The organism is Anabaenopsis sp. NIES-4685 (assembly GCF_059725405.1).
Genome location: NZ_AP043602.1, coordinates 2,133,650 through 2,191,320, shown reverse-complemented (window position 1 = coordinate 2,191,320; position 57,671 = coordinate 2,133,650). Strand labels below are relative to the sequence as shown.

The 57,671-nt window shown below is 42.1% G+C and carries 48 protein-coding genes, 1 tRNA gene and 6 pseudogenes (2 of these 55 running past the window's edge); 25 read left to right on the top strand and 30 right to left on the bottom strand.

Going from position 1 to position 57,671, the window contains the following annotated elements:
* Positions 1–2,299, top strand: the 3' portion of a protein-coding gene (locus tag AC6IZ0_RS09730; RefSeq protein ID WP_280801409.1) for a DNA polymerase III subunit alpha. 332 nt of this gene lie to the left of the window's left edge; 2,299 of the gene's 2,631 nt are visible here — the last part of the coding sequence; the start codon falls outside the window, past its left edge; the stop codon is at positions 2,297–2,299.
* Positions 2,300–2,393: 94 nt separating this feature from the next.
* Here the strand turns inward: AC6IZ0_RS09730 and AC6IZ0_RS09725 are convergent.
* Both AC6IZ0_RS09725 and AC6IZ0_RS09720 read right to left on the bottom strand, forming a co-directional pair.
* Positions 2,394–2,772, bottom strand: a pseudogene (locus AC6IZ0_RS09725) (hypothetical protein).
* A 141-nt stretch (positions 2,773–2,913) separates the two neighbouring features.
* A complete protein-coding gene (locus AC6IZ0_RS09720) occupies positions 2,914–3,351 on the bottom strand; it encodes an ATP-binding protein (protein ID WP_271732017.1) in 438 nt (145 codons plus the stop codon).
* Between the two features lie 24 nt (positions 3,352–3,375).
* Here AC6IZ0_RS09720 and AC6IZ0_RS09715 point away from each other — a divergent pair, with 24 nt between their 5' ends.
* Positions 3,376–3,675, top strand: a complete 300-nt coding sequence (locus AC6IZ0_RS09715; protein ID WP_497725922.1) for a hypothetical protein — start codon at positions 3,376–3,378, stop codon at positions 3,673–3,675.
* Here the strand turns inward: AC6IZ0_RS09715 and petD are convergent.
* Both petD and petB read right to left on the bottom strand, forming a co-directional pair.
* On the bottom strand, positions 3,643–4,125 hold the full coding sequence (petD, locus tag AC6IZ0_RS09710) for a cytochrome b6-f complex subunit IV (RefSeq protein WP_200989570.1): 483 nt from the start codon (positions 4,123–4,125) through the stop codon (positions 3,643–3,645). The two genes, AC6IZ0_RS09715 and petD, sit on opposite strands and share 33 nt — an antisense overlap.
* 218 nt (positions 4,126–4,343) lie before the next feature.
* Positions 4,344–4,997, bottom strand: a complete 654-nt coding sequence (gene petB, locus AC6IZ0_RS09705) for a cytochrome b6 (RefSeq protein ID WP_497725920.1) — start codon at positions 4,995–4,997, stop codon at positions 4,344–4,346.
* Positions 4,998–5,371: 374 nt separating this feature from the next.
* Between petB and ctpA the strand changes: the two genes are divergently transcribed.
* Positions 5,372–6,628, top strand: coding sequence for a carboxyl-terminal processing protease CtpA (gene ctpA, locus AC6IZ0_RS09700; RefSeq protein WP_271732025.1), 1,257 nt, complete (start codon positions 5,372–5,374; stop codon positions 6,626–6,628).
* 73 nt (positions 6,629–6,701) lie between these two features.
* On the opposite strand, the gene AC6IZ0_RS09695 is transcribed toward ctpA, so the two are convergent.
* A complete protein-coding gene (locus tag AC6IZ0_RS09695; protein ID WP_497725919.1) occupies positions 6,702–7,388 on the bottom strand; it encodes an MBL fold metallo-hydrolase in 687 nt (228 codons plus the stop codon).
* A 191-nt stretch (positions 7,389–7,579) separates the two neighbouring features.
* On the opposite strand from AC6IZ0_RS09695, the pseudogene AC6IZ0_RS09690 reads away from it, so the two are divergent.
* Positions 7,580–9,051: pseudogene (locus AC6IZ0_RS09690) on the top strand (site-2 protease family protein).
* Positions 9,052–9,223: 172 nt separating this feature from the next.
* On the opposite strand, the gene AC6IZ0_RS09685 reads toward AC6IZ0_RS09690, so the two are convergent.
* The 7 genes and pseudogenes from AC6IZ0_RS09685 to AC6IZ0_RS09655 form a co-directional block, all read right to left on the bottom strand.
* Entirely contained in the window at positions 9,224–9,784 is a 561-nt protein-coding gene (locus AC6IZ0_RS09685) for a phycobiliprotein lyase (protein ID WP_497725918.1), read from the bottom strand.
* 48 nt (positions 9,785–9,832) lie between these two features.
* On the bottom strand, positions 9,833–10,513 hold the full coding sequence (locus AC6IZ0_RS09680) for a HEAT repeat domain-containing protein (RefSeq protein WP_497725917.1): 681 nt from the start codon (positions 10,511–10,513) through the stop codon (positions 9,833–9,835).
* A gap of 34 nt (positions 10,514–10,547) precedes the next feature.
* Positions 10,548–11,750 (bottom strand): RNA-guided endonuclease InsQ/TnpB family protein, encoded by a 1,203-nt coding sequence (locus AC6IZ0_RS09675; RefSeq protein WP_497725915.1) that lies wholly within the window; start codon positions 11,748–11,750, stop codon positions 10,548–10,550.
* Positions 11,751–11,967: 217 nt separating this feature from the next.
* Complete coding sequence (locus tag AC6IZ0_RS09670) at positions 11,968–14,115, bottom strand: TolC family protein (protein ID WP_497725914.1); 2,148 nt, start codon at positions 14,113–14,115, stop codon at positions 11,968–11,970.
* Between the two features lie 98 nt (positions 14,116–14,213).
* A pseudogene (gene kaiC / locus AC6IZ0_RS09665) lies at positions 14,214–15,780 on the bottom strand (circadian clock protein KaiC).
* An 89-nt stretch (positions 15,781–15,869) separates the two neighbouring features.
* Complete coding sequence (kaiB, locus tag AC6IZ0_RS09660) at positions 15,870–16,181, bottom strand: circadian clock protein KaiB (protein WP_271734779.1); 312 nt, start codon at positions 16,179–16,181, stop codon at positions 15,870–15,872.
* The gene (locus tag AC6IZ0_RS09655) at positions 16,178–16,501 is read right to left on the bottom strand and encodes a circadian clock protein KaiA (RefSeq protein ID WP_271761085.1); all 324 of its coding nucleotides are present in this window, start codon (positions 16,499–16,501) and stop codon (positions 16,178–16,180) included. The genes kaiB and AC6IZ0_RS09655 overlap by 4 nt, the downstream gene beginning before the upstream one ends.
* A 1,358-nt stretch (positions 16,502–17,859) precedes the next feature.
* Between AC6IZ0_RS09655 and AC6IZ0_RS09650 the strand changes: the two genes are divergently transcribed.
* The 4 genes and pseudogenes from AC6IZ0_RS09650 to AC6IZ0_RS09635 form a co-directional block, all read left to right on the top strand.
* Positions 17,860–21,495 (top strand): ATP-binding response regulator, encoded by a 3,636-nt coding sequence (locus AC6IZ0_RS09650; protein WP_497725913.1) that lies wholly within the window; start codon positions 17,860–17,862, stop codon positions 21,493–21,495.
* 61 nt (positions 21,496–21,556) lie between these two features.
* Positions 21,557–21,988, top strand: coding sequence for a putative toxin-antitoxin system toxin component, PIN family (locus AC6IZ0_RS09645; RefSeq protein ID WP_497725912.1), 432 nt, complete (start codon positions 21,557–21,559; stop codon positions 21,986–21,988).
* Positions 21,985–22,221: a hypothetical protein gene (locus tag AC6IZ0_RS09640; RefSeq protein ID WP_271733984.1), complete on the top strand. Its 237-nt coding sequence runs from the start codon at positions 21,985–21,987 to the stop codon at positions 22,219–22,221. Before AC6IZ0_RS09645 ends, AC6IZ0_RS09640 begins: the two co-directional genes overlap by 4 nt.
* Positions 22,222–22,391: 170 nt before the next feature.
* A pseudogene (locus tag AC6IZ0_RS09635) lies at positions 22,392–22,586 on the top strand (IS4 family transposase); the annotation flags it as partial.
* Here the strand turns inward: AC6IZ0_RS09635 and AC6IZ0_RS09630 are convergent.
* From AC6IZ0_RS09630 to AC6IZ0_RS09620, 3 genes and pseudogenes are all read right to left on the bottom strand, one after another.
* Positions 22,578–22,793, bottom strand: coding sequence for a hypothetical protein (locus AC6IZ0_RS09630; RefSeq protein ID WP_271733997.1), 216 nt, complete (start codon positions 22,791–22,793; stop codon positions 22,578–22,580). The pseudogene AC6IZ0_RS09635 and the gene AC6IZ0_RS09630 overlap by 9 nt on opposite strands.
* 48 nt (positions 22,794–22,841) lie before the next feature.
* Positions 22,842–24,652, bottom strand: a pseudogene (locus AC6IZ0_RS09625) (ArnT family glycosyltransferase).
* An 86-nt stretch (positions 24,653–24,738) separates the two neighbouring features.
* Positions 24,739–25,332 carry a hypothetical protein gene (locus tag AC6IZ0_RS09620; RefSeq protein ID WP_497725911.1) on the bottom strand — a complete coding sequence of 198 codons (594 nt, stop codon included), beginning with the start codon at positions 25,330–25,332 and terminating at the stop codon, positions 24,739–24,741.
* A 106-nt stretch (positions 25,333–25,438) separates the two neighbouring features.
* On the opposite strand from AC6IZ0_RS09620, the gene AC6IZ0_RS09615 reads away from it, so the two are divergent.
* Both AC6IZ0_RS09615 and AC6IZ0_RS09610 read left to right on the top strand, forming a co-directional pair.
* Positions 25,439–25,771: a DUF565 domain-containing protein gene (locus AC6IZ0_RS09615; RefSeq protein ID WP_271733987.1), complete on the top strand. Its 333-nt coding sequence runs from the start codon at positions 25,439–25,441 to the stop codon at positions 25,769–25,771.
* Between the two features lie 2 nt (positions 25,772–25,773).
* Positions 25,774–26,700 (top strand): glycerate kinase, encoded by a 927-nt coding sequence (locus AC6IZ0_RS09610; RefSeq protein ID WP_497725910.1) that lies wholly within the window; start codon positions 25,774–25,776, stop codon positions 26,698–26,700.
* A 387-nt stretch (positions 26,701–27,087) separates the two neighbouring features.
* Here AC6IZ0_RS09610 and AC6IZ0_RS09605 read toward each other — a convergent pair whose 3' ends face one another.
* Positions 27,088–28,545 carry a protein adenylyltransferase SelO gene (locus AC6IZ0_RS09605; RefSeq protein ID WP_497725909.1) on the bottom strand — a complete coding sequence of 486 codons (1,458 nt, stop codon included), beginning with the start codon at positions 28,543–28,545 and terminating at the stop codon, positions 27,088–27,090.
* 8 nt (positions 28,546–28,553) lie between these two features.
* Between AC6IZ0_RS09605 and AC6IZ0_RS09600 the strand changes: the two genes are divergently transcribed.
* Together AC6IZ0_RS09600 and AC6IZ0_RS09595 are read left to right on the top strand one after the other, a co-directional pair.
* The gene (locus tag AC6IZ0_RS09600; protein WP_497725908.1) at positions 28,554–28,676 is read left to right on the top strand and encodes a hypothetical protein; all 123 of its coding nucleotides are present in this window, start codon (positions 28,554–28,556) and stop codon (positions 28,674–28,676) included.
* Between the two features lie 88 nt (positions 28,677–28,764).
* A pseudogene (locus AC6IZ0_RS09595) lies at positions 28,765–29,990 on the top strand (anhydro-N-acetylmuramic acid kinase).
* Between the two features lie 41 nt (positions 29,991–30,031).
* Here the strand turns inward: AC6IZ0_RS09595 and AC6IZ0_RS09590 are convergent.
* From AC6IZ0_RS09590 to AC6IZ0_RS09565, 6 genes are all read right to left on the bottom strand, one after another.
* On the bottom strand, positions 30,032–31,708 hold the full coding sequence (locus AC6IZ0_RS09590) for a DUF1156 domain-containing protein (RefSeq protein WP_497725907.1): 1,677 nt from the start codon (positions 31,706–31,708) through the stop codon (positions 30,032–30,034).
* On the bottom strand, positions 31,705–32,925 hold the full coding sequence (locus AC6IZ0_RS09585; protein WP_497725906.1) for a DUF1156 domain-containing protein: 1,221 nt from the start codon (positions 32,923–32,925) through the stop codon (positions 31,705–31,707). Before AC6IZ0_RS09585 ends, AC6IZ0_RS09590 begins: the two co-directional genes overlap by 4 nt.
* Before the next feature lie 967 nt (positions 32,926–33,892).
* Entirely contained in the window at positions 33,893–34,090 is a 198-nt protein-coding gene (locus AC6IZ0_RS09580; protein WP_271733994.1) for an NblA/ycf18 family protein, read from the bottom strand.
* Positions 34,091–34,715: 625 nt separating this feature from the next.
* Positions 34,716–35,441 carry a Stp1/IreP family PP2C-type Ser/Thr phosphatase gene (locus AC6IZ0_RS09575; protein WP_497725905.1) on the bottom strand — a complete coding sequence of 242 codons (726 nt, stop codon included), beginning with the start codon at positions 35,439–35,441 and terminating at the stop codon, positions 34,716–34,718.
* A gap of 15 nt (positions 35,442–35,456) precedes the next feature.
* A complete protein-coding gene (locus AC6IZ0_RS09570) occupies positions 35,457–37,142 on the bottom strand; it encodes an ABC1 kinase family protein (RefSeq protein ID WP_271733881.1) in 1,686 nt (561 codons plus the stop codon).
* A gap of 108 nt (positions 37,143–37,250) precedes the next feature.
* A complete protein-coding gene (locus tag AC6IZ0_RS09565; protein WP_497725904.1) occupies positions 37,251–37,571 on the bottom strand; it encodes a DUF6825 family protein in 321 nt (106 codons plus the stop codon).
* Between the two features lie 296 nt (positions 37,572–37,867).
* On the opposite strand from AC6IZ0_RS09565, the gene AC6IZ0_RS09560 reads away from it, so the two are divergent.
* Positions 37,868–38,425: an RNA-guided endonuclease InsQ/TnpB family protein gene (locus tag AC6IZ0_RS09560; protein WP_497725903.1), complete on the top strand. Its 558-nt coding sequence runs from the start codon at positions 37,868–37,870 to the stop codon at positions 38,423–38,425.
* A gap of 175 nt (positions 38,426–38,600) precedes the next feature.
* Here AC6IZ0_RS09560 and AC6IZ0_RS09555 read toward each other — a convergent pair whose 3' ends face one another.
* Together AC6IZ0_RS09555 and AC6IZ0_RS09550 are read right to left on the bottom strand one after the other, a co-directional pair.
* Positions 38,601–38,849 (bottom strand): DUF4926 domain-containing protein, encoded by a 249-nt coding sequence (locus tag AC6IZ0_RS09555; protein WP_271733209.1) that lies wholly within the window; start codon positions 38,847–38,849, stop codon positions 38,601–38,603.
* Positions 38,850–38,868: 19 nt separating this feature from the next.
* Positions 38,869–39,201, bottom strand: coding sequence for a DUF6883 domain-containing protein (locus tag AC6IZ0_RS09550; RefSeq protein WP_348519783.1), 333 nt, complete (start codon positions 39,199–39,201; stop codon positions 38,869–38,871).
* A 253-nt stretch (positions 39,202–39,454) separates the two neighbouring features.
* Here AC6IZ0_RS09550 and AC6IZ0_RS09545 point away from each other — a divergent pair, with 253 nt between their 5' ends.
* The 7 genes from AC6IZ0_RS09545 to AC6IZ0_RS09515 all read left to right on the top strand — a co-directional run bounded on the left by AC6IZ0_RS09545 (position 39,455) and on the right by AC6IZ0_RS09515 (position 46,701).
* The gene (locus tag AC6IZ0_RS09545) at positions 39,455–40,030 is read left to right on the top strand and encodes an IS607 family transposase (RefSeq protein ID WP_497725902.1); all 576 of its coding nucleotides are present in this window, start codon (positions 39,455–39,457) and stop codon (positions 40,028–40,030) included.
* On the top strand, positions 40,017–41,252 hold the full coding sequence (locus tag AC6IZ0_RS09540; protein ID WP_497725901.1) for an RNA-guided endonuclease InsQ/TnpB family protein: 1,236 nt from the start codon (positions 40,017–40,019) through the stop codon (positions 41,250–41,252). The genes AC6IZ0_RS09545 and AC6IZ0_RS09540 overlap by 14 nt, the downstream gene beginning before the upstream one ends.
* Positions 41,253–41,407: 155 nt before the next feature.
* Positions 41,408–41,734, top strand: coding sequence for an RNA-guided endonuclease InsQ/TnpB family protein (locus AC6IZ0_RS09535; RefSeq protein ID WP_497726033.1), 327 nt, complete (start codon positions 41,408–41,410; stop codon positions 41,732–41,734).
* 688 nt (positions 41,735–42,422) lie between these two features.
* Positions 42,423–43,382, top strand: a complete 960-nt coding sequence (locus AC6IZ0_RS09530; RefSeq protein WP_497725900.1) for a reverse transcriptase domain-containing protein — start codon at positions 42,423–42,425, stop codon at positions 43,380–43,382.
* 79 nt (positions 43,383–43,461) lie between these two features.
* Entirely contained in the window at positions 43,462–44,202 is a 741-nt protein-coding gene (locus AC6IZ0_RS09525; RefSeq protein ID WP_497725898.1) for a group II intron maturase-specific domain-containing protein, read from the top strand.
* 527 nt (positions 44,203–44,729) lie between these two features.
* A complete protein-coding gene (locus tag AC6IZ0_RS09520) occupies positions 44,730–45,809 on the top strand; it encodes a reverse transcriptase domain-containing protein (protein WP_497725897.1) in 1,080 nt (359 codons plus the stop codon).
* Between the two features lie 271 nt (positions 45,810–46,080).
* Complete coding sequence (locus AC6IZ0_RS09515) at positions 46,081–46,701, top strand: group II intron maturase-specific domain-containing protein (protein ID WP_497725896.1); 621 nt, start codon at positions 46,081–46,083, stop codon at positions 46,699–46,701.
* Positions 46,702–46,804: 103 nt separating this feature from the next.
* Here the strand turns inward: AC6IZ0_RS09515 and AC6IZ0_RS09510 are convergent, their stop codons facing one another.
* The 4 genes from AC6IZ0_RS09510 to AC6IZ0_RS09495 form a co-directional block, all read right to left on the bottom strand.
* Positions 46,805–48,040, bottom strand: coding sequence for an RNA-guided endonuclease InsQ/TnpB family protein (locus AC6IZ0_RS09510; RefSeq protein ID WP_497725895.1), 1,236 nt, complete (start codon positions 48,038–48,040; stop codon positions 46,805–46,807).
* 329 nt (positions 48,041–48,369) lie between these two features.
* Positions 48,370–48,900, bottom strand: a complete 531-nt coding sequence (locus AC6IZ0_RS09505) for an IS607 family transposase (protein WP_497726032.1) — start codon at positions 48,898–48,900, stop codon at positions 48,370–48,372.
* Positions 48,901–49,043: 143 nt separating this feature from the next.
* On the bottom strand, positions 49,044–49,295 hold the full coding sequence (locus AC6IZ0_RS09500) for a hypothetical protein (RefSeq protein ID WP_497723226.1): 252 nt from the start codon (positions 49,293–49,295) through the stop codon (positions 49,044–49,046).
* Between the two features lie 93 nt (positions 49,296–49,388).
* Entirely contained in the window at positions 49,389–52,085 is a 2,697-nt protein-coding gene (locus AC6IZ0_RS09495) for a CBS domain-containing protein (protein ID WP_497725894.1), read from the bottom strand.
* A gap of 176 nt (positions 52,086–52,261) precedes the next feature.
* Between AC6IZ0_RS09495 and psbZ the strand changes: the two genes are divergently transcribed.
* The 5 genes from psbZ to AC6IZ0_RS09470 all read left to right on the top strand — a co-directional run bounded on the left by psbZ (position 52,262) and on the right by AC6IZ0_RS09470 (position 55,304).
* Entirely contained in the window at positions 52,262–52,450 is a 189-nt protein-coding gene (gene psbZ, locus AC6IZ0_RS09490) for a photosystem II reaction center protein PsbZ (protein ID WP_271733212.1), read from the top strand.
* Positions 52,451–52,618: 168 nt separating this feature from the next.
* Entirely contained in the window at positions 52,619–53,200 is a 582-nt protein-coding gene (ribH, locus tag AC6IZ0_RS09485; RefSeq protein ID WP_271733213.1) for a 6,7-dimethyl-8-ribityllumazine synthase, read from the top strand.
* Between the two features lie 112 nt (positions 53,201–53,312).
* Positions 53,313–53,384, top strand: a tRNA-Gly gene (locus tag AC6IZ0_RS09480).
* Positions 53,385–53,626: 242 nt separating this feature from the next.
* Positions 53,627–54,034: a hypothetical protein gene (locus AC6IZ0_RS09475; protein ID WP_271733214.1), complete on the top strand. Its 408-nt coding sequence runs from the start codon at positions 53,627–53,629 to the stop codon at positions 54,032–54,034.
* Between the two features lie 4 nt (positions 54,035–54,038).
* Positions 54,039–55,304 carry a glutamate-5-semialdehyde dehydrogenase gene (locus AC6IZ0_RS09470; RefSeq protein WP_497725893.1) on the top strand — a complete coding sequence of 422 codons (1,266 nt, stop codon included), beginning with the start codon at positions 54,039–54,041 and terminating at the stop codon, positions 55,302–55,304.
* A gap of 217 nt (positions 55,305–55,521) precedes the next feature.
* Here AC6IZ0_RS09470 and AC6IZ0_RS09465 read toward each other — a convergent pair whose 3' ends face one another.
* Entirely contained in the window at positions 55,522–56,499 is a 978-nt protein-coding gene (locus tag AC6IZ0_RS09465) for a type II restriction endonuclease (protein WP_497725892.1), read from the bottom strand.
* 9 nt (positions 56,500–56,508) lie between these two features.
* Positions 56,509–57,671 carry the 3' portion of a site-specific DNA-methyltransferase gene (locus AC6IZ0_RS09460; RefSeq protein WP_497725891.1) on the bottom strand. It continues 286 nt past the right edge of the window, so the window shows 1,163 of its 1,449 coding nt (coding positions 287–1,449); its start codon lies beyond the right edge, outside the window — the gene reads right to left on this strand; it ends in the stop codon at positions 56,509–56,511.

Sequence of the window (57,671 nt, the reverse complement as noted above, 5' to 3'; positions counted from 1 at the left end):
AGGTAAGGGAATTTTTTCTCGTCCTTGTATTAATAAAGATCTACTCAAACAATATCGTGAAGGTTTAATCGTCACTAGTGCTTGTTTAGGTGGAGAAATACCCCAAGCAATTCTCAGTGGTAGACCAGAGATAGCCCGGAAAATTGCCAAGTGGTATCAAGAATTATTTGGGGATGATTACTATTTAGAAATTCAAGACCACGGCTCTCAAGAAGACCGCATTGTAAATGTAGAAATTGTTAAAATTGCGCGGGAATTAGGAATTAAATTTATTGCCACTAACGATTCTCATTTTATATCTTGTTTTGATGTGGAAGCACATGACGCTTTACTATGTATTCAAACTGGACAGCTAATTAGTGAAGATAAACGGATGCGTTATAGCGGTACAGAATACCTGAAATCCGCAGCAGAAATGAAACTGTTATTCCGTGACCATTTACCAGATGATGTCATTGCTGAAGCTATCAGCACCACTACAGAAATTGCCGATAAAGTGGCAGTTTATAATATTATGGGTGAACCTCAGATTCCCACACCATACATACCTTCAGGTCATACTCCCGACACTTACGCTGAAGAAGTAGCTTGGCAAGGATTATTAGAAAGGTTAAACCGCAAATCCCGCAATGAAGTTGAGCCAGTATATAGAGAAAGATTAGAATATGAATTAAAAATGCTCCAGTCCATGGGGTTTTCTACATACTTTTTAGTAGTTTGGGATTACATCAAATTTGCCAGAGATAATAACATTCCTGTAGGTCCTGGTCGTGGTTCTGCTGCTGGTTCTTTGGTGGCTTATGCTATGCGAATTACTAATATAGACCCGGTACACCATGGTTTATTATTTGAGCGATTCTTGAACCCAGAACGTAAATCAATGCCTGATATTGATACAGATTTTTGCATTGAAAAACGTGACAAAGTTATTGAATATGTAACTGAAAAATATGGTAAAGATAGAGTTGCTCAAATTATTACTTTCAACCGCCTCACCTCTAAATCAGTTTTAAAAGATGTCGCTAGAGTATTGAATATTCCCTATGGGGAATCAGACAAAATGGCGAAATTAATTCCCGTAGTCCGGGGTAAACCCACTAAACTCAAAGTGATGATTTCCGACCAAACCCCAGCACCAGAGTTTAAGGAAAAATACGATAATGATCCGCAAGTCCGCCATTGGGTTGATATGGCCATGCGAATTGAAGGAACTAATAAAACTTTTGGTGTCCACGCTGCTGGGGTGGTGATTTCTGCTGACCCCTTAGATGAAATTGTCCCACTGCAAAGGAATAATGATGGTGCGGTGATTACCCAATATTTTATGGAAGACTTGGAATCACTGGGGTTGTTAAAAATGGATTTTCTCGGGTTACGTAACTTAACCCTGATTCAAAAAACAATTGATTTAATTGAACAAAGCAGAGGTTATCGCATTGACCCAGATGAAATTACACGTCAGGAAAGAAAATCTCAAAAAATATTAGCTAAGGGTGAACATACAACTTTACCCAAAGATGTGAAAAAATCCTATGAACTTTTAGAAGCTGGGGATTTAGAAGGAATATTTCAACTAGAATCTTCAGGGATGCGTCAGATAGTCAGAGATTTAAAGCCTTCCAATATTGAAGATATTTCTTCTATTTTGGCACTCTATCGACCCGGACCCCTAGATGCGGGACTCATTCCTAAGTTTATTAACCGTAAACATGGGCGCGAGGTGATTGATTACCAAAATTCTCTTCTAGAACCCATACTGAATGAAACCTATGGAATTATGGTTTATCAAGAGCAAATTATGAAAATTGCTCAAGATATGGCTGGATATTCCCTAGGACAAGCTGACTTATTGCGTCGCGCTATGGGTAAAAAGAAGGTTGCAGAAATGCAAAAGCAGCGGGAAAAGTTTGTTGATGGTGCGGCGAAGAATGGAGTTAAAAAACAAGTAGCTGAGGAATTGTTTGAGCAAATGTTAAAGTTTGCCGAATATTGTTTGAGCTATGATACGCAGGTTTTAACGGTGGAATATGGGTTGATTCCCATTGGGGAAATTGTCCACAAGTGTCTGGAATGTCATGTTTATAGTGTTGATCAAAATGGCAATGTTTATACCCAACCTATTCTACAGTGGCATGATCGGGGAAAACAAGAACTATTTGAATATTCTTTAGCAGATGGTTCAATTATCCGGGCGACAAAAGACCATAAGTTTATGACCACTGATGGGCAAATGTTACCCATTGATGAAATTTTTAACCGGGAATTAGATTTGCTTCAAGTTCCAGGTTTACCAGTGTAAAGATAAAAGTTATGTTGTGGTTTTAACATAACTTTTGAGAGTTAAAATTTTGACTTAATTTACTGGTAAAGTTTTTATAGGGTGTCCATCTGGGTTACTTTTGTTCTTTGAGTGATTTAGTTGGGACTTCGATCGCTTGAATATCAATTGTACCTTCTGGTGTGAAGCGCTGAAAATGTCCTTGTTTTACTGACAATTGCTCTCCACAATTAGGACACTGCACCTGAGTGTTATTTAAACCTGAAAATTCATAATTACAGACGGGACATTGGTCAGTTACTAAATTGCGTTGTAGCCACCAGCGCAAGCCGAAGAAGGCGACAACGGGTGTAAATAACAGCAAACCAAAGATAATTAACAACGAATTTACCAGACCAGCCTAAGCCTAGTGATGCTAGCAACCAGAAAACTGCTAACATGGTCAGCCAAGGTCGCAGTTTTTCCAGACTCAATTCCAAAGATTTAAGGCTCATTTTTGCAATTATTTTCTTGCTCTCCCTCTAGGATAGCGATTTTAATGCCGGGTCAAAAGCCCACGGTCAACCACCAAAGGTCAAGAAATATTAATTGAGTTTTGCGCTATGGGCTTATACCCGATTCCAGGGTAAAAATATCTAGTTTTCTCTGGCGTATTTGAGTATTAATAAACAATTTTTACCATCAGCACTGCGTTCGTAGACAACATGGTCAGCCAATCTTCTGAGCAGAAACCATCCATATCCGCCTACTTGGAGTGTACCCGGCTGTGGCTCTGCGATCGCATCAGGATTGAAAGGTTTTCCTTGATCCCAAATTCTCACTTCCAGTCTGTCAATCCATAGACTCACTTCAATTTCGATGGTAGTTTCTGGTGGTAAAGCACTATGGGCGTGACGAACCGCATTGGTAAAACCCTCTGCTAATGCTAAGTTGAGGCGATAAAGTTGGCTTTGTGACCAGCCCAATTGAGACAAATATGTGAGACAAAATTGCTCAAACCATTGTTGTACGTAGTTTAGGAGCTTGAGTTCGCTCTTTACCGCCAGATGGTCGTGCTGCACTATGCTAAGCATTGACCTTGACTTAAATATAATTTCATGGAGGCACTCCCCCGCATAAATCACGGGGGATTGATTCTGGGTTCAAGCAGCGATCGCAGTCCTAGTTACTTTGATATCGCCTCGCCCATCAGCTGTTTGGCGCGTAATTTTACGTTGACACCTGTAAGTTTCAAAATCACATCCGCCAGAATTACCAGCATCTGTCAAATCAAATTTGAGCGGTTCAGCAGTTCTGAATATCAAATGCTAATTTTGGAGGATGATCTTCAAACTACAGGTGTCAAAGAAGTTTTGCTACTTAGTTTAGAACAATCCCAATGTCAAAGATTTGTCTAATGGTAAAGCAGCACCAATACCTAACCATACAGTTACTAATGTACCAAAGAGGAACACTGTAGTTGCAACTGGACGACGGAAAGGATTTTGGAATTTATTCACGTTCTCAATAAAGGGAACGAGGATTAAGCCCAGGGGTACAGCAGCCATTGCTAACACTCCTAAAAGTTTGTTAGGAAGCGATCGCAAAATCTGGAATACAGGATACAAATACCACTCTGGTAGAATTTCCAGGGGGGTGGCGAAAGGATTAGCTGGTTCACCTGTCATTGCTGGGTCTAGCACAGCTAGAGCCACAATACAAGCAAATGAACCCATAATCACAATGGGAAATACATACAGTAGGTCATTAGGCCAAGCGGGTTCACCATAGTAGTTGTGGCCCATGCCTTTGGCGAGTTTAGCTCTTAACTGAGGATCACTCAGATCGGGTTTTTTCTGCGTTGACATATTTAAATACGCTCTCCTGCTCAAATTCAGTTAAAGCATTTGTAAAAGCCATGAGCTATGAGGCTTACCCTAAGGGGGGGTATCTATAGCTTTGAGCTTCAAATACAAATCTTTGTTTTTATTGTCGCTTATGAGCGATGAATTGCTGATTTCTCATAAGTTTAAAACAAACATTTGCATCTGGGAACTCAAAGCCGTCGCCTTTTCCCATTGTGGCTTTAAGGGATTACAAAGACGGAAATACCTTGCTTGCGGATCATCAAGAAGTGGAACAGCATGAACACCGCAATTAACCAAGGCAGTATAAAGGTGTGAGCGCTATAGTAGCGAGTCAGGGTTGCTTGACCCACACTAGAACCACCGCGTAACATATCAGAAATAAAAACGCCAACTACCGGAATTGCTTCTGGTACGCCGCTGACGATTTTTACCGCCCAGTAACCAACTTGGTCCCAAGGTAGGGAGTAGCCTGTCACACCAAAAGAAACAGTGATGACTGCTAGAATCACACCGCTGACCCAAGTTAATTCCCGGGGCTTTTTGAAACCACCGGTGAGGTATACCCGGAAGACGTGCAAAATCATCATTAACACCATCATGCTGGCAGACCAGCGATGGATGGAGCGAATCAGCCAACCGAAATTGACCTCATTCATAATGTACTGTACCGAGGCATAAGCTTCAGTTACAGTGGGCTTGTAGTAGAACGTCATCGCAAATCCAGTGGCGAACTGAATTAGAAAGCAAACCAGGGTAATTCCGCCCAAGCAATAAAAGATATTGACATGGGGAGGGACATACTTGCTAGTCACGTCATCAGCGAGGGCCTGAAGTTCTAGGCGTTCCTCAAACCAGTCATAAACGTTGGCCATACAATCTCAAGTTCCTAAAAATCGGTTGCGGTTGATTAATCTCCCAATTAACTATTTTGGGATTTTCACAAAGAGGAGTTACTTTCGCTTTGAGCAGAGTGATCAGAATTTTTGGAAAACTTAACACTCTGTAAATATGGAATATATTGCGTTCTCTTGGCAAGCTAACACCACAAATGCTCGCCACCAAGTCGATCTTATCGTTTCCTGGGTGAAATGCAGCCCCTCAGTCATAGCAAGAGCTTGATGAGAGGAATGCACCACTTCTATAAAAAAAGTAACATAGTTGAGAGATAGATTTCATCAACGATGAGGTAAATAGGCATTTTTCCTCAGTATTGTTGGGCAAATTTGGGAGCAAGTGGATTTTGAAAATGCGGTTCATGCAAAAACAGGTTTTTCGGCTGGGATTTTCATTGCTAGTGGCTCTTTGGTTGGTGGTGGGGGCTTTTGTCCCACCAGCCGCGGCTTTGACGGATGAGCAGAAATTAGTTTCAGAAGTTTGGCGAATTGTCAATCGCAATTACCTGGATGAGACATTTAATCATCAAAATTGGTCTGCGGTGCGGCAAAAGATTCTGGAGAAGCCAATAAAAAACCCAGAAGCTGCTTATGCAGCGATTCGGAAAATGCTCCAGACTCTGGGGGATCCGTTTACAAGGTTTTTAGACCCCGAGCAGTACCGCAGTTTGCAGGTGAATACTTCTGGTGAACTGACTGGGGTAGGGTTGCAAATTGCTATCAATCCCGAAACCGGTAAGCTGGAAGTGGTGACTCCTATCATGAACTCGCCAGCAGATTTAGCAGGGATTAAACCCCGCGATCGCATTGTGAAAATCGAAGGGCTTTCTACAGATAATTTAACTCTTGACGAGGCAGCTGCCAAAATGCGCGGTCCGATTGGTAGTTCTGTGACACTTTTGATTTCACGGGATGATAGCGCAGAACAAGAGGTGAAAATAGTACGCGATCGCATTGAGCTGAATCCTGTAGTCGCAGACCTACGCTTTTCTCCCCAAGGTACCCCCATTGGCTATCTGCGTCTAACTCAATTCAACGCTAATGCCTCTATGGAATTAGCCCATGCTATTTCTAGTCTAGAGAAAAAAGGCGCGGCTGCCTATATTTTAGATTTGCGGAATAATCCTGGGGGGTTATTACAATCAGGAATTGAAATTGCCCGTCTGTGGTTGAACTCCGGTACTATAGTTTACACCGTCAATCGCCAGGGCATTCAGGGCAGTTTTGAATCCTTTGGCCCGGCTTTGACAGATGACCCCCTGGTGATTTTGGTAAATCAAGGTACCGCTAGTGCTAGTGAGATTCTCGCCGGCGCGCTGCAAGATAACCATCGTGCTACCTTGGTGGGGGAAACTACTTTTGGTAAGGGTCTAATTCAGTCTCTGTTTGAATTATCCGACGGTTCTGGCTTGGCAGTGACCATTGCTAAGTACGAAACACCATCACATCGGGATATTAATAAATTAGGAATTACCCCAGATCAGGTGATTTCCCAAGAATCCATTACCCGCACACAAATTGCTACCCCAGACGATTTGCAATATCAAGGGGCGCTGGAATTATTGAAAACAACTTCTGTATTTGCTGGGGTCGATACTGGGGTTAATTAACACAAACTCCCAGATAGCTCCCCGATTTCTTGCACAAGTCGGGGAGCTGATTGATTAATTAACACGTGAATTATCAGTTACTTGAGATAGGGGCGGCACTCATGGTAACACAGGTATTAACAAGGCGTTGGTAAGCATTATCTATTACATATTTTCCTCTGAGGAAACCTGTGTTAGCACCGGGACAAATGTACTGGAGTGTTTCGGCTGTGAACCTTTCTCGGAGTAATTGCCAACTTTTAATTTGTCTAGACCAATGAAAGGTTTTAGCTGTGCGAAAAGCTACTGGCTCCCCTGTGGGGTCAGGTACTAAATGACGACCGGAAAATAACACCCCCCCCAAATCACTGTAGTACAAACAAGATGAACCGGGAGAATGTCCAGATGTCCAAATCACTTCAGCTGTGGAATTAAGTCTAAATTCCTGGGTAAAGGTGGTCAAGGTTAATCCAGGTAGTAAATAGGCTTCTTGCTCTTGAATCAGAACTTCACAACCAAAGGTTTTCTGAATTTGTGCTGTTTTACCAATAGCACCTCGATGAGTCAGAAATAACCAACGCACGCCACCATGCGATCGCAAAAAATCTTGATTTATGGGGTCATTAGCCGGAGAATCTATGAGAATATTGCCCTCATTTCCTACAATAAGATAAGAGGTTCCCCCTAATGTGTCCCGATTGGGCGGGAAGGCAAAGATCCTATCTAGCACCGGACGTGGTGGTTTCGCTGTCTGATTTGGCTGTTGAGGTAAGGCGCACATGAGTAAAAACCGAAAGTGTGGAAAATTAGGTGACAGAATTGAACTTATTTTTCAATTAATTAAGTTCTGTTAACTGTTATGGAATCGGGTTCAAAGTCAACCGGGTGTGTTTCCTCAGCAGGTTCTCCCCAGGAGAAGGCTATGGTGACAACACGGGAGTAAGACATTTCTGCCAAATTACTGAAAATCACATGACATTTTGGTTCCTTCTCCTACTGGGAATAGCTACTTATCTGATAGTGCAGCGCAGCGTCGCTCAGATCACCCAGACTCCAGTCTGGTTGCTGTGGTTGGTGTTAATGAGTCCAGCTTTGATATTGAGCGGATGGACTCTGATTTATGGAACCGAACAACCGCCGCCATCATCACTGATTATTTGGCCATCAATTATCTGCGTTCTGTTATACTGGGTGTTGTTGGAATGGGGTCGGAGAAAGCCCAGAAATACACCCACTCAACCCCAAGATATTAGATCACAATCGGCAATCCATCCTACCGCAGAACCAGTACCAGTGCGACCCATTGAACCAACCGAAGAAATTCAATTGAGAAATTGTTTTCCCTGGTCTGTATACTACATCCACAACATTGAGTACAAACCCCAGGCGATTATCTGTCGGGCCAGATCAGAACTACACCTACTCAAGCTTATCAGCAGATTAAGGCCAATATAGAAGCGGAATTTGGCGATCGCTTTCTGCTGATTTTCCAAGAAGGTTTCAATGGTAAACCTTTCTTTATCCTTGTACCTAACACTCAAACCGCTAGAAATCCTAGTCAGCCACAGAAGATCACACGCCCAGGATTCGCTTTATTTTTGCTAGTAGCCACTTTAATTACTACTACTCTAGTGGGGGCTAGCATCGCCGGCTCTGACCCACAACAATTAGTATCTGACCCCAGGATATTCTGGCAAGCATTACCCTATTCCCTAGGTCTGATGACTATTTTGGGCATCCACGAACTGGGTCATTATTTGACGGCGCGGTACTACCAAATTCGGGCAACTCTGCCTTATTTTATACCCCTCCCCTTCTTTTTGGGCACCTTTGGCGCATTTATTCAAATGCGTAGTCCTGTTCCTCACCGCAAAGCTTTATTTGATGTCAGCATTGCGGGGCCATTGGCAGGTTTTGTCATCACTGTACCTATACTATTATGGGGTTTGGTGAATTCGGAATTGGTTCCTCTGACTGACCAAGCAGGACTGTTCAACCCGGAAGCTCTCAACCCCAAATCTTCTATTTTATTAGCATTGCTATCTAAGTTAGCATTAGGGAGCCAGTTAACCTCAACATCAGCAATTAACCTTCATCCCCTGGCCATAGCCGGTTTTCTGGGGCTAATCGTCACAGCCTTGAATTTGATGCCCGTGGGACAATTAGATGGGGGTCACATTGTCCATGCGATGTTTGGGCAAAGAACCGCCATGGTCATCGGTCAAATTTCTCGCTTATTACTGCTAATACTTTCTTTGGTGCAGTCAGGATTTTTGCTGTGGGCAATTATCTTATTCTTGATCCCCTTGATTGATGAACCGGCTTTGAATGATGTCACCGAACTGGATAATAAACGTGACATTTTAGGATTGATGGCCATGGGATTGTTAGTAATTATTGTCCTACCACTACCCCAGATGCTGTCAAACTTATTACAAATGTGACATCCTCCTCAAAATACCTCACCGCTAAACCCTGTCCTTCGAGGCTATCTATTACTTTTTGTCAAGAGTGTTGCATTTTTCAAATCTCGAAATCCTTATTTGATAAGCTTTTCAAGAATGTTTTGCAAGATGTAAGTAAGGTATAACCTCGAAGGAGAAACGAGTAAGAGAACTAACTAGAGGCGGAATTGGCTGTTTCTGATGCTTTTGCAGCCGATGCACCCATACGGATTTCCGATGTAAAGGAAGCCATACTAAAGCCGCCAAAACGCTTAAGGACACTCACCCGCATCCGTAAATTCGGACTAGCGAACCATAAACGTTCTTCACTAGACATGGTTTCATACTCTGTTAAGAGAGTTAAAGCCCCATCGCTACCCATTTTATAGGTTCCAGCGACGGGGGCTTTCTCGGCATAACCCATTTCTCGCAGTAATTTACCTTCATGGGGATTATTCTCATCCGGTACGGTAACTAACACAGTAGAGCCGATGTGTTTTTCTTCGTCCCATTCCATGGTACCATTCCAGGTGACTCTGGCACCACAGGAGGCTTTACTAGGGGCAATTTCGTATTGTTCACACAGTTTGATCACCTCGGGATGATCGGCGGCTAGACTCTCAATTAAGATGTCTGATTTGCCATCTTCAGATTGTTTAAAGGCTAAATGGTGACTAGTACGGTGAGAAAACCATTTACCAGCACTCAATTCAAAAAATTCTTCAATATTCATAAATTAAATTACCCTGCAACAATAAGGTCACACATCCCAGGGTTGGGATTAAGCTTTTAAGGTTTGTTTTTCCAGCTTTTCCAGGGAAATCCTCGACGCTTGTGCAACGTTGGGATGCCGATCTTTTTCTAAGTATTTTAAAGCAGAAATACTCTTATTAGTAGGAAGATTTCCTAAGGCTTCCGCCAGGCCTTGGCGCACTAACCAATCATCTGACTGAGCAAAGCGCAGAATACTATCTACAGAATCAATATCTTGTATTTCCCCTAGTGCGGAAATTGCGGCTTCTTGTAATACGGTTTCGCTGCTATTTAAGGCTTGAATTAAAACATCATCGGCCCGTGGATCTTTGATATTTCCCAAGGATACAGCAGCACTAAAGCGCACGAGCCAGTCAGTATCTTCATAAAAAGTCCTTGCTAGTACCTCAAAGGCTCTAGGATCACCCAAATATCCTAAAGCACCCGCTGCATCGGCACGTATACCATAATCTGGGTCATTTTCCAGAATTTTTACTAAAATTTCATAACATTCGGCTGTGGGTTTCACTCCTAGGGCAAATATTGCCATAGAGCGCAGTTGCAGCGATTCGTCATTCAATACTTTTTTAATTAGGGGTACTGCGTCTTCCGGGGATATATGACGCAAGCTAGCTAGGGCTACCATGCGATCGCGTAAATTGGCACTTTCTAGTTGAGTAGAGATTTCCTCTAAGGGTATAGCAACCATTTATTTTAAAGGGCTTTGTTTATTTATCTTTACTTTAACTGATTTCCGATCCAAAAAAGCTAACTAATGCTAACAAAAGTCGGCTTTTTCTTCTGTGTTTCACCCTAGCAGTGTCGGCACTATCTAGTCCACAGGCTAACACGATCAATCTGACCGCTTCTTTTTTTAAATTAATCGCCGCGTTTAAATCTCTGTCACTCTCAAAGCCACAACTATCACATTTAAACACTCTTTGAGATAATGACAGTGATGATTTCTTTTCTCCACAACTTGAGCAAGTCTTACTACTGGGATAAAATCTATCCACAATTACTAACTTACTGCCATACAGTTGTGTTTTATATTCCAACTGCCTTCTAAATTCATAAAAGCCCATATCGGCAATAGCTTTTGATAATTTCCCATTCGCTAACATCCCAGATACATTTAAATCTTCTATCCCTATCACCGCGTGGTTTTGGCTGATATAGGTGGTGATTTTATGTAATGTATATTTTCTGATATTAGCTATTTTTTGGTGTAATCTCGCTATTTGGATTTGGGCTTTTCTATAATTATTTGAACCTCTGAGTTTATGTCGGTTCAAATATTGCATTCTTGCTAATTTAGATTCATACTTTTTATAGCTTTTTACTCCATCATAGATTTCTCCTGTTGATAACGTTGCTAGATGATTTATGCCCAAGTCAACTCCTACAAAGTCTTGTTTTTTAGGTGTTTCATTGGTTATCACCTCCAGTTTCCACGAGATAAACCACTTATCAGCTTGTTTACTGATGGTGACAGATTTCGGTTTATATCCAGTCGGGAGAATTTCATAAGTTTTTAGCCAACCAATTACGGGTACTTTGATTTTTCTATAATCAATTTTTATTGCCCCATCTAAGGTAAAAGAATCATGTCTCCCTTTTTTCTTAAACTTAGGAAAGCCTTTACTTTTTTTGAATAAGGATTTAAAGGCATCTGACAGATATCTTAATGCGTATTGAGGGGCGCATTTAGAAACTTCATAATACCAAGGAAGGGTAGATTTAATGGCTGCTACTAACCATTTATGTAAATCTATAGCTGTGGGAAATTTGATTTTGTCTTGAGGATTAAGTTTGTTATGTAATAATACCTGTTGACAAAGTGCTAAACCTTGATTCCAAGCGTGTCTGGCTACTCCTGCGTGTTGCGCCAGTAGTAGTCGTTGTTGCTTGTTAACTTTGAGTTGAGTTTTGAATCCTAGTAGCATTTTGTCACAAAGCGAAAAGATGACAGGAAGTTTTGAGTAAATGTGAGTATTTCTTAGTATTAGTTAAGAAAACAGGAACTAGCTACTAAACCTTTTGATGTTGTCACCATGGCCACTTAGGAATTTGCTACTATTGCGGGTCAATGATAGCGGAGGAACAGCCCCCAGATTGATTCAGGGGGCAAAAAAGCAATATCCCACAGGTTTTTTATTGAATTTACTCAGCTAAAGCCCTGCTGGTAACTGCTCGTTGTAACTGAGCCAAGGCGCGATTGTAATCTAAAATAGCTGTAATTCGATTACCTTCAGCTCTTGTTAAGTCGTTTTCGGAGTTAATCACATCAGTTTGAGTACCTACACCGGTTTGGAATCGCAACCGAGCCAAACGCAGAGCCTCTCTAGCCTGTTCTAAAGCAGCATTAGCAGTTTGGACATTTTCTAAACTAGCGCGCTGGGTAGAAAAAGCTTGTTCAACCTGGAAGCGGATTTGGTTGCGCTGTTCACTAAATTGAGTTTCCGCGATCGCCACATTAGTTTTTGCTTGAGCAGCGCTAGCTTTGGCGGCTCCACCATCGTACAAATTCAAACTAGCCCTAACTCCCACAGAGTAACCATCAGTAAGGCTAACACCATCATCGAATTGATCTAGCAGGTTATAACTAGCAATGAAGCGCACTTGAGGACCTAGGGATGCAAGTGCTTCTCGCTGCTGTTGTTCACTGATGTTACGTTGTGCCAATTGCTGTTGAAGTTCTGGGCGATTTTGAAACGCTAACACAATGCTAGTTTCTAAGTCTCGGTTCCACAGACCAGCCAATTGCACAGGATCAGCCGCACTCAGATTTATCGATTGTGGCACACTCAGGCGAGTCGCGAGAATCCGACGAGCAATTTCTTGCTGGGAGCGAGCATTAGTCAGTTCTTGCTGGGAGTTAGCCAGGTTAACTTGGGATTGCAAAACATCAAATCGTGTACCCACCCCAGCCCTTTCTAAAGCTTGTGCATCTCGTAAACTGGCCTGGGAATTTTCCACAGCAGATTGGGCGATGCGTACTCGTTCATCTGCTTGTTGCAAATTGTAGTATTCCGTAGCCACATTCAAGCGAATTTCTTCCGATTGGCGTTCTACAGCCAACTCACTGAACTTTAACCGCTCTTCGGCCTGTTTAATGGTAGCTTGCCGTCTCCCAGAGGTAAACAGGTCATAGCTCAGTTGGGCTTCTCCTCTAAAAGAGGATATAGTTTCCGCTCCTGGCTGAGGTATACCTGTTTGTTGCTCTGCTTGATTGATCGCCCGCTGTTGGTCAGCAGACCGGCCGCGATTGACATCAGCACTAAGACCCAGATTGGGCAACAAAGCAGCTTGCTCCTGGCGTAGGGCGGCTTGAGCCCGTTCTAGCTCCAGTAGAGACACCTGTAAATCTCGATTGTTGCGCCTTGCTAGTTCTAAGGCCTGTGCCAAGGTAATGGGCTGATTAGTTTCCAGTCTTACTTCCTCTGGTTTAGTCGGAAATTGCAGAGGGTTGGGACTAGGAGTTAGGTAATCAGGAATTTCCACGCTATTCGTAGGGGTAAATTCCACATTTTCCACTGGAGTGATATTTTCCCCCGTGGTTACAGGTGCAACATATTCAGTTCCTGGTGAGGGAAAAGTTAATATACCCCCAGTATTGACCAATCCTGAGTTGGTTTTGCTAGCAGATGAATAACTCCCAGCAATCAAGTTCTTAGTTCTGGATGGAGGGAGACAGCCACTAATAGCTGAACAACCATGTACCCCCAGTAATTTTGTTGCTCTTGCGCCGGTGACCGCAGTCGGTAGAATTGTCGATAAATGAGTTTGCTGTTGTTTACCGGTCGCTGTTGGTTGCTGTAAAGCCGACAGGGTAAAACTGACTGGCTGGGTAGAAGTTCTGGGTGAGACCACAGTCGCCACAACAGTTTGATTTAATTTATTCCCTGAAGTACCGACTTGAGTTGGTTGTTGATGGTTTTGAAAATGGGCAAAATTCTGCCCATGTGTGACACCGACTTTACCTTCATCTTTTTGAGAGGGCTGATGTTCTACAGGTGTCCCAGTCTTTTTGCTCAAGCTGGCTGGATTATTCTTACTACTTGAAGACTGTAATTGCAGTCTAGTTAACTCAGATTCTGGTACTACATCTGGAAAAACATCCGCATTAGTATCACGCATTTGGGTATTAATATTGTCTCCCAGCCAGGTTTGACTGTCAGGAAAGGTCAAGACCCCTGCAGAAGAGACAATTGGTGTACCGCTCACTGTCGTCGCCAAAGCAGTTTGGGTTGTTAATACTGCTGCTGTGACGCCAGGTAAGAAACTATAAAATAAATATTGTCCTTTCACCGCATCCCCTCACACGAAAATCAATACTAGGGGCAGAAAACCCGTCTTATGAGCCGAATATAGCACGATCCTTAATTTCAGTATGGATTACCACGACTCTAAATTGGGGAGTCGGAACTCGGTTTGTTGTCAAAACGTTGCACTATGCGAGATAGTTCCGCCTTTTCATCGATACTAACCCGGGTAGGCGCACCACTAATAATTCGTTCGTAGTTACGGAAAGAATCTTTAATTTCCGGACCATCAGCAGTAATATTGTACTCACGGATACCTTTATCGTGCCAGGAACCCCGCATTTTAAACACATTAATCGCCCGTGACATTTCACCCCGAATCTCTACGTACTGCAACATCAAAATCGTATCAGTAATTGTGGAAATATGGGAGTCTGTGATGGAATGTGATCCCAGAAATTGGTCAGTTGTGTTGGTAAAAAAACCGGTGATTTCTTCTTGTTTCGCATAACCAGTCACACCAATGACAAACTGGCGAAAGGCATTATTGCTGACTCCTCTGGCTAATGCTGACAGGGAGTCAATGGCAATGCGAGATGGCTTAAACATAGCAATTTCTGATTTAATAATTTGCAAGTGGTCTTCTAAACCAGTTGATTCAGGATAAGTACAAATTATTTTCAGTAAACCTTGACGTTCTAAGTCTTCAAAGTCAATTCCCCAAGAGTAAGCATTACGAGACAGTTGGGCGCGCGATTCTTCATAAGCAAATAATATTGCCTGCTCACCATTGATGCAGCCATCTTGCAAAAATTTACTCACCAATAAAGTTTTACCAGTTCCGGTGGCTCCCGTTGCCAAAATAATAGAATCTTTAAAGAAACCACCCCCACACATTTTATCTAGGGTTTCGACTCCCGAGGATACTCTGATATTAGAGGAGCGCTGGGTTAAGCGCATGGCTCCCAAGGGAAAAATATTAATTCCTCCATTGGTAATTGTAAAGGGATATTCCCCTTTCATATGAGTTGTACCACGCAATTTGAGAATTTCAATTGTGCGGCGCCGCCCGTTCTCCTTCTAAAACGTTACGCACAATTACTACATTGTCGGAAACAAATTCTTCTACTCCAAATGAAGCAACAGAACCGTATTCTTCACTACGTTCAGTAGTAATTATAGTTGTGACGTGTAGTTGCTTGAGACGGGCCACAAGACGGAAAATCTCTCGCCGCACTACTCCCATGGCTTCATACTGCTGAAATACGGCTGTGATGGAGTCAATTGATACTCTTTGGGCTTTGTATTTGCGAATTGCATATTGCAAACGCTCAATCAGGGCTGAAAGGTCAAAGTTACCTACAATATCTTGACCTTCGGGATCCGGTGAAGCATCCAGAATAAATAACTTACCTTCGTCAATTAGCTGTTGTAAATTCCAACCGAAAATTTCCGCATTTTTAATAATGTCACCGGGGGATTCTTCAAAGGTTACAAATACACCCCCTTGATCAAATCGGGTAATACCGTTATAGAGAAATTGCAGTGATAATAAGGTTTTACCTGTGCCAGATGTACCACTAACTAAAGTAGTTCTACCAACGGGTAAACCTCCGTGGCTAATGTCATCAAAGCCCTCTATCATCGTGCGAATCTTTTCTACCCCAACCAAGGGGTTGTTGTTTGGCGTTGCTTGGTCTTTTTCGCTCATTGCTTACTAGGATATGGGTTTTATACCCGCTTTTTATATTAGTAAAATTGGTGATTTGTTAGAAAATTTGTATGATGAACCCTTGTTTATTATTCCCAATATTCTTCGCCCAGTTCTTCATAAAGTAAGTCTAATCCAATCAATACCCTTTCTCTGTCTGATAAGTCACCAATGATTTTGCGCACCGGTGGAGGTAAAATTTTAGATAATGTTGGGGTGGCTAAGATTTTATCTTCTTCGGCTAGCTGGGGGTTCTTTAGGACATCAATTACTTTTAAGGCATATACACCTTGAAATTCTTGCTCTAAAATGTTTTTAAGGATTTTTAAGGCTCGAACTGAGTTGGGTGTGTTTCCAGCTACATAAAGCTTGAGAACATAGGTTTTTTTGGATTGATTCATCTGACAAATTTACTCTCTTTAGAGATTGAACATCTATAATGTTCACACAGGTGAGCGAGGATATCTATTAGTGCTAGGCGATAATCAAGTAATATTTCGTCGCTCCTTCCTTCTAGCTTTAGTTGTGTGGAAAAGTCTTCAATTAATTCCATATGAAATTCAAGGATTTGTGGCACAGGAATATTAGCACAAAATACTGCATTGATAAATTTATCGATTTGTTCTTTCAGAGTTTTGTCTGGGGTGAAGTAATTGAGAAGAATATGGCGGTAATCTGATTTTAGTTGTTGTAACAATACCTGCCGATCAACTTGAGTCATCTGCTGAAAGAAGTGCTGTGGTTTGTGCTTCTGACATGGAAATACATCAAAATGTTTATTAGTAAAATTTTTATTAAGATATTCTCACCATCACCTCAGTAGGTAGTAGATTTTAACAGTGGTAGTAGTTCTACTCTGGGGGCGAAGTAGTTAGTCTGTGGTGTCATAGTTCCAAGGCCTAATCTGTCCTGCTCAACTCGACTTGAATGGGTAGTTGAGCCGGATGATCTAATTTTTGGCAGTGGAAAAATCAATATGAGTAGTAATATCATCTATATACTGATATATCCGTATACTGATATATAATCTTGGGAATATCTATGTTAGATGTGAATCACACCTCTAAACTTCTAAGTTGATGTCTAGTTGTGTATTCAAGTGGCGATTTCTCTTTGAGAGAAGGACTCATATCAACATCATATCAACCTCAGGTTGTTGCACCAGATACACTGTAGTCAGTGCTGGGGCTTCATAGTTTATTGATGAAGCCTAGTAGTTTTTCCATCAAGATACATGAATTAGTTGAGCATAGACTTATGTATATTTCCTCATGTATGGATACAGTAGTTTTACTATAATCTCCGTGTCGTGGTTGCCGGCAAATTTATGAACAAAGACCAGAATCTGGCGGTCGTGGGCGGACATATTGGGGAAATTGATTCCCTTTTACCCTTTGGCGGTGAGACAAGTAGTACTGATGCATTTCCATGTATGCTTGTAACTCCTGTTACTCCGGTAATGTTAGTGACCAAAACGGTTTAAGATGACTAACTATGCAAACTAGACTTCCTCAACCCCTGTAAGGATGTTTAAGAGTTTGCATAAGGGGAGCAGAGAAATGGCGGGAGCATTACAAGGTATGTCTTGAAAACTGTCCCTGAAAGCCAGTCAATAAAGACTAAATCCCTGGTGAGATGAGGCATTTATCTATCTCCCCGCCTTGGAGGTGGGGGTTCTGACTCCCTGTAATAGATACTTAAATTAACTCAAAGTATCTTCACATTCTAAATCATTATAATTCCTCAAGGTTTATTAGCGAATCTTTGGCCTGATAATTGTTTTAGTTGTCACTATTGCAGAGGAGTTTGAACACCAGTAGGAAACTGACAAGGATATTCACCGAAAACTAAGATTGGCCAGGACAACGAGTCAATCCCATAAGTCTTGTCTTTTAACAACCTCGTCGTGAGTACAGGCGAACGGCTTTCCCCCTTGTCTCAATGGCATTGAAGCTGTAAAAAGAATCCGTGAAATGATTCTTCTGAATATTATTGCTTTGCCGCTCTAATACTTTTTGCCGAAGTGCCGATGGTGAAGCGGCAAGCTTACACAAAGAAGAATGACCCCTAAGGTTCCTTATGTCAATGTTACAGTACCCGCTTTATGACTTTCTCGCAACCGTACCCAGCTGCTTAGAAACAAGTACTCTGGCTATGGTGCTGGAGATTTTTGAGCAAGAGCAGTGCGATCGCTTGGTAGTAGTAAATCAGCAACAATACCCCTTAGGATTGGTGCAGTCTGCCCGCTTAACACAAAAATTATTGGCAGTATGGGGTGGAAATCAAGTTTTGGACTTGCAGCAGCCATTGTCAAGGTGGGATCAAGCCATAATCGAGCCTCTCAAGACATTACCAGCAACTTATTGTGTAGAGCAATTAGATCTGCTTTGGCGTTACCAAAGGAGCCGAAACAACAATAACTTAGATTGGGCACTGATTGATAAAGAAGGCAAATTTCTAGGGCTGCTGAATAGCTCACGAGTGTTAAGAGCATTAACTCAAGAAAAATTGGCTTTTGATTCTAGTAGCAACCACTGCTCACCTTCGGGGAAGAGAACGCCTAAAAACAGTTCCCCAGATAATGCTAACACCTCCAACAAGATCAGCAAAACTCACTGGCGAACTGATAAGTCACCACGGGGGCGAACTACTGGGAGAATCGCTGAATGCCAAGCTGGGCTGCCGCGATTGCTACCAGCACTGCGGGATTGCTTACGTGGAGAAGCCATAGCCAGATCGCGGCTGAGAAATCAATATCAACCGGCACAAAAATCACTAGTGCAGCTATTAGAAATACTGCCTTGGCCGTTAATGCTGCAAACTGGAACAGGTGAAATAGTAGCGCAAAATCCGGCTTGGTGGGAGCAATTAGGAGTATTGAAAGATCCCGAAGGGATTCGCGAACAAGTCGAAGCAATACTAGCCTCCCAGGAGAGGAAAACGGCTTCAGAATACGCTAAAGCTAGCAGATTTTATTCTCAAGGGAATAATCATCCTAGGGAATCTCATTCAACAGAACAGACCTTGATGTCAGCGAATGAACCTCTGCCACAGGGGGGATATTCCCCACCACCCAGACATAGCCTACACGATAGCGTTCGCGGAGCATCTGCTAGAGAAGAAGATAAAAGTAAGCAGTCAACCCCCAAAAAGAGTAAATCCAATCACTGTTTTTTGGATAGTCAGATGGGTACTTGCACCTGTGTTGTGGAAGTGCACAATGGTAGCGAGCGAATTTGGCAGTTTGCCAAAATTACCTTAGATAGTCACAAATCAGAACTTCTCTCCCAAGAACTGAATCTGCCAGAATTGAACTGTAGGCAAACTGAGGCTACTCCCAAGACTCAAGGAAGTAATGACCTATGTTTAGTATTAGCTACTGATGTCACCGAACAGCAGCAGATATATAAAGAACTAGCAGCCAAAAATGCTGACCTGATTCAATTAAATCGATTAAAAGATGAGTTTTTAGCTTGTATTAGTCATGAACTGAAGACTCCCCTAACTGCGGTTTTGGGACTATCAAGGTTACTGGTAGATCAGCAGTTGGGTGAACTCAACGAGCGCCAAGCCCGTTATGCAGGACTGATTCATCAAAGTGGACGACATTTGATGAGTGTAGTTAATGACATTTTAGATTTGACCCGCATGGAAACCGGACAGATGGATTTAGCCCTTGTCCCGGTGAAAATTCGTGCAGTGTGCGATCGCGCCATCACAGAAGCAAAAGCGATTCACACTCAAACCACCAAAGCTACCGCCACCCCAACAGCCAATTCCATACCTGAATTAGCCATCTCGATTGAACCAGATTTAGATGAGATAGTAGCGGATGAATTGCGCTTGCGGCAGATGTTAGTACACCTACTTTCCAACGCCTTTAAGTTCACAGAAAACTCCGGGGAAATTGGTTTGCGCGTCAGTCGTTGGGAAGGCTGGATTGCCTTTACTATCTGGGATACAGGTATTGGCATTCCCGAACATCAGCAACATTTAATCTTCCAAAAATTCCAACAACTAGAAAATCCCCTGACGCGCCAATTTGAAGGTACTGGTCTGGGGCTGGTTTTAACCAGGGCTTTAGCTCGTCTTCACGGAGGTGACGTGAGCTTCTTATCTCGTGAAGGCAAAGGTAGCCAATTTACACTACTACTCCCACCTAGTCCGCCCACAACAGGCTTGAGTGAAGCAGAGACAGGAATCAAAGAACATAGCCAGATCAAAACTCCTGAAACACAAGGATTGAGCAGCTTGGGAGTGAGGGGTCACGCCGTTTCCCCAGGGTCGCGCAGAGAAATCTCAGCACGCCAGCGCGTGGCGACAACTACCCAACATCCACCCGCCAGCTCACAACGGTTAGTGCTAGTAGTGGAAGCAGTAGCTCGATATATCGAAGATTTGACCGATAAGCTGAAAGTTTTAGGTTATCGTGTCGTCATCGCTCGCTCAGGAACAGAAGCAGTAGAAAAAGCCCGCCGCTTGCAACCGAAAGCGATCTTCTTAAACCCCTTATTACCCTTACTGTCAGGTTGGGATGTTCTGACTCTATTGAAATCTGATGCTGCAATTAGGGATATTCCCGTAATAGTCACAGCCACTGGCGCGGAAAAAGAGCAAGTATTTGCCCATGGGGCGGATGGTTTCCTCAACTTACCAGTTCAGCATGAGGCCTTAGTACCACTGTTAGAAAACTTGTGTACTCAACCAGCAATGAGAAATTCACAGTTAAATAATCATCCAATCACCCCGATCACAAGTCCACTGAGAATTCTCAGGTTGGTAGAACAGAATTTAGAATCAATTAACCCCCACCCTTCACTGCGAGAACATCGGGTGATAGAAGTAGATGATTTAGATCAAGCTGAACTCTTGGCACAGGTTTGGCAGTTTGATGTCATTTTACTGGATGTCGAAGGTGCCTTGGCACAAACTTACCTACAAGAGTTAGCTCAACATCCCATACTGGCTAATATTCCACTGGTGACTTGTGATGTGGCGACTACCCTAGCTGCTTCCCAGATACCTGGTTTGTCGGTGTTTCCTTACTTGAGATCATTGTCCCAAGAAAAAGAAAACGGTGATTATACCACAGATCCCTTGTTATCTGTGTTACAAATTGCATCTGGTATCTGCTGCCCACCCAGTATCCTGGTGGTAGATTTAACCATGCTGGACTATGGCCTGAGGGTTCAGCCAGACGCTGATCAGGGTGATCAAACAGTCGCAAAACATTCACCCAATAACCAGGGTAACCATAGCTTGCATGGTTTAGCTATACGGGGATCTGAGTGGTTTCAAGCTTTAATCCAGTACTTACAAACGGCTGGTTTAAAAGCCTCAATGGGGCGTTACTGGGCAGAAGTCATACAACAAATTCGCCACCAAAGCGTTGACTTACTGCTGATTTGCTTAGGAGATTCTTCTGTTCATCAAGAGGTGCTAAAAGAGTTAAAAGCATTAGCCGACTTACCTTTCAAGCCGCCAATTTTGATCATTGACCAGCGATTCAGTCACACGCCTACTGATTCTCTAACTGAAAAAACTTGCAAGAGCTTGGTTACAGCCGAAAACTTCACGAGTGAATTAGCTCAGTTTGTGGTTCGCATAGTGTCTGGAAAAGAAGACATCGCCCCGGAGATTTTGCCTCGTTCCATATCAATGGAAGACTTATTGGCTGAAATTAATCAAGCCTTGGGTTTAAAAGCAGACCATTAATAATAATCACAAACAAACAGCGAAAAACCAGACACAAGACAGTATGCAACAAAACTAAAAAATGACAATACCTTATCAAATTATACTAGATACCAACGTACTTCTAGCTGGTTTACGCTCTAGTCGTGGCGCATCCTACAAGCTGTTAAGCATACTCAACGATACTCGCTGGCGATTAAATATTTCTACCACATTAATCTTCGAGTACGAAGAAATACTTAAAAGACAAAAAGACCAGTTAACCCTAAACAATCAAGATATTGATAATATTATAGAAGCCCTTTGTGCCATATCTAACCAATGTAATATTTTTTATCTATGGCGACCAATTGCACGCGACCCAGACGATGATTTTTTAATAGACTTAGCGATGGAATGCCAAGCCGAGTTTATTATCACTTACAATCAAAAAGATTTACAAGCAGCAGAGAAATTTGGCATTAGAGTATTAACTCCTAAAGAATTCTTACAACAAGTAGGAGAAATATCATGAGTAACTTAAACATACAAATCCCCGAATTCTTATATAAGCAAATTGAAACCTTAGCAGCCAAAGAAAATATGCCTTTAGAACAACTGGTAGCCATTGCACTATCAGCACAAGTTTCTGCATGGATGACCAAAGACTATGTAGAAGAAAAAGCCAAACGCGGTAGTTGGGATAAATTCCAGGAAGTTTTAGCTAAAGTCCCTGACATAGAACCAGAAGACTACGACAAACTATAATACCCAATTCCCAATACCCAATTCCCAATACCCAATTCCCAATACCCAATTCCCAATACCCAATTCCCAATCCCCAATTCCCACAAGTGTTGAATGTTAAGAAAGAGGTGATAAAAATAGCCCAAAATATGGTAAATTTTGGGCTAAGGATTAAAATAAATTAATTGATAATGATTATAAATTCATTTCCCAAGATTGTCAAAGACATCCTCAGACCGTTGCCAAAAAATGATTATCCAGTTTTGAACAGCCGTCTTTATGTTGAGTGTTGGTTGGCTTATGTCTTGGATAATAGCTTAACAAGTATGCGGGACTTATTTAAAAGATTAAATAATACGGGAATTGACGTAAGTATTTCAACATTTTTCTCTGACATCAGTTTCATCCCCTAACTTTGGTGCCTCAGCATAGCGTCTGAGAAATTCATCATTCCACCAATAAATAAGAGGCTTTTCTTTGATAAGATTAAAGCGATCGCTCCAAAATTCAAACCGTCCAACCTGTGCCAAAGAAGTAACGCTCTTTCGTGATGTTCCCCCTACTTCTGCTGGACGCAAGTCCAGTAAAAGCAAGGAACGTCAGTAATGCACCGAATCCCGCGCCTAAAGGCGTGGGGAGTGTCAAAAAGAAACTCGAATTAACTGATACCTTTGTCTAGTGCCTAAAATATCGTAAGTACCGGGTTGCAAGTCCATTTTTTCAAGGTCTTGATCTGAGGCGATCACAAGCATTGAAGGCTGTTTTGCTGGCTGAGAAGTTCGATTTTGAATATACTCTACAGCATCTTTTGGCTGATAAATATAATTTACCGGTTTTTGGGTGTAAAATACTACGCTTGGTTTTTTGAAGCCCACCATAACTAATTCCTCATCTGATAGAGGGATATGTTTCTGTGCCACCACAAGGGCAGATAGGTCCCTCAAAGGTTGCTGACGCTGTTGATCCATCAAGAATAAAGCTGGCATTAAGACAATGATCAAGGTGGCTGTAAAAATAAGTAAATTTGCATTAATAATACTGTGCCAACGGCGACCGATAATTAAAGCGCCAATCAGGAGCGCCCCCAAAAACCAAATTATTCCCCCTAGTGTTGGTAAACCTGCCTTTTGAATCATTAGGAGGAAGCCGGGCGCAACTGAATTATGATCCATTAAATGAGTAATCTGAAATAGTGCCACTGCCAATACTGTGGCTAAAATCACATTAGTCCAAGCACTGATTTTGACAACAGAAGAGGCGCTGGGGATATCTGACTTGTTTTCGGGGAGAAAATCACTCCATAATAATGCTATTAAAATAGCTACGGCGGGCATTAAAGGCAATACATAACTGGGAAGTTTAGTGACAGCAATATTAAAAAACCCAAAGATAGCAATAAACCAGATACAGGCAAATAAACCCAATTGTTGAGAGCGTTCTTGGCAATTCCTCCAGTGCGATCGCTGCCAAAATCTGGTTCTAGCCATTGCTGCGGGTAAATACACTGAGTAGGGCGCAAATCCGAGTAATACTACTAAGAAGTAGAAATACCAAGGAGCGGAGTGACCATTAACTACCTCTGTAAAACGTTCTACATTGTGATAGCCAAAAAAGGAATTGATGTAATCCCAACCATTACGCCAGCTGACCAAGAGATACCAGGGGGCTGATAAACCGAAAATAATTAGCATCCCCGTGAAGATACGCATTTCTTTTAAGACTTTGCGGGTGTTGCCAACATAGATAATAAATGCGCCGATAATGAGTATGGGTAAAACAATTCCTACGGGGGACCTTTACTCAAAATCGCCCCAGCAATTAAGACGTAACAAGCCAAATACCACGAGTTGGGGAATAGAGATAAAGGGAATTGTGCCTGTTGTTGTTGCTGACTAGCATACCCTAGAAAAAAACATAATAATGCTGATGCCATGCACCCAGTCAGCATCATATCTGAGACACCGGTTCTTCCCCAGACAATCATCTCAGGACTGAGTGCTAGCATGGCGGCTGCAAGCATTGCTGTGAAGTTGCGCCGAGTCGGCTGTGAAACCTGCTCTAATTGGTCTTTTTGGGATAAATACCAGTGTACAGTGTAAAAAGTTAAACTGATGACTCCTACGGCCGCCATGGCTGAAGGTAGCCGCACTGACCACTCATTTACCCCGATAATTATATAGGCGATCGCTTGACACCAGTAAATTAAAGCTGGTTTATCAAAACGAGTTTCGCCGTTAAAAATGGGGGTAATCCAATCACCTGTAACCAACATTTGACGGGAAGCTTCAGCAAACAGTGGCTCTGTTTCATCAATCAAGCCCACACTCCCCAAATTCCACCCATAAACCAGCCCAGCAATCAAAATTAGTATAGTCACAGCCAAAACTGGACTTTTGAGTATATTTTTGTACCAGTTGTTCACATTATTCGGAATAGTCAGTTTTATCCTCATTATTTATTCGTCAATACTCAACAGTTAAAATAAGTACTTATATTTTGTTCTGGGTCAGACCCTGGGGAATAGGAAATTAACTGCCCTCAAGGAGTCAGTACCAATAACCATTCTCGATTTTCGGTGTTCCATTGCGGCCAAGAGGTTTCCCCAACTACATATGGTCCCCAGTAACGCCGAGAACCGTCTTGTGCAAAGGCAACTATAACATCTCCGTTTTCCAACTTGAGATTCCCATTAGGTAAGGACAGAATCAACCCCTGTTCACTACCTTCTTGGGGATCAAAATCCCAATGAGCTGGAACAACGGAGGTGGTCACCTGTGGCTGTCGCGCCAGTAAAGCCAGGCGCACAGGCTGATTTGTTTGATTGCTCATGCGTAAACTGCCTTGATGGTTGGTATTAGCAGTTAAGCCTTGATCATCTGCCAAGATGTGAGTATTGTTGAGTCCGATTTTATTGGCTTGGGTAGTTTCTGAACCGATGGTAGTAGAAGTGACTGTTTGATTTAGGACGGGTGGGACTGAAATTACATCCGGCTCTAGGATGTCAGAAGCAGGTAGATTCATATGGTCAGTTGACTCAAAGGACACACTGATTTCCCAGCATCCCACCATGAATCCCAGCAGACCCAGGGTACAAATTGTAATAGCAGCGTTACGATATGCTGTCAATTTCATGTTGATAATGGTTAGTAATAATATTTTGTTTAGACTTTACCAAATACTAGCCTATTCTCTGAGGCGGTAAAATGTAACTATTTGGCACCCACTACCCTGGTTATTAATGCAAAACACGCGTTTAACTAATTTATTCGATACCATTGCTGGCCGTTTGGGGCAATGGTTCTTAAATCCTTGGCGACGTTTATCCTTACTATTGATTAACTTCTTTTTTGGTTTTTTCCTGGGAACAGCAATTTCTACCATAGCTGGACAAAGAGGTACGTTAGATATTGTCATGGCCAGTATTCTTGTGGTACTCACAGAGGTGACTAGCAGAATATTTTATAGTCGCAGGTTTTTGGCAAAACCTTCGCTCTTGGTAGAATCGCTTAACGTTCTCAAGGTCGGTTTTACATATAGTATGTTTGTCGAGTCCTTTAAACTGGGTTCCTAATTATGAATTTTTGGGAAGCTGAAGTAAATCCCACAAAAGCAAGTTTACTCAACTGTGTGCTACCAACTTTTCACCAATTCTGCCAAACCCACCTGAATCAGCCACCAGAAACAATGTTAGCCCTGTTGTGGGACTTATGGCTACCATTAAGTATGAAATTAGCTTCCCATCGCCAAGCCTTGGGAAGACCCCTAATTCAGGGAATTTTAGGGGGACAAGGTACCGGTAAAACCACAATGTGTCAGGTACTGTGTAAGCTTCTCCAGGAGTTGGGATATCGGACTGTGAGTTTATCGTTAGATGACTTGTATAAAACTTACGGCGATCGCCTGATTTTAACTCAGCAAGACCCCCGGTTGATTTGGCGCGGAGCACCGGGAACCCATGATCTAGATTTAGGTTTAAAAGTCCTAGATCAAATTCGTCAGGGCGCAAGTCCGGTGAGTATTCCCCGCTTTGATAAATCGGCATACAATGGTGCTGGCGATCGCACTACCCCAGAAATCGTGAAAGATATTGATATTGTTCTGTTTGAAGGTTGGTTTGTGGGGGTGCGGCCAATTGATACAGATGTATTTAATCATGCACCGCCACCAATTGTCACAGAGGAAGATAGGGTATTTGCTCGTGACATGAATCGGCTTCTGAGTGATTATCTACCACTGTGGGAACGATTGGACAGTTTAATTATACTATATCCCACTGATTACCGTTATTCCCTGACCTGGCGACAACAAGCAGAACAACAAATGATCGCTACTGGCAGAGGGGGAATGTCAGATGCACAGATTGAGGAATTTGTCAAATATTTTTGGCGATCGCTGCACCCGGAATTATTCATCAGGCCGTTGGTGGAATCGCCTACAGGGGTTGATTTAGTCATTACCATTAATTCTGATCACAGCCTAGGGGGAGTCTATCCCAAGTAGATGGAATAAAGGTACACTCTTCCTAGTTGAGTGGTGTTAATTGACTAAGAGGATGTTTGTCAAGTCATGATTAGTGTATCGAATATTATTTGACCCCACCCCCTTCCTTACAAGGGTAGGTTTTTAATATGATCTGTGAAGGCAAGACTACCGAAGACAAGGAAGGAAAGTGGACAAGGAAGATTTTATACGGAGAATGGTCTTTTAATGGGCTATTTTTCTTACTAAGAATACAGACTTTGTACTGTTTTTCTCCGGTGGTCACCTTGTCCACCTTGTCCACCTTGTCTTGTCCTTGTCAGGGGAGGGGACTGGATTTGATTGTTTTTTGTGTGTTCCCTGTTCCCTAAGATAAAAATTACCTGCGGAAAACTTACCAAACAACCTCTAACCTTTTGATTGGATTTTTTGCACCAAATCATTAAACGGGTGCCAATTATTCTCTTGGGCGATCGGTTCCCAAACTGATTCAATCACTGGTCTTAATAAAGCCGTCTGGGGATTATGATTAACTAGGGTTTGGGCAATTATAGGCATCTGCTCTACATCCAAAGAATTGAGAATTTGATGATATAGTAAGCACCAGTTCTCAAATATCTGTGATGCACCTGATGTCGGGATAATATCCGCACCATTCATGACCATATGGGGATCATCTCGCCATTTAGCGGTAAAAGTACGCGCCATTTCATAGAAAAATTGGTGATAACCAACTTGGCTATCTTGTAAGAATTGAATTGTTAAATTTAATAGTTCATTTGCTGCAGGTAAATCTAACTGATTAAACCCCAACTTTTTCAACATTAACGAGCGGTATTCATTTTGATAATACTTATTGAACTTTCCTAATGCTGAATCCATTTCTGTTTTGTCAATGATTGCTTGTAATGGTTCCTGAAGCAGTTCTAAATTCAATTGACAAATACTGGGTTGATGACTATAACAGTAACGTCTATAGTAGTCGAAATAAGCGGCTGTAAAGTAGGGGTCATAAGTAGGAATGAAAGCATAAGGGCCATAGTCAAAGCTTTCTCCGGTAATTGACATATTGTCAGTATTGAGGACTGCATGGCAAAAGCCAACCGCCATCCACTGGGCTACTAGTTGGGCTACCCGTTGGACTAGTTCGGCATAAAATAAAACATATTTGTTGGGTTCGGGCTGGAGATGAGGGTAATAATACTCAATTACATGGTCTAAAAGTTTTTGAGTTAAATCAGGTCGTTGGAAATAATGCAAACGTTCAAAAGTACCAAACCGGATATGGGAACTGTTTACCCTGACCATGACAGATGACCGTGTAGGTGAAGGTTCATCACCCCTCCAGAGAGATAAACCAGTTTCAATCATGGTCAAACAGCGAGATGTACGTACCCCTAATTGGTGTAATGCTTCTGCTGCTAAAACTTCTCGGACTCCGCCCTTAAGTGTCAGCATTCCATCACCGCCACGAGAGTAGGGTGTTTTACCGGAACCTTTAGTACCAAAGTCGTATAACTGGCCATCAGTTCCGCGGACTTGTCCATAGAGAAAGCCTCTACCATCACCCAAATCAGGGTTATATGTGCCAAATTGATAACCGTGGTAACGTAATGCTAATAATGGTCGGCGTTCCTGGAATTTACCAAAGGCGCTAATAAAATTTTCGTCTGTAACGGCGTGGGGGTCTAGCCCCAAAAGCGGTAAGAGTGAATCATTGCGCCAGCGTAAAATATGTTGGGGAAAATCTGCTGCTATTACCTCGTCGTAGTAGTCATCACCCAAAGATTCTAATGCTGGTTCGTAGTTGAGGGTGAGAAAAGGATTATGAGAATTTTCCTTATTGGGGGTTTCAGCTAGATTCATCGGGAGAAATGCTAATTGATTCTACCTTTTATCCTACCGCAGTGAATGTGAACTGTATTACCACCAACATCGCTACCCAGAAACATCAAAAAATAGCTGACTGTGAATTTAACCTTTACGCCTTTGCGTAAAACTCAATTCATATTTTCACTGAGCAAAGCCCAGAAAAAGTAGTATAAATTAAGTGTTAACTTCCTATCGCTCAAAGAATCTTTGCCAATGGATCCCACTAAAACAGTTACTGTGCCTACTCGCGTGATAGGCTTAATTAGCGGTACTTCCGTCGATGGTATAGATGCTGCTTTGGTGGAGATTTCTGGTAGTGATTTAGATTTGCAGGTTAGTTTAATCGCTGGTCAAACATATCCCTATCCGGCTGAATTAAGAGAAAAAATATTAGCAGTGGGCGCTGGTGTGGCCATTTCCATGGCAGAATTAGCAGAAATAGACGATGCGATCGCCTGTGCTTTTGCCAAGCTGCTCAAGATATCCAAATCGGTCACCAATCAGCTACTTTAATTGGTTCCCATGGTCAAACTGTTTACCATCGACCCGCACACACAGACGCATTTAACACTACATTAGGTTACAGTCTGCAATTAGGCCGAGGTGCTTTAATTGCCCATCTCACAGGAATCACCACTGTGAGTAACTTTCGGATCGCGGATATTAATATTGGTGGTCATGGTGCGCCCCTTGTACCGAGAGTTGATGCTTTTTTACTCGGTGATTCAGTGGGGGGACGTTGCATTCAAAATATTGGTGGAATTGGTAATGTCACTTACCTTCCTCCTCGTGGTGATCATTGGCTTTCCCAAATTCGCGCCTGGGATACTGGCCCGGGAAATAGTTTGTTGGATTTGGCAGTAGAATATTTAACTGATGGTGGTCAGTCCTATGATGAAAATGGCAATTGGGCTGCTAGTGGTGTTCCTTGCTACTCATTGGTAGAACAATGGTTAGAGCAAGATTACTTTCATCTACCCCCACCCAAGTCTACGGGGCGCGAGTTGTTTGGTGTAGCTTACTTACACCAATGTTTGCAAGATGCTGAACCCTACCAACTCAATCCAGCTGATTTACTGGCGACACTCACAGAACTTACTGTTGGGTCTATTGCTCACAGTTATCGGAGTTTTTTACCCCAAATGCCCCGGCAGGTATTATTATGTGGTGGGGGTAGTCGCAATCTGTATTTAAAACACAGGTTACAGTTATTACTGCCATCCCTGTCGGTTTTGACTACGGATGAGGTGGGCTTAAATGCTGATTTTAAAGAGGCGATCGCTTTTGCTGTTTTAGCCTACTGGCGACAGTTGGGACTTCCTGGTAACTTACCATCAGCGACCGGTGTTCCCGGCGAAATACTTTTGGGAGAAATTCATTTAAGAGCATGTGGGAAAGAAAACTTATCAAACAACCTCTTAGACAATGGGTGTGGTTAAGATCCCCGACTTCTTTCGGTATGGGGGATAGTCTAATATAGTTAGTCTAGAAGTCGGGGATCTGAAAACAATTCTCCCTGTAGGGTGTCTGGTCGGCTTTGAGCTGCTAGGCGACAAATTTCCCCCCAGGAAATTACCAGACTGTTATAAGCAGTGGCCTCCTGTCTCCAGCCTTTTTTGTCGCAAATGTTATATAACCGATAGGTTAAATCTCGTAAGATTTCCCACTCACCCTTATATTCAGATAATACCGCCGCAGCGCCCGTTTCTCCTTTTTTATCCAAAGTGTAGATCAGGTGTTGGGTAATCAGCCAATTACACCCCATGGGGTTGCAATTCTCTGGTAACTCTCCCCGGCGCAATAGTCGCACCTTTCCACCTTCAGCAAACAGAATACCCCCATTCACCAACCCTTGAACACTGATATTTTTAGCTTTAGATAAAGTTTCCGCCTCCCCATAGATTCCCTCATTAAATTGATGTTGTTCAAACCAGATCAAAGCCCAACTGGTCTCTAGGTCAAATTCTCCCTCCTGTTCCGTCAGGTATTCATCCAACATTTGATTAATGAATTGTAGGGCCGTACGTACCGCCATAGCAGAACCGTCAGCGTCTAGGATTTTAGTGTAACGGGAGAAAATACCCATACCCGGACCAATGCTAGCTTGGGCTAAATCCACCGGTGCGATATTATCTTGTTGCAGTTTTTCCAGTGCTGCGGGGAGTTCCCGCTTGAGTTGTTGCAGAAATTGGCGACGGGTGACGGAGGGGGCGGTTTCTGGACGGGGACGACAGACAAGGACAATGGAAGAGGCCAGGGCGTTGGTTCCAATACCTACGCTGCGGTTACTTAATTCTGTTCGCATTGGCCAAGTACTCACAATAGTAAAACCAGCTTGGATTAAACCCTCTAGCATGGTTTCCCAACCGGTGGAGGCGGTGACATTTTGGTTATTTTGACTGGTTTCTGTTTCTGACTGTTTAAAGGCGTAATAAATAGTAACTGGATATTCAGAATTTGCGGTTTCTCGCATTCTCCTAAAAGCTGCACCTAAACCAGTTTCAAAAAATTCTTTAGCTTGTTGTTTATCACCGCCAAACCTGTAGGGGGTGGCGACTAGTTCTTCTATTTTGGGTACTAGTATGGTGCTGCAAATTTGTGGGTAAAGTTTGCCAATGGAACGGCGCAGCCAGATATAAAAGAAGTCTGCTAAGTCTGCATAGCCAATGTTATCGTAGTATGGGGGGTCTGTGGAGATGACCGGAGAGTTTAAATGTAATTTTTGGGCTGCATTATGTTGTTTAACTAAGCCAGGGGTGTCAGTATTTCTTAATTCTATGACTGCTGATATCCAGTCAACAGCACCGCCAAAGTTACCTGTAGAATCACTTAAGGGGTTAGCTTCTACAAAGTCCCAGGTCATGGGAATTGCTTGACGGGCGAATGTATTTCGGATCGTATCACGCCCTGAATGCCAACTACATATACTAGAACAATAATCCGTTGATTTATCAACTGCAAACCCTAAATAAGTGGCGACAGCATCGGCGTAAGCCGTCGCACCCATACCCCCTTGGGAAAGTGGTAAGTTATCATCTGGGATACCCGCAGCTAGAGCATCAAGTTTGACTTGTTCCCTGGCGACCCTGACTAAATCGCTGAAGGTGGTTAAGGCGACAAGCTGACGGGGGGTAAATAAATCAGCGTGTTGGGTCATTCCATATAATTGCACACGAAAACCAAGGACTGTTCTGGTAAGTTACTGTCTGGTTTCCATTGTGGGTGTGCAGACAAAGCCACTTTGATCTGCTCCTCATTGGGGGGAATATACAGGCGTTGCTTTTGACCCTCCGTTACAATAGCCATTAACTGAGGGTTCATTCTTCCTGCTTTCCCTTCCTGGCGGATGTGGTCAAAGGGTACTGGACTGTCACAACAAATACACATCGCCCCTCTGCGGTTAACGGTTCCCTCCCGTGGTGTTCCTTCCCCGGTTTTGACTGTAAAACTCACCCTGGGGGGTTGGTGACTGCTATCAATTACAGGTTCTACCCAAGCTTGTTTACCCTTTTTGGTGGATAATTTAAAGGAATTTACTAAAGGCATTTGCGCCCCACAACCGGGGTTAGGACATTTGACAGTCCGCGCCCACAACCAAGCAATTACGGTTGCTTCCCCACCGCCATGCTCCAGGGGTAAACTCACCTTGGGGTATAAATGGCCAATAGTTTTAAAAGCTTGGTTTCGCATCCATTCGCCATAATAGCCCACGTCGGCTGCTAACCCCTGCGCGCCGTACCATTGGGGGGCTTTTAACTTTGTTTGCGCTTCTGGGTTGACGGGGGGTTGATTCTGAAATTTGGGGGGAATTTCAATTAAGCCTTTAGTAATTAGTACGGCGACAGGGTTAATATCACTACCATGGGCGACTAAACCTAGGCGTTGTCCTTCTAGGGGTATGGAACCACCACCACAAAAGGGGTCATAAACAGGAGGTGCATAGTTTTGTAAATATGTACGTACTTCTGCGGTGTCTGTGGGTGGTGTTTCGTTGCGACTCCAGGCTAAACAACGGGCGATTTCTTTTTGGGCGGTTTCGATAATTTCCCGGTTATTGATACTATCCCAAGAGACTAAACCCTTAACTACCTGCTCCGGTTTCCCTTTTTTGTCAACGGTAACAATTTTACCAATGATATCAAATAACCGTTGTCTTTCTTGTGCTTGATCTGCTTCTGTGGGGAATTTATCGGGGTGACTAGATGGGTCATCTACTAAGGAAGCAAATAATACCGCCCTACAAGTGGCTGTGGGTTTTCTTGACCACCATAAATGTAGTGTAGAAGGATGTCCGTGTCTAATGGATTTTTCCCTGGTTGATTCTTGGTTGATGGCTTCCAAGGGTAGGGCGACTTCTATTAATTTTTTTTTCATTATGATGGCACAGACAAGAATTTACCCAGGGAGTTATGAATATTGTTAGTTATTTTAACTTGAGTGGGGATGTTGTTTACATTTAAAGGTCTTTAGGTAAAAGAATCAAGAGAGGTTTATTTAGGTCTAAGTCTGGGAAAATATATTCAGCAGACTTGAATGGTTCCCTAAATATATTAAGAAAGGTAGCTGGGGACTCTATCTTTGATGGAAACTCAGGGGAGTGTCAACAATGTAAAACTTTGTTAAGAAGAATCTATATTTAGTTGTCAGGTTGATTCATAAAATATAGAATTGGGATGAGTGACATTAGGAGGAACTGGTTTAATAACCAAATCAAAAGCTAATGAAAGCCAGGGCATGAATCCTCTTAGAAGCAGCGCACCGCGAAGTGTGAAACTTTTAAAACTCAAGAATGCCTTAATTAACTTGGCTGTTGTCCAGCATAGGTTGCAAAGCCCACCAAAAACAGCAACGTAGTTGAGTGTTTTGTGGTTTATGTGTGGGGATGAGAACCAATTAGAGGGCTTGAGCCAGTAGTGAGATGGTATTGTGGGAAAACAAAAAAACAGGAAGGGTAATCAACCTGTGTAAGAACGGCGATCTGCACCTTGACAATTGAAGAGGGGTTATATTCCATAGTTGTAGTTGTTTGGCACCGAATAGGTAAAATCTACCCTTCGGTAACCTGCTATGAGGCTACATGGAAGCTAGAGGAATCATAATTTAAATCAAACCAATTCTTGGAGCTAGTCCTAAGCTGACTATTTTATAGACAAAACTATGCTTATTATGTTGACAAGCATTGACATAAGTGAGTTAAGAAAATCGCCCACTTGATATATAATCCTAGGATATCAAGTAAGGTACTTTGTTTAAGTTGACGCCCCATCATCCCCAGCTCCTTTCCTTCCTGGAACTGAGCAAGAGAAGGAGGTCGTCCACTGGGACACAAACATTAACTACTCTATGCCATAGTGGAACCTGAATCTAAGCCCCACTGATGCTTGAGCAACTCTTGGTAAGTTGCTTCCCTGACCATCATCTGCTCATAAAGCTTAACCAAAAAGTCTTTTGCTTGGTCAGGACTCATGTTGTGTACCTGGGTAGCAAAAGAGCGGATGCTGAATTGCTGTTCCAAAGATAGTTGAATGGGTTGGTTCATATTAAACTCCGAGAAAGAGAACGGGTAAAATTGATCTCAATTACAGAATTAGCAAATGTATAATTAAAATTCAGTAGTGATTACACATTTGTACCTGTATATTAAGAAAGATAACAATTGTTTGCAGAATTGCCCACATCCTTATGGGTAGGGTTGGTATTTTGATATCTTGCATTTATTTAGGCTAGGGGATGTATAACCTAGGTATACCCAAGGCAACTGGGGCAGATAATGGCTTTTGAGGTAGCATCGGCCATACATTGGTTGACAGTCTACTCATTGTCGCATATCCTGTGGGGATTTGCTGACAGAGGAGTAGGAAACCTTAAGTTATTAACTGTGAATTATATTCGCCATATATGATTATGTGCAACAAGTAAATTAACCTGGTTTAATAACAACCCCCAAGAGGTAGATTTGGAGGTTAAAAATATTTTTATCAATTTGTCAAGCATAAAAATGCTCAGACTGAACAAATTTCTGGAAAAGTAGTGAAAAACCTGGAAAAATAGTAATACAGTTGCTCTTGTTGAGCGTACTCTAAAATCTGTGTTGAGAAGCCGGAACAGCAATTGAGGATTTTCAGTCATTTGGGGTGAGGAAAATCCAAAATTGCCAATCTTAACTATTCTACAGACACCATGACTACCGTGATGTTATCATGTCCACCCTGGTGTTTGGCGGCTGTAATTAGCCCATGAGAAGCTGTTTTTAGTTCGGGAGAGTGGCGGAGGTGATCCGCAATTTGCTGATTATTCAGTTCTTCGGTGAGTCCATCGCTACATATTAACAGGCGATCGCCCAATTGAACATCTAGGGGTTGGATATCAACTTGATGTAAGTCTATTCTGCCCAAACAACGAGATAATACATGGCGGTAGGGGTGACTTCGAGCTTCCTCTTCAGTAATGTCACCGAACTTAATAGCCCGAGACACCCATGTATGGTCTTCAGTCACCTGTTGTAATTGGGACTCTCGAAACCGGTATAACCTGGAATCACCAACGTGAGCGCACCAAGGGGAATTTGAGGGGCGAAAAATCACCACCACAGCAGTAGTACCCATATCAGAGCGTTCAGGATGCTGTTGCTGATCCTCTAAAATGGCTTTATTTGCTTGCCATAGGGCATTTTCTAACAATTTGGGAGTGGGTTGATCGCTATTCCATTGGGAGATTAAAAACCCTGTTATTTCGTCGGTGGCGATGCGACTGGCTTCCTCACCCCCTGCGTGTCCCCCCATACCATCAGCAACAATAAAAAATCGCCCATCAGGGTCGACATAGAAAGCATCTTGGTTACTAGAACGAACAAGTCCCGGATCGCTAGAACCGGTGAAGTTAAGTTTCATAATTTTTGAGCACAATTAATATGTCCGGTCATAACGGTCGAGGCGTGAAAGCAAGCGAATCATTATAACTGAGACTGCGGCTGCAATCAAACCAGCTAGCACCGCCGGCCATACATAACGATTAACTAATAAAATTGTAGCCGAAAGAGTGAATCCACTGATAATTAGGGCGTAGGTTGTGCCTAGTTGAATATTACTCTGTCTTCGGAGTAAACGTTCGGTTTCTATAGAACGCACACGCACGCGCATATCTCCGCGTTCTAATTTTTCCAATGTATCTTCTAATCTCCGGGGTAACCCCAATGCAGTGCTACTAACTTGCACTGCTTGCCGACTTAACTCATTGATAAAGCTGTTATTATCAGAACCATTCATATTTGTTATTAGTTGCATGGCATATGGTTGGGCAACTTCCATAAAGTTAAAATCTGGATCTAAGCCTTTACCTACCCCCTCCAGAGTAGAAAAGGCTCGCATGACAAAAGTGAAGGTGGCGGGAAATCTAAATGGCTGATTATAGGCTATTTCATACAGGTCGTCACTGATGGCCGACACTGATTGATTTTCAAAGGGTTGGTCCATGAAATTGTCCAACATATATTGGACAGAACGCCGTACTGGCCCCATGTCATCTGTAGGTGCGATCGCTCCTAGATTTATCAGAGATTGAACCACGCGATCGCCATCTTTTTGAGCGATTCCAAACAGCGTTTCCATCAGTCCTTCACGCACATTAGACTTAATTTGTCCCATCATGCCGAAGTCGTAGAAAATTAAATCGCCATTAGGACTCACCGCAATATTTCCGGGGTGAGGATCAGCATGGAAAAAGCCATTATTAAGCAATTGTAACAAGTAAGCTTGAGCGCCCTGACGTGCTAGCACCTTGCGATCTAAACCCGCAGCTTCTAAAGCCTCATATTGGCTAATTTTAATTCCGGGGACATATTCTAAAGTCAACACTCTAGGTGAAGCATAACGCCAATACACTCTAGGTACTTTTACCCATTCATAGCCGCGAAAGTTGCGACGAAAAGTATCAGCATTGCGACCCTCATTGAGATAATCAATTTCTTCCCAAAGAATACGACAACACTCATCGTAAATCCCTAGCCAGTCTCGCCCCCGTCCCCATTTGGGGTGGTTTTGAAAGTAGCGGGTAATACCCTTGAGAATTTGTAAATCGATTTCAAACAGCTTCTTGAGTCCAGGGCGCTGTACTTTCACCACCACCACCTCCCCGGTGTGCAATACAGCTTTGTGTACTTGGCCCAAACTAGCAGCCGCCAGGGGAATAGGTTCAAAATCCAGGAATAATTCCGGAATTTTCTTACCTAATTCTTGCTCAATACTGGTTTCTACTTGCTCATAACTAAATGCTGGTACTTTGTCCTGTAACTTAGCCAACTCTTCTACATATTCGCCGGGGAATATATCAGCACGGGTAGAAAATAACTGCCCGACTTTAATAAAAGTTGGCCCTAAGTCCAACAGGGTATTACGAATCCAGACTGCTTGGGCTTTGCGTCTAGCAGCTTGCTTTTCCTCAGTTATACCGCCGGGGTAACTCCAGGATTTGTTGTACCGCCAGAGTTTGAACATTAAGGTCAAGACAAAAGACCAGATGTCTACAAAGCGCCGTCTACTAGAGTAATTTTCCCGATTCCAACGGTATGCCTGATCTGAATAACCTGTTTCCATATTTTTTGTGTACCGTTGGTTGTTAACCAAATCACCTGAATGAAAAGACACACTGAATCCTGAAATATTGACCAGCCACTGTCATGTAATCATGACTAATCAGGAAGTTTATACAGAACTACTGCGATAACGCTGTAATTCATTACGCAAGAGGGCAATTTCTGCCCTGAGTTCGTCAATGGTGGCTTGGACATCCACAGCATCAGCACCAGAAGACCCAGAACCTGGGGTGCTGTGACCAGCGGCTTCAGCTGCCCGATTTGCCCGTTCTAAGACCTCTTCTGTGAACTGGCGCATTTGCTCTCTGGCTTCGGCCTCTAATTTGCCCAAATCGCTCAAAGCGTCGGTTATAGCCACTTCTAGGCGCTCATTAATTACTTCTGCTACAGCTCTGCCTACAAAAAAGGCTTGTACAAGAGGGTTATTCATAAATTTTTGTTACGTTGCTCCGCAAGAAAATTATAACTTGCCTCTTTGCTTTAGTGCTTCTGTTAAATAGTGAGAAATTTGAAAATCAAGACGTGTAACTAATTGTAACATATCTGCTTAAAACGAGGAAATATTACTAACTCACCATTTATTGAGTAGTAGCCTAGTTGACAATTAAATAGACAAACCTATACACTTATCTACAAACCTATAAGTGTATTTATGTTTAAACCTCATGAGTTTGCAAAGAAAATTGGGGTGTCAGTCAAGACATTACACAGTGTTGAGGTCGAGCAATGCTTTTATCCATTAAAACAAAGTTGAAACTGAGTAAAACCCAAGAAATAATAATGAATAAACACGCAGGTATTGCCAGGTTTACTTATAACAGGGGTTTAGCGACTTGGAATAATCTTTATAAAGATGGATTAAAGCCCAACAAATATATTCTGAAGAAATTTTTTAATAATCATGTTAAACCTGAGTTTGAGTGGATTAAAGAAAAGGGTATTTGTCAGAAAATAACTCAATATGCTTTCGACCATCTAGGCGATTCTTTCTCTAGATTCTTTAGCGGTAAAGGTGGATATCCTAAGTTTAAAAACAAAGGACATCGCGATGCGTTTACCATTGATGCTGGAGGTAAGCCAATTCCAGTAGGCGGCAAATCAATAAAGCTACCGACGATTGGATGGGTAAAAACTTATGAAGGCTTGCCACATACAACCTGTAAATCAATCACAATATCAAAAACTGCTAATAGCTGGTTTATTGCTTTCGCTTACGAGCAAGAACACAAAGCAATAGATAAGCAGCACGAGATTGTAGGGGTGGATTTAGACATACAGTTATAAGAATCTGGTTTTTACCCAGTCTTACCTCTCATCCCTGAGCATAAATGCTCCCGATCAAGAGAACAAATCGCACTTACCGATATTCAGTCTAACGTTCCTGCTGGGCGGCTGTGAGTAGCCTTTGCAACACAACCAAGTCTTTCATCAGTCCGCTCCAGCAGAGTTGTTATGCGGCTTACGCTGTGACCATTGTAGATTTGATGTCAGGTGATGCTGGCTCGAAATGCAACACCATAATTTGCTCCGAACGCAACCCGACAGATTCATAAGTGCGTCCAGCCCGATCGCTAAATTCGACCTCAAATGCTGTACCATCAGCTAACAGTTCAACCACTGTCCCAACTTGCCCGCGCCATAAATTATATTCAGGAAGGTCAACGGTCAAAGCTATAACATCTAGCAATTTGGCTGTATTTTTTGGCATCTCTGATCACCTCCAAGCACTACAGTGGGTAGCAGGTTGTTAACCTCGGAATTTCCGAACCATGCTCAATGATCCAGCCACTCCGAAGGGTCGCACTTCTATTTTGCCATTCAATCGTAAAATCTAGTGTATAGCGTTGCCCAAACTCATCTTGTCTGCCGAGTCGCACTTCTTGAGTTTGAATCACTTCAAGCAAAATTTGGCGTAATTCTTCAGCGTTATCAGCAGTCATCCCAAGGCACGATAAAAACAGTCGCGCTTTGTGCTTGCCATCGTTATGTTCTGGATTGAGGCAGTAGTCGCGAAGTTTACGAATATCGACAATTGCGTTCTCTGCATTCGGAAGGAGCATGAAAAAGCTGACATGGATAAGCATTCCTCAGTTTATCTCAAAGTTTGTAGTGTAGGCTGACTTTTCGGGGGCTGGGCTTTCGGTTCTAGCTGAATTTGAAACCATCCGCCTAAAAAGGCTCCTGCTACCAAGGCAATGAGCCACGATGCGAAAGATACGGTTCGCCTTATGGTCTACAATAATTTAATGAATTTATAGTCATTTATGTACATTTGTAGTATAATATAATTATGAATGTACGATCATTAAATGAATGAAACTATCTGATTATGCAAAAAAGGTAGGGATAAGTTATAGAACTGCGTGGCGTTGGTACAAATCCGGCGTAATCACAGGTTATCAACAACCTACAGGAACCATAATTATTAATCTACCTGAAACCAACCAAAACCCTAACAAAGTTGTAGCTATCTACTGCCGTGTTTCTGATAATGGTTCAAAAGACAACTTAGAAAGACAAGCTGAAAGGTTAACCCAATATGCTACAGCTAGGGGGTACACAATATATAAAGTTGTTAAAGAAATCGGCAGTGGGTTAAATGACAACCGCAAACAGTTGTCAAAGCTTCTAAAAGACGATAAGTATAATATTCTTCTGGCCGAACACCCTGATAGAGTAGCAAGGTTTGGTTTGAACTATTTAAAGATTCTTCTTAATAAACTAGGTAAAGAGTTGGAAATTGTTAATCAAGCTACTGAAGGTAGAGATGAACTAATGCAAGATCTAGTATCGATAATATACTCGTTTAGTGCGAGGATGTATGGGTTAAGAAGAGCAAAGACAAAAACAGAACGTATCACTCAGGAGTTACAAAATGAAGCTGATTGAGCGTCATGTTATTAAACCAAGTCACCCAGCATACAAAGAAATAGATGAACTTTGCTTTAAATCGAAGAACCTATACAATGCTGTTAACTTCATAGTTAGACAGGAATACATTCATAACAACAAGCATATTAATTATGCGGGAGCCTATCACCTAATCAAAGAATCTGTTGATTATAAAGCTTTGCCAGCAAAGGTAAGTTGTCAAATCATTAAATTAGTTGATAGATGCTGGCTTTCATATTTTGCAGCTATTAGTTCTTTTACGACCAACCCTGATAAGTTCAAAGGTCGGCCTAGACTACCTGGATATAAACATAAAACAAAAGGTCGTTGTGTGGTCATTTACCCGGCACAGGGTATTAGCAAAAAAGGGTTAAAAAAAGGGTTATTACAACCTTCAGGTACAAATATATCTATTTCAACTGCTATTCAAAATAAAGTTAAAGAACTTAGATTAGTACCTAGAAGTGGATTCCATGTTGTAGAGGCTGTTTATGAAAAGAATGAAGTAGTCACAGTTAGGAATCAATATATTGCAGCTATCGATTTGGGGCTTAATAACCTGGCCACCATAGCTTCAAACAAAAAAGGCTTTCAGCCGTTGATTATTAATGGTCGCCCATTAAAGTCAACCAATCAATTCTTTAATAAACAAAAAGCCCAACTCCAATCGAAGCTTCAAACTCAAGACCCCAATAGATACACCTCCAACAAAATATCCAATCTTCTCACCAAAAGAGATAGTAAAGTTGATACCTATCTACACCAAGCTAGTAGAACCATTATTAATTACCTTCGACAAAATCAGATTGATACTTTGGTGATTGGTAACAACAAACAGTGGAAGCAAGATATTAATATTGGTAAGCGTAACAATCAAAATTTTGTTCAGATACCGCACTATAAATTTATCGAGCAGTTGGTTTATAAAGCTAACTTAGCTGGCGTTAAAGTTATTATCAACGAAGAAAGTTATACCTCTAAGGCTAGTTTTCTTGACCTTGATAATATCCCGGAGTACCAAAAAGGGGCAGAACGTGTATTTAGTGGTAGAAGAGTAGCTCGTGGGTTGTATAAAGCTTCCAATGGAAGGTTAATAAACGCTGATTTAAATGGGGCGTACAACATATTAAGAAAAGCAGTCCTGAACGCTTTTGCAGACGGGATAGAGGGGTTAGGAGTAACTCCAATCAGGTTTACCCCTGGTAAAGTGACTTTGTAGATTTGTCTATAATTTCACAAACTCTTACCCTTTTCATTTTGAGCATTCAGTCAGCGTAACGCACGAATTTTGAACATTAGATAAGGTGCGTTACATTTCATTAACGCACCCTACAAGATCGGCGATCGCATCTTAGAAAAAATACTCTTCACCAAATCACTACTTTCTTATGCAAAAACCACGCAAAAATAGTAGTAGAAGATTTAAATGTTTCTGGGATGATTTCAAATCACTTAGCTCAAGTAATCGCTGATTGTGGTTTTTATGAATTTAAGCGCCAGTTAGAGTACAAAGCTAAAAAGTTTGGTGGTGAAATTATAATTGCTGATAGATTTTACCCTTCAAGCAAAACCTGTTCAAATTGTGGGCATATCCAAGATATGCCACTAAAAGAAAGAATTTACAACTGTGGAAGTTGTGGTCATTCAATGGACAGGGATTTAAACGCAGCAATTAACTTATCGAGGTTGGCTAAACCTTGAAAGCTTACTGAGGGAGTGTGATTCGTTCTTCCTAAATGAGTAGAAATGCTCAGGGACGGAAGGTAAGACTGGGTAAAAACCAGACTCTTATAACCGTTCGTGTTCATGGTGCGACTCGTTCTCTCGATCGGGAGCATTTATGCTCAGGGATGAGAGGTAAGACTGGTAAAAACCAGATTCTTATAACCGTTCGTGTTCATGTGGGTGAAAATCCCACCCCCTAGGTGCAAGGGTGACAGCATCTCCCTTACGGTAGCGACTAGCCATCAATCCGTAAAGCACCGGAGAAAAGGCGTTCCTACTGAGAGCCTAACTTGGTACACGTCAAGCAAAGTACCCATGAGTAAGATTTCCTAAGATGTGTCTGAAGCGTCGTTACACAGAACCAGCCAAATAAGGCTGACAGGCTGGAACCAAAAGGTAAAGGATAAGGAGACGGCTGTCGTGGACAGACCGTTAAGCACTTCCGAGAAACCCGGCGTAAAGCATCACTCTAAAGGTACACAGAATGGACACACGGAACGAAGTAACCCCTTGTTAGCTCTTTTAGAAGGTCGAATCTAAAAGTAGGTGCTAACCGGATGCTGCAAGTGGGTCAGATTGAGTCAGAAGCGAACGCTTAGGGTAATGCCTAAGATATGCTGACAGATTCACGGTGATATGGAAGATAAAGTCTCAAGTAGGAATTATGTCTAAAACGAGTGTAAAGACTACGGTAGAATGGAACACGATTAACTGGAAACAGTTAGAACGTCGCGTTTACAAAATCCAAAAACGAATTTATCAAGCCTCAGCCCGTGGTGATGTCAAGGTGGTTCGTGGACTCCAAAAGGTGCTGATGAAGTCTTGGTCAGCCAAAGCTTTGGCTACACGTAGGGTAACTCAAGACAACCAAGGAAAGAAAACCGCCGGAGTTGATGGGGTGAAAGCTTTATCACCCAGCAAAAGACTGGAATTGGTAGAAGAGTTAAAACTAGGGTCTAAACCCAGACCAACCAGAAGAGTTTGGATAGACAAACCTGGAAGGGATGAGAAAAGACCACTAGGAATACCTACAATCTATGATAGGGCTTTACAGTCGCTTGTCAAACTAGCCTTAGAGCCAGAATGGGAAGCCAAGTTTGAGCCTAACTCATATGGATTCAGACCAGGGCGCTCATGTCATGATGCCATGGCAGCAATATTTAATGCTATCAGATACAAACCCAAATTTGTATTAGATGCTGATATCGCTAATTGTTTTGACAAGATTAACCATCAAGCATTGTTAAAGAAACTGAACACCTACCCTAAACTACGTCGTCAAATCAAAGCGTGGTTAAAAGCAGGTGTGGTTGATAGCAAAGTCCTATTTTCTACAGAAGAAGGTACACCGCAAGGAGGTGTCATATCCCCTCTGTTAGCAAATATAGCCTTACACGGTATGGAAGAAATTCTTAAAGAATTTGTTTCAGAATTATCAGGTAAAGGCTCTAGAGAGAAGAAGGCTAAAGCAATATCAATCATTAGATATGCGGATGATTTTGTAATCCTGCATGAAAATCTAACAGTTATTGAACAATGCAGGGAAATCCTAGTCAAATGGCTAAATGAAATGGGACTGGAATTAAAACCTAGTAAGACCAGATTGGCTCATACTTTAGTATGAACACCAATCAGAAAAACCTGGATTTGATTTTCTGGGATTCAACGTAAGGCAATCCCCGGTTGGTAAATACAACTCAGGATTGAACACAAAGAAGGAAATATTAGGATTTAAAACCATCATCACCCCATCCAAGAAATCTGTTAAGAATCATTATGAAAAGATTTCTAGCACCATTAAAAGACATTTACCAGTACCACAATTGGGACTGATAAGGAGTCTTAACCCTATTATTAGGGGATGGTGTAATTACTACTCATCGGTAGTAAGTAAAGAAATCTTCAATAGTATCTCTAATCAGGTTCACCGAGGACTCTACAGATGGGCAAAGCACCGACACCCCAATAAATCCGGGAAATGGATAGCCAATAAATACTGGCATACAATCGGAGGCAATAACTGGGAATTTGCAGTAAAGATGGATGATAAGTTCATTAAACTGTATAGACACCCAGAGACTCCCATTGTGCGTCATGTTAAGGTTAAAGGTAACGCTTCGCCATTTGATGGTGATTGGGTATACTGGAGTTCAAGAATGACAAACCATCCCGAAGCCAATAAAAGAGTAGCGACCCTACTTAAGAGGCAAAAGGGTAAATGTCCAGAATGTGGGCATTACTTTAGGGACGGTGATGTAATGGAAGTAGACCACATCTTACCCCTCTCCAAAGGTGGAAAAGATGAATATAAGAATCTACAACTATTACACAGACATTGCCACGATAGAAAGACAGCCAATGATGGAAGTCTTGTAGGTATTCATGACAAGAACCATATCATTGAGGAGCCGTATGAAGCGAAAGTTTCACGTACGGTTTTGTAGACGAGTCGGTTGGGTGACTGACCGGCTTAGTTTAATTGGGTGAGAATCCCACCCCCTAGGTGCAAGGGTGACAGCATCCTCCTTACGGTAGCGACTAGCCATCAATCCGTAAAGCACCGAGGAAAAGGCGTTCTTACTGGGAGCCTAACCTGGTACACGCCGAGCAAAGTACCCATGAGTAAAACGAAAGTTGAAGATGTGTTTAAAGCGTCGTTACAAGCAACCAGCCAAATCAGGCTGACAGGTTGGAACCAAAAGGTAAGGGATAAGGAAACGGCTATTTTCCTCTAGACCGTTCAGCACTTCCGATAAACCCGGCGTAAAGCATCACTCTAAAGGTACACAGAATGGACACACGGAACGAAGTAACCCCTTGTTAGCTCTTTTAGAAGGTCGAATCTAAAAGTAGGTGCTAACCGGATGCTACAAGCGGGGAAGATTGAGTCAGAAGCGAACGCTTAGGGTAATGCCTAAGATATGCTGACAGATTCACGGTGATATGGATGATAAAGTCTCAAGTAGGAATTATGTCTAAAACGAGTGTAAAGACTACGGTAGAATGGAACACGATTAACTGGAAACAGTTAGAACGTCGTGTATACAAAATCCAAAAACGAATTTATCAAGCCTCAGCCCGTGGTGATGTCAAGGTAGTTCGCGGACTCCAAAAGGTGCTGATGAAGTCTTGGACAGCCAAATCTTTGGCAACACGTAGGGTAACTCAGGATAACCAAGGAAAGAAAACCGCCGGGATTGATGGAGTGAAAGCTTTATCTCCTAGCGAAAGATTGGAATTGGTAGAAGAGTTAAAACTAGGGTCTAAACCCAAACCAACCAGAAGAGTTTGGATTGACAAACCGGGAAGGGATGAGAAAAGACCACTCGGAATACCTACAATGTATGATAGGGCATTACAAGCGCTTGTCAAACTAGCTTTAGAGCCAGAATGGGAAGCAAAGTTTGAACCTAATTCATACGGATTTAGACCAGGACGCTCATGTCATGATGCCATACAAGCAATATTCAAGTCTATTAAACAAAAATCCAAATTTGTATTAGATGCTGATATCGCTAAATGTTTTGACAAGATTAATCATCAAGCATTGTTAAAGAAACTGAACACCTACTCTAAACTACGCCGTCAAATTAAGGCATGGTTGAAAGCAGGTGTGGTTGATAGCAAAGTCCTGTTTTCTACAGAAGAAGGTACACCACAAGGTGGTGTCATATCCCCTATCCTGGCAAATATAGCCTTACACGGTATGGAGGAAATTCTCAAAGAATATGTCTCAAATATACCAGGTAAAGGCTCTAGAGAGAAAAAGGCTAAAGCAATATCAATCATTAGATATGCGGATGATTTTGTCATCCTGCATGAAAAACTAACAGTTATTAAGCAATGCAGGGAAATCTTAGTCAAATGGCTGAATGAAATGGGATTGGAATTAAAACCTAGCAAGACCAGAGTGGCTCATACCTTGTATGAACATCAATCAGAAAAACCAGGATTTGATTTTCTTGGGTTCAATGTTAGACAACACCCAGTTGGTAAATACAACTCAGGATTAAATACTAACGGCTCTACCGTACTTGTTATGCTAATTTAACAACTGGTTCGAGGGAACAGGGAACAGGGAACAGGGAACAGAGATTAAGAAGGAATATTCAGGCATTTTCTTCAATAACCAACATTATTTCCTTTATACGGTAAGCCTTTTCGGATTTTATCAAAACAATTTAGCATATTAGGTACTGAAGAACCATACTAACAAAGAAACACTAGGCTTTAAAACCATCATCACCCCATCAAAGAAATCTGTTAAGAATCATTACGAAAAGGTTTCGGACACCATTAAAAGAAACTTACCAACACCACAATTGGGATTGATAAGTAAACTCAACCCTATAATCAAGGGATGGTGTAATTACTACTCATCAGTAGTAAGTAAAGAAATTTTCAGTAAAATTGAAACTCAGATTTACCAGCGACTACACAGATGGGCAAAGCGCCGACACGCCAATAAAACTGATAAATGGATAGCCAAAAAATACTGGCATACAATCGGAGAGAATAATTGGGAGTTTGCAGCAAAGATGGATGATAAATTCATCAAACTGCATAGACACTCAGAGACTCCTATTGTACGCCACGTCAAGGTTATAGGCAACGCCTCACCATTTGATGGTGATTGGGTGTACTGGAGTTCAAGAATGACAAACCATCCCGAAGCCGACAAAAGAGTAGCAACTCTACTCAAAAGGCAAAAGGGTAAATGTCCAGAATGTGGGCATTACTTTAGGGAAGGTGATGTAATGGAAGTAGACCACATCTTACCCCTCTCCAAAGGTGGAAAAGATGAACATAAGAACCTACAATTATTACACAGACATTGCCATGACAAGAAGACATCCACTGATGGAAGTCTTGTAGGTATTCATGACAAGAACCATATCACTGAGGAGCCGTATGAAGCGAAAGTTTCACGTACGGTTTTGTAGACGAGCCGGTTGGGTGACCGACCGGCTTAGTTTAATTAAGCGCTCCCATGCTCCCATCGAAGTAAGAAATGAATGTTTAGAGTTTGTGAAATTATAGACAAATCTACAAAGTCACTTTACCAGGGGTAAACCTGATTGGAGTTACTCCTAACCCCTCTATCCCGTCTGCAAAAGCGTTCAGGACTGCTTTTCTTAATATGTTGTACGCCCCATTTAAATCAGCGTTTATTAACCTTCCATTGGAAGCTTTATACAACCCACGAGCTACTCTTCTACCACTAAATACAAGTTCTGCCCCTTTTTGGTACTCCGGGATATTATCAAGGTCAAGAAAACTAGCCTTAGAGGTATAACTTTCTTCGTTGATAATAACTTTAACGCCAGCTAAGTTAGCTTTATAAACCAACTGCTGGATAAATTTATAGTGCGGTATCTGAACAAAATTTTTATTGTTACGCTTACCAATATTAATATCCTGCTTCCACTGCTTGTTGTTACCAATCACCAAAGTATCAATCTGATTTTGTAGAAGGTAATTAATAATGGTTCTACTAGCTTGGTGTAGATAGGTATCAACTTTACTATCTCTTTTGGTGAGAAGATTGGATATTTTGTTGGAGGTGTATCTATTGGGGTCTTGAGTTTGAAGCTTCGATTGGAGTTGGGCTTTTTGTTTATTAAAGAATTGATTGGTTGACTTTAATGGGCGACCATTAATAATCAACGGCTGAAAGCCTTTTTTGTTTGAAGCTATGGTGGCCAGGTTATTAAGCCCCAAATCGATAGCTGCAATATATTGATTCCTAACTGTGACTACTTCATTCTTTTCATAAACAGCCTCTACTACATAGAATCCACTTTTAGGTACTAATCTAAGTTCTTTAACTTTATTTTGAATAGCAGTTGAAATAGATATATTTGTACCTGAAGGTTGTAATAACCCTTTTTTTAACCCTTTTTTGCTAATACCCTGTGCCGGGTAAATGACCACACAACGACCTTTTGTTTTATGTTTATATCCAGGTAGTCTAGGCCGACCTTTGAACTTATCAGGGTTGGTCGTAAAAGAACTAATAGCTGCAAAATATGAAAGCCAGCATCTATCAACTAATTTAATGATTTGACAACTTACCTTTGCTGGCAAAGCTTTATAATCAACAGATTCTTTGATTAGGTGATAGGCTCCCGCATAATTAATATGCTTGTTGTTATGAATGTATTCCTGTCTAACTATGAAGTTAACAGCATTGTATAGGTTCTTCGATTTAAAGCAAAGTTCATCTATTTCTTTGTATGCTGGGTGACTTGGTTTAATAACATGACGCTCAATCAGATTCATTTTGTAACTCCTGAGTGATACGTTCTGTCCTTCTCTTTGCTCTTCTTAACCCATACATCCTTGCACTAAACGAGTATATTATCGATACTATATCTTGCATTAGTTCATCTCTACCTTCAGTAGCTTGATTAACAATTTCCAACTCTTTACCTAGTTTATTAAGAAGAATCTTTAGAGGATGTTTTAAAAGGTATGATTAGTGTATCAACTATTGTTTGACCCCACCCTAACCCTCCCCTTGTAAGGCTATCCATTACCCGGATCTTTCTTAACATTCGTGAGAGCGATCGCTCACAAACCCCCAAACCTTAATCCTCCGTTGATGATTCTCAATAAAATAAGGGTTTTATCAAGAAGAATAAGGTACATTTTGTCAAGAGTAGGGAAATTTTCAATCGTTGAAACCGTTGCCACATAAATGTTTCAAGATTGTTAAGAAAAATGTGGGTAATGAATAGCCTTGTAAGGGGAGGGGATTGGATTTGATTGTTTCGGTTCCCCATTCCCCATTCCTCATTCCCCATTCCCCATTCCCCATTCCCCATTCCCCATTCCCTGTTCCCTGTTCCCTGTTCCCTGTTCCCTAAGATAAAAATTACCTGTTTAATACTTTCCAAACATCCTCTTAAATAGTTCAAACCAAACCTTGCTACTCTATCAGGGTGTTCGGCCAGAAGAATATTATACTTATCGTCTTTTAGAAGCTTTGACAACTGTTTGCGGTTGTCATTTAACCCACTGCCGATTTCTTTAACAACTTTATATATTGTGTACCCCCTAGCTGTAGCATATTGGGTTAACCTTTCAGCTTGTCTTTCTAAGTTGTCTTTTGAACCATTATCAGAAACACGGCAGTAGATAGCTACAACTTTGTTAGAGGATGTTTGATAAGTTTTATAAGGTGATTTTAGACACTTCTTGATCCCCCCTAACCCCCCTTCTCAAGGGGGGAACTAGAGTCAAAGTCCCCAATCTTGGAAATAGCGCGATCGCTAAATATTTTTTATCCCCTTCTCAAGGGGGGAACTAGAGTCAAAGTCCCCCTTCTCAAGGGGGATTTAGGGGGATCTAAAAATATTTGATACACCATGAGGGACTTTTCAAACACCCTCTTAGGGTTTTGGTTAGTTTCAGGTAGATTAATAATTATGGTTCCTGTAGGTTGTTGATAACCTGTGATTACGCCGGATTTGTACCAACGCCACGCAGTTCTATAACTTATCCCTACCTTTTTTGCATAATCAGATAGTTTCATTCATTTAATGATCGTACATTCATAATTATATTATACTACAAATGTACATAAATGACTATAAATTCATTAAATTATTGAAGACTTGTCTAGGATTTATATAGCAGGATAGTGCTGGGCTAAAAAATTTTCTGCATCGGCTGTGTCTTTAATCACTCCATCCACAGTAGCAGCAAGTAAATCATCTAATATTTGCCGATATTGCGGCCCGGGTTTGTAGCCTAATTTCTTTAAATCATTACCATTGAGTAGAGGCTGCACGTTCACTAAAACTTGCAAATAACCCCATATCTGCCGTCTGAGGGTTCGGTCTGTTTGCAAAGCGGTTAAAATCAGCATGGGTAAATCATACTGTCGCAGTAACTGCACTATTTGACTGGGACGCTGACAAGTTGGCAATAATTCCATCACCTGTGTTTGGGCTGTAGCTAAGTTTTGCAAGCGTTGAATACCATCTTCTGGTAGGTGCAGATTTGTGGCTACCTTGACTCGATATTGTGGTTCTAAATGGGCGATTAGGGCTTCTAGGCGCATCTCCCAGGGGATGAGGTGGTTTTGCGGGTCAAATCGTCTTAAACAGGCTTCTAACAATCGCAATTGCTGCACAAGTGATTTATCTAATTTCAGGGTAGGATGGATACATTGCAACGCCCCTAATTCATTGAGTAGTTGTAAGGCTGATTTACCATAGGGGGCTTGGAGAATATATTTTAACTCGGCTTTGAGTCGAGTCTGTAGGGCTGGGGTTTTGATGTTGGTTTGGGCTGTGCGATCGTAAACCCCACTGTTAATGGCATACTTGATAAAGTCTTTTGTTTGGGCTTCTATTTCAAATCCAAAGCGGACAGCAAACCGTACACCGCGATAAATGCGCGTAGGGTCTTCAATAAAGCTGTTGGGGTGTAATACCCGAATTTGCTTGGCTTGTAAATCTATCAAACCACCGCAGAAATCCAGTAATTCCCCAGGACGAGGGGAGGTCAGCCGCACAACCAGGGCGTTAATGGTAAAGTCACGGCGATACAAGTCTTGACGAATGGAACTAGCTTCAACTTCCGGATTTGCAGCTGGGTAAGGATAAAATTCTGTTCTAGCTGTGGCGATGTCCATCCACAATGAGTTTAGTTCTGGGTCTTTGTGCCACAATAAGGCCGCGGTCTGAAAAGCACCATGAATTTCTAGCCGCGCCCCTGAGTAAATTTTCTGTAGTGCTTTGGCTAGTTCTACACCAGCGCCAACATCTGCTGCTTGGTGAAAGCCATCAACTACAAGGTCTATATCTGTAATCATTAATGTCCCTGCGGCTGATTCTGCTAACAGTAAGTCTCGCACCGCACCACCTACTAAGTAAAGATGCCAACCGCGTTTTTCCGCTGCTTGGGATGCTACGCTGAGTAATTCCCACAGCTGCGGCGCTAGGCGATTTTGTAATTCTGTATTCAAGTTAGTTTTGAAGGAATTGGTGATGGGGAATTTATTTTCCGCTTCGGCTTGATGTAATTCCCTCAGTACGTTGGTACGGGTGACAATTCCCACTAATTGCCCGTTTTCTAATACTGGTAAGCGTCCAATATCATAGGTTACCATTTGGGCTTGAATTTCTGGCAGGATGGTGTCTGGTGTGATGCTTTTAACTTTAGTTGTCATGTAGGCTTTGACTGGTGCATGACTAAATCCGTGGTGTAGGGCAATATCTATATCCCGTCGTGAGATAATTCCCACGAGTTTTCCTTGGGTATCAACTACAGATAAACCAGAATGTCCATAACGTAATAAAATTCTTTGTGCTTGGGAAATTGTGGTTTCCGGTCTAATTGTCCGGACTGGGGAAGACATTAAGTCTCTGGCTGTGGGAGGATGGGGAATTGAGGTTTTGATGCCTTCTAGGAGTTGTTGTAATATTTCTTGTGTATTTCCTTGGCGCAGACTTAGGGATGCGGCTTGAGAATGTCCACCACCGCCGAATATGTGAAATAGGAGATTGAGATTTACGCCGGGAATTTGCGACCTACCAATGATTGTTAAACGCAAGTCGCCTTCTTTGTGGGTATATTCGTTTGCCAGTAGTAAGGCATCTATTTGGGTTAATTCTACAAGCTCTGAAGCTAAACTTGATAGTCCTGGTACAAAATTATCTGTTTTTATGGTCACCCAGGCGATTTTATATCCTAGTAAATCAAAATACTCTAAGTTTTCCAGGGCTTCAGTTAATAGCTGTTGTAGTTGAGGCGATAACCCAGGGTCAAGATAAGTTGAAATTACTGATGCTCTGGCTCCTTGTTGCATTAACCAAGCTAAAGCTAAAGCATCTCTGGGTGTGGCACTTTCAAATGTTAATGAGCCAGTATCTACATGAATACCTAAAGCCATGACTGTGGCTTGGACTGGTGTAAGGGCAATTTCTTGTTTTTGCAACTCTTCCACAATTAAGGTCGTACAGGCTCCCACTGGTTCAATGTGGGATTGTGTGGCCGGAATAGTTAGCTGTTGACTGAGGTGATGATCATAAACTATGATTTCTTCTATGTTGGATAATTCTAACCATTCGGCGGCTTTACCCAGGCGATCGCGATGTTGTGTGTCAACGACTCTCAAAGAACGAATTTCTTCGGGAATGACTGAACGTCTCTCCATGATGGGATACTCGTCCCGGTGCAATGCTAAAAAATCTCTCACGGGGGGATGTGCGCCACCGCTAAGTACAATCTTGCTCCCAGGCAATAAACAGCTCAAACCTACCGCAGCTGCCAAGGCATCGAAATCAGCCGTGGTGTGACAAAGAATTAAGTCCATAGTCCTGTGTGGGAAATATTCATTGGCGGTGAGGGATTGCTCACGACCAACTAGAATTTAGTTCCTAATGAGTATGGTGACGCAATTTCTGCTAGCTTAACATATGAGTAAAAACTGTTGGGTCACCCTTTAGGATATTGTATCTTTAGTATTCCGCTGTTTTGGGAGAAGCAAAAATGACTATAATATTTCAATTCGCTCTGATATCTTTAGTTCTCACATCTTTTGTGTTAGTAATTGGGGTTCCTGTGGCCTATGCTACTCCGCAAAGTTGGGTAGAATCAAAAAAACTGCTCTGGGTTGGTTCCGGAGTCTGGTTTGCTTTGGTGATTTTAGTGGGTATATTAAACTTTTTTGTAGTTTAAGCGATCGCTGAGGTCTATTTCGCCAAAATAGCATAGCGCCGGAGCAGAAGAGCCAAGAACAAGATTTTCCTGTTATCTTGTTCTATTTACATAACTGTGCTCTCCTGCTCTTGAGCATTGAAAGAAGAAATGTATATTGGCCAGAGTATAGTTGATTAAGAGGCAGTCATGGCAGTTTTTGAGGGAACTTTTGCTCCACCAGCCGAACCGTTACATTTAGCAGTGGTTGTGGCTCGATTCAACGACCTTGTTACCGGGAAGCTGTTAGAGGGTTGTCAAGATTGCTTGAAACGCCACGGTGTAGACCCGGACCCCTATGGTAGTCAGGTAGACTATGTTTGGGTTCCGGGAAGTTTTGAAGTACCTCTAGTAGCACGCCAGCTCGCTCTTTCCCATCGTTATGATGCGGTAATTTGTCTAGGTGCTGTGATTAGGGGACAAACGCCTCATTTTGATTATGTATCTGCTGAAGTTTCTAAGGGGATTGCAGCCGCTAGCTTCCAAACTGGTGTGCCGGTAATTTTTGGCATTTTGACGGTGGATACCATGCAGCAAGCTTTAGAGCGGGCGGGTATTAAAGGCAATCATGGTTGGGATTATGCCATGAACGCTCTGGAAATGGCTAACCTGATGCGACAATTGCGGTCTAGTCTCACAGAGTTATCCCCCCAGAATGGCCAGTCTTTACCAGGATCTTTTTCTAGTCCAAGTTTGGGCAGTTTAGCCGCAGAGTCAAAAGAAGTAGGCTGAGACTGGTTCTGAGTGGCTCCGCTCCTCTCCTTGTCCAGGAGAGGGAAAACTGGCAAAATTGGGGGTTGACAAATAAAAATATATCTGAGAATATAGATAAAAGATGGAGATTGCGGGTATAGCTCAGTGGTAGAGCGTCACCTTGCCAAGGTGAATGTCGCGCGTTCGAATCGCGTTACCCGCTTGTAAAAAGTAAAAACTCTAAGTTAATATATATACTAAGAGCATTTACATTGAGTTAGAGAGTTTGGGGTGTAGTCAACTTGTATTTTATGGGTGTACTACACATGATATAGTCTCGCTATTGGAATGGCAGCATGATCTACCATCTGCTGGGCATTTATATAGGGGAACCAAACCCCAAACTATTTAGGGAAGGTATTCTCTTCACAACAAGAAACACACGCTCAAGTTATTAGAACGCTTGTGCCATCTCAAAAACCCGAAAAAATTGACTTGAATGGGGAATATATCTGTCCGTGCCGTCGCAAAGGACAGTTAGTTCCAATTACACTTACAGAAGCATTTGGTTGCGATCGCTGTCAACAAATCTTTGTAGTGCAAGATAATGGACATATCCTAGAACAACTTCCAACTAGCTATCCCTACCAGCGAGCCTGGTACTGGACGGGAAATAGTTGGCGTGTTGTGCCTACTCAGATGAGACAAAGCTATCTACCTATAGCATTAGGGATTATTTTCGTGCTAGTGATTATATGGTTACCATTAGCACTGCAATTGGCAAATAGTTCTAGAATTATTGCTTGGGCAATAGTAGCTGTACTGTTGGCTATTCTGCCAGCACTGATGGTCTGGCTTACTTACAGACGTTAATTCAATGACTGTTGAAGTTTTGGATGATTACCCTGAACCTATTAATAGCGCTAAACGCGCTTATCAAGCTTCCCTTAACTTAGGGTATACCAAGGGATTAGACCGCAGTCGGGCTGTGTTGGCAATGGCTCAGGCGCTAGCAAATTCCTTTGACGACATTTTAGAAGCCAACACTTTGGATTTAGAAGCCAGCAAAGAAATGGCTGTACCAGAGTTGATTTTAGATTGGCTAAAGCTGACTCCCACTAGGTTAGAAGCAGCAGTAGAAATTATGCAAAGGTTAGGAGAAATTTCCGACCCCTTACGGCGAGTCAGAACTGCTAACTATCAACTAGAAGATTCTCAAAGTTACACTCAGTTAATGCCTTTGGGAGTGATTGGATTTATTTATGAGGCTTTTCCTGATTTAGGGGCGATCGCCGCCGGTTTATGTATCAAAACTGGTAATAGTATTATACTCAAAGGCAGTACAGAGGCGAGTCATTCCAACCAGGCCATAGCCAATGTCTTGCAAAGCGCCATTGAGGAAGTTGGTTTACCCTCTGGTTGTGTGGAACTGATTAAGGCAGAACACGGTGCTTCCATGCGAGATTTAGTCACCCAAGACAAATATGTGAACTTAGTCATACCCTACGGACGTTTTAGCTTAGTCCAGCAGGTAATGCGGCAGTCAACTTGTCCAGTGTTAAAGTCAGCAATGGGTAACTGTTACCTTTACTGGTCTGTGAATAGCAGCTTAGAGATGGTACGCTGGATGATTATAGATAGCCACGAAAGCGAACCAGACCCAGTAAACGCCATAGAAAAAGTATTAATTCATCGCCAGGCTTTGCCATCATCTTTAGCAGTTCTGTGGAACAGCTTGCAAGAAAAAGGCTTTCAAATTAAAGGAGATGAAGAACTGGTAGCAGAGTTTCCCCACCTACAACCGGTCAAAGCAGGTGAATGGGGGAGCGCTTATTTAACAAAAACCGTATCATTTAAACTGGTAGACACTTTAGAAGATGCGATCGCTTGGATTAATCAATATAGTAGCGGACACGCTGACTGTATTGCCACGGAATCCTATCAAGAAAGTCGCCAGTTTGCCTTGGGGGTGAATAGCGCCTCCACCTACATCAACACTTCCCCCCGGTTTTCTCGTAACCCTTCCCGTGGAGATTCAGTATTTCTGGGTATGTCTAACCAAAAAGGACACCGCAGGGGGTTTGTTAGCCTAGAAACTTTAACTACTGCTAAACATATTATTCAGGGTAATGGGCGGTTTTAGAAGTGAACAGAGAAGTCAAGCTGTATTTTACCCCAGTTGTGGAGTTCCCTTAGTCACATTGAGAAACTGGTATCCACCAGTTAAACCCTGAGGTGGTGGGGGATTTGCGAAAACCTATTTAGCGGTAGATATTCATAAGCGGGGGCAGATAACCTTGGACTCACCACAAACGGCTTTCGACCGTTCCCTACCACGAATTGTTAGCTAGCTGTTGCTTCTACAAACTACATAGCCAACGAGAAATAGATGCAACTTGGTTCTCCTCATTTAAGTTGGCAGCATTACTGAGCGTCTGGCTTTCTAATTGCTTCCAAATTTCGGTAGCCATCCTTCTCTCAATCGCTGCCCCTACAAAAAATGTAAGTGGTAATAAATGACCAGCATCCGCGAATGATTGTCGTATACGATTGAGTGCCGCTTGTGCTGTTTTCCAATGCTCGTCAGCACCGGCTGGATCAATTCCACCCTTGAGTTCGCCCAATGCGATTGTGTAAGGCTCAAGTTGAACACGTTTAATTTTAATATTGTGAGATTTATTAGCGGGTAGTGCTTCTGGAGCAAGGTCGAACAAACAGATATCTACATTACTTTTAACCAAGGGAATATTTAGGTTATAGATAAGTGTACGCCTACCCAGATCACTCTCCCAACTGAGTCCGCGTAAAGATAATTCAATTTCTGCGTCATCGTTTGTCATCCCTATCCACTTTTTTGTTCTTGAATGCTGCCAGTGATATCTTTGACCTGCAATTGTAAGAGTTGAAAGAATAGTACGAGTTAGTTTTCTTTGTGCCAAAGCTCCACCAACATTACGCATCGAGCCTCCAAGCGTATCGCCACGAGTCAAGAGAAATCTAAACACTAATTCTTCTACAAAGTTTGCACCTGCTGGCTCCAGAAAGTTTTTGACTAAACCATTAATCGCATCAATTTTATCTTCTGGTGTCAAATAAGCAAGAGACTTATCAGACAATCCTGCCGCGGTCAATAATCCCATGTCGATACCATGAATGTGTAATAAGTCAGCAGGACTTTTAGCCAGATTTGCTGCTTCTTGAAGTGCCCTTGCTTCTGCAACATACGGGCTAGCCCGTCGATTCTTCTCAAGGGTAAGTGCTACAAAGCCCGCACGAGTTGCTTCATAGGTTGTGACAAGATCGTCACTAGACTGAAGATGATTATGATAAGCATTCATAGGAGCGGCTTACTGTTTTTTCCATACGTAAACACACTTTCTCAAGGGAGCACGCCCATGGTTTCCCATTTGCTGGCTACTGTTACCTTTATCGCTGGGTAAAACGAGAATATTTTCAACTATAAAACCTAGTTTCTCTGCAAAGTCAGATAGGATCATATCTACTGAAATACTTATACCAGAATAACGCACATTGTCATTGACCATAAACAATACTGCTCCGGGTTTGAGTACGCGAGAACATTCTTGTATGACGCAAGCCATTTCATCAAAGTAACCTCTAACCATCCTGGGTATCCCATTATTATTTAATACACCTTGAAGTTTCTGATTATCTAAATAGCCCAGAATAGCTTGCAATAGAGGTTGTGAATTTGCAGTCTCTAAAGCCAATCTCCAATTTGGATTCATAGCCAATAAATCTTTTGAGCGATTTTCGACTGTACAGCTTAACATTTCCTGTCGGAGATCAATTAGTCCCTTTTCAGAAATATCTAATAATGCAAGCTCCAATGCATAAGTACGAGTGTAGTCATATCGGTTGCAATAGGGTGGAGACGTAATAACAGCATCATAAATTGCATCAGGTAAAGTCGGTAGCAATTTCAGACAAGACCCTTTGTAAAGCTGGATTTTACCAGGCGATCTCTTAAACGAAAAAAGTTCTGTCTGATGTGTATGAGGTTTTAGGTCATTAATAATTTCTGCGATTTTATTAGCGATCGCATTATCAAAATCTAAGATTTCACCTTTATTGAAAGGCTTTTTACCTTGTCCACGACCGGAACGATAATCCCAACGAAGATACTGTCCATCTTTGCGAGTGTAGCTTATGGATTCTAAAACACAAAGCAAAGAAAAGAGCAAAACTTTTCGGACTCTTGGATTCTCCTGATAAAAAGCTCCGAGGTATTGCCCAATTGCTCTTTTGTTTTCTGTAGAATAAGCTCCTTTTGTAATCCTAAATTCTGGTAAACAGGACTCTTTATCATTCTGTTTCCATATTTGGGAACTTAACCAAGTTTTGAGACGTATAAGATCATCGGATATAAATTCGCTATCGAGAACCTTCTTGGTTTCAATAATCTGTTGACCAATGGGTAACAATTCAATCCCATCGGCATCCAGTCCCAAATCACTAACAGCAAACAAAGCGGTACCGCTACCTGCAA

Bases quoted from the DNA above. Each gene is read 5' to 3' on its own strand.
- AC6IZ0_RS09720 (WP_271732017.1), bottom strand. From the start codon at position 3,351: ATGCTTAGCATAGTGCAGCACGACCATCTGGCGGTAAAGAGCGAACTC.
- AC6IZ0_RS09715 (WP_497725922.1), top strand. From the start codon at position 3,376: ATGGAGGCACTCCCCCGCATAAATCACGGGGGATTGATTCTGGGTTCA.
- petD (WP_200989570.1), bottom strand. From the start codon at position 4,125: ATGTCAACGCAGAAAAAACCCGATCTGAGTGATCCTCAGTTAAGAGCT.
- petB (WP_497725920.1), bottom strand. From the start codon at position 4,997: ATGGCCAACGTTTATGACTGGTTTGAGGAACGCCTAGAACTTCAGGCC.
- ctpA (WP_271732025.1), top strand. From the start codon at position 5,372: ATGCGGTTCATGCAAAAACAGGTTTTTCGGCTGGGATTTTCATTGCTA.
- AC6IZ0_RS09695 (WP_497725919.1), bottom strand. From the start codon at position 7,388: ATGTGCGCCTTACCTCAACAGCCAAATCAGACAGCGAAACCACCACGT.
- AC6IZ0_RS09685 (WP_497725918.1), bottom strand. From the start codon at position 9,784: ATGAATATTGAAGAATTTTTTGAATTGAGTGCTGGTAAATGGTTTTCT.
- AC6IZ0_RS09680 (WP_497725917.1), bottom strand. From the start codon at position 10,513: ATGGTTGCTATACCCTTAGAGGAAATCTCTACTCAACTAGAAAGTGCC.
- AC6IZ0_RS09675 (WP_497725915.1), bottom strand. From the start codon at position 11,750: ATGCTACTAGGATTCAAAACTCAACTCAAAGTTAACAAGCAACAACGA.
- kaiB (WP_271734779.1), bottom strand. From the start codon at position 16,181: ATGAATCAATCCAAAAAAACCTATGTTCTCAAGCTTTATGTAGCTGGA.
- AC6IZ0_RS09655 (WP_271761085.1), bottom strand. From the start codon at position 16,501: ATGACTCAAGTTGATCGGCAGGTATTGTTACAACAACTAAAATCAGAT.
- AC6IZ0_RS09650 (WP_497725913.1), top strand. From the start codon at position 17,860: ATGTCAATGTTACAGTACCCGCTTTATGACTTTCTCGCAACCGTACCC.
- AC6IZ0_RS09645 (WP_497725912.1), top strand. From the start codon at position 21,557: ATGACAATACCTTATCAAATTATACTAGATACCAACGTACTTCTAGCT.
- AC6IZ0_RS09640 (WP_271733984.1), top strand. From the start codon at position 21,985: ATGAGTAACTTAAACATACAAATCCCCGAATTCTTATATAAGCAAATT.
- AC6IZ0_RS09620 (WP_497725911.1), bottom strand. From the start codon at position 25,332: ATGAAATTGACAGCATATCGTAACGCTGCTATTACAATTTGTACCCTG.
- AC6IZ0_RS09615 (WP_271733987.1), top strand. From the start codon at position 25,439: ATGCAAAACACGCGTTTAACTAATTTATTCGATACCATTGCTGGCCGT.
- AC6IZ0_RS09610 (WP_497725910.1), top strand. From the start codon at position 25,774: ATGAATTTTTGGGAAGCTGAAGTAAATCCCACAAAAGCAAGTTTACTC.
- AC6IZ0_RS09605 (WP_497725909.1), bottom strand. From the start codon at position 28,545: ATGAATCTAGCTGAAACCCCCAATAAGGAAAATTCTCATAATCCTTTT.
- AC6IZ0_RS09600 (WP_497725908.1), top strand. From the start codon at position 28,554: ATGCTAATTGATTCTACCTTTTATCCTACCGCAGTGAATGTGAACTGT.
- AC6IZ0_RS09590 (WP_497725907.1), bottom strand. From the start codon at position 31,708: ATGACCCAACACGCTGATTTATTTACCCCCCGTCAGCTTGTCGCCTTA.
- AC6IZ0_RS09585 (WP_497725906.1), bottom strand. From the start codon at position 32,925: ATGAAAAAAAAATTAATAGAAGTCGCCCTACCCTTGGAAGCCATCAAC.
- AC6IZ0_RS09580 (WP_271733994.1), bottom strand. From the start codon at position 34,090: ATGAACCAACCCATTCAACTATCTTTGGAACAGCAATTCAGCATCCGC.
- AC6IZ0_RS09575 (WP_497725905.1), bottom strand. From the start codon at position 35,441: ATGAAACTTAACTTCACCGGTTCTAGCGATCCGGGACTTGTTCGTTCT.
- AC6IZ0_RS09570 (WP_271733881.1), bottom strand. From the start codon at position 37,142: ATGGAAACAGGTTATTCAGATCAGGCATACCGTTGGAATCGGGAAAAT.
- AC6IZ0_RS09565 (WP_497725904.1), bottom strand. From the start codon at position 37,571: ATGAATAACCCTCTTGTACAAGCCTTTTTTGTAGGCAGAGCTGTAGCA.
- AC6IZ0_RS09560 (WP_497725903.1), top strand. From the start codon at position 37,868: ATGCTTTTATCCATTAAAACAAAGTTGAAACTGAGTAAAACCCAAGAA.
- AC6IZ0_RS09555 (WP_271733209.1), bottom strand. From the start codon at position 38,849: ATGCCAAAAAATACAGCCAAATTGCTAGATGTTATAGCTTTGACCGTT.
- AC6IZ0_RS09550 (WP_348519783.1), bottom strand. From the start codon at position 39,201: ATGCTCCTTCCGAATGCAGAGAACGCAATTGTCGATATTCGTAAACTT.
- AC6IZ0_RS09545 (WP_497725902.1), top strand. From the start codon at position 39,455: ATGAAACTATCTGATTATGCAAAAAAGGTAGGGATAAGTTATAGAACT.
- AC6IZ0_RS09540 (WP_497725901.1), top strand. From the start codon at position 40,017: ATGAAGCTGATTGAGCGTCATGTTATTAAACCAAGTCACCCAGCATAC.
- AC6IZ0_RS09530 (WP_497725900.1), top strand. From the start codon at position 42,423: ATGTCTAAAACGAGTGTAAAGACTACGGTAGAATGGAACACGATTAAC.
- AC6IZ0_RS09520 (WP_497725897.1), top strand. From the start codon at position 44,730: ATGTCTAAAACGAGTGTAAAGACTACGGTAGAATGGAACACGATTAAC.
- AC6IZ0_RS09510 (WP_497725895.1), bottom strand. From the start codon at position 48,040: ATGAATCTGATTGAGCGTCATGTTATTAAACCAAGTCACCCAGCATAC.
- AC6IZ0_RS09500 (WP_497723226.1), bottom strand. From the start codon at position 49,295: ATGAAACTATCTGATTATGCAAAAAAGGTAGGGATAAGTTATAGAACT.
- AC6IZ0_RS09495 (WP_497725894.1), bottom strand. From the start codon at position 52,085: ATGGACTTAATTCTTTGTCACACCACGGCTGATTTCGATGCCTTGGCA.
- psbZ (WP_271733212.1), top strand. From the start codon at position 52,262: ATGACTATAATATTTCAATTCGCTCTGATATCTTTAGTTCTCACATCT.
- ribH (WP_271733213.1), top strand. From the start codon at position 52,619: ATGGCAGTTTTTGAGGGAACTTTTGCTCCACCAGCCGAACCGTTACAT.
- AC6IZ0_RS09470 (WP_497725893.1), top strand. From the start codon at position 54,039: ATGACTGTTGAAGTTTTGGATGATTACCCTGAACCTATTAATAGCGCT.
- AC6IZ0_RS09465 (WP_497725892.1), bottom strand. From the start codon at position 56,499: ATGAATGCTTATCATAATCATCTTCAGTCTAGTGACGATCTTGTCACA.